This window comes from Halobacillus sp. Marseille-P3879, from assembly GCF_900240285.1.
Lineage (GTDB): Bacteria > Bacillota > Bacilli > Bacillales > Halobacillaceae > Halobacillus_A.
On record NZ_OESS01000004.1, the window covers coordinates 56,152 to 112,624 of the forward strand.

The 56,473-nt window shown below is 41.8% G+C and carries 57 protein-coding genes and 2 riboswitches (1 of these 59 cut by a window edge); of the genes, 28 read left to right on the forward strand and 29 right to left on the reverse strand.

The window, feature by feature from the left end; all coding sequences use genetic code 11:
• Positions 1–62: 62 nt before the first annotated feature.
• The gene (locus C1A12_RS19390; protein ID WP_101846690.1) at positions 63–488 is read right to left on the reverse strand and encodes a pyridoxamine 5'-phosphate oxidase family protein; all 426 of its coding nucleotides are present in this window, start codon (positions 486–488) and stop codon (positions 63–65) included.
• A 161-nt stretch (positions 489–649) separates the two neighbouring features.
• On the opposite strand from C1A12_RS19390, the gene C1A12_RS19395 reads away from it, so the two are divergent.
• The 4 genes from C1A12_RS19395 (at position 650) to C1A12_RS19410 (ending at position 5,681) form a co-directional block, all read left to right on the forward strand.
• Positions 650–1,375, forward strand: coding sequence for a Bax inhibitor-1/YccA family protein (locus C1A12_RS19395; RefSeq protein ID WP_101846692.1), 726 nt, complete (start codon positions 650–652; stop codon positions 1,373–1,375).
• Between the two features lie 131 nt (positions 1,376–1,506).
• Positions 1,507–2,361, forward strand: a complete 855-nt coding sequence (locus tag C1A12_RS19400) for an alpha/beta fold hydrolase (RefSeq protein WP_101846694.1) — start codon at positions 1,507–1,509, stop codon at positions 2,359–2,361.
• A 243-nt stretch (positions 2,362–2,604) separates the two neighbouring features.
• Entirely contained in the window at positions 2,605–4,236 is a 1,632-nt protein-coding gene (locus tag C1A12_RS19405; RefSeq protein ID WP_101846695.1) for an acetolactate synthase large subunit, read from the forward strand.
• 14 nt (positions 4,237–4,250) lie between these two features.
• Positions 4,251–5,681, forward strand: coding sequence for an aldehyde dehydrogenase family protein (locus tag C1A12_RS19410; RefSeq protein ID WP_101846697.1), 1,431 nt, complete (start codon positions 4,251–4,253; stop codon positions 5,679–5,681).
• Positions 5,682–5,790: 109 nt separating this feature from the next.
• On the opposite strand, the gene C1A12_RS19415 is transcribed toward C1A12_RS19410, so the two are convergent.
• A complete protein-coding gene (locus C1A12_RS19415; RefSeq protein ID WP_101846698.1) occupies positions 5,791–7,104 on the reverse strand; it encodes a Glu/Leu/Phe/Val dehydrogenase in 1,314 nt (437 codons plus the stop codon).
• Positions 7,105–7,262: 158 nt separating this feature from the next.
• On the opposite strand from C1A12_RS19415, the gene C1A12_RS19420 reads away from it, so the two are divergent.
• Positions 7,263–8,249 (forward strand): cation diffusion facilitator family transporter, encoded by a 987-nt coding sequence (locus tag C1A12_RS19420; protein ID WP_101846700.1) that lies wholly within the window; start codon positions 7,263–7,265, stop codon positions 8,247–8,249.
• A gap of 45 nt (positions 8,250–8,294) precedes the next feature.
• On the opposite strand, the gene C1A12_RS19425 is transcribed toward C1A12_RS19420, so the two are convergent.
• Positions 8,295–8,978: a class I SAM-dependent methyltransferase gene (locus C1A12_RS19425; protein ID WP_101846702.1), complete on the reverse strand. Its 684-nt coding sequence runs from the start codon at positions 8,976–8,978 to the stop codon at positions 8,295–8,297.
• 189 nt (positions 8,979–9,167) lie between these two features.
• A riboswitch (cobalamin riboswitch) is annotated at positions 9,168–9,347 on the forward strand.
• Positions 9,348–9,507: 160 nt separating this feature from the next.
• Here C1A12_RS19425 and C1A12_RS19430 point away from each other — a divergent pair.
• The 4 genes from C1A12_RS19430 to C1A12_RS19445 all read left to right on the forward strand — a co-directional run bounded on the left by C1A12_RS19430 (position 9,508) and on the right by C1A12_RS19445 (position 14,721).
• Complete coding sequence (locus tag C1A12_RS19430) at positions 9,508–11,730, forward strand: ribonucleoside-diphosphate reductase subunit alpha (protein WP_235001687.1); 2,223 nt, start codon at positions 9,508–9,510, stop codon at positions 11,728–11,730.
• 14 nt (positions 11,731–11,744) lie between these two features.
• Positions 11,745–12,785: a ribonucleotide-diphosphate reductase subunit beta gene (locus C1A12_RS19435; protein ID WP_101846704.1), complete on the forward strand. Its 1,041-nt coding sequence runs from the start codon at positions 11,745–11,747 to the stop codon at positions 12,783–12,785.
• A gap of 168 nt (positions 12,786–12,953) precedes the next feature.
• The gene (locus tag C1A12_RS19440) at positions 12,954–13,295 is read left to right on the forward strand and encodes a P-II family nitrogen regulator (protein ID WP_101846706.1); all 342 of its coding nucleotides are present in this window, start codon (positions 12,954–12,956) and stop codon (positions 13,293–13,295) included.
• A 28-nt stretch (positions 13,296–13,323) separates the two neighbouring features.
• Complete coding sequence (locus tag C1A12_RS19445) at positions 13,324–14,721, forward strand: ammonium transporter (protein ID WP_101846707.1); 1,398 nt, start codon at positions 13,324–13,326, stop codon at positions 14,719–14,721.
• Positions 14,722–14,985: 264 nt separating this feature from the next.
• On the opposite strand, the gene C1A12_RS19450 is transcribed toward C1A12_RS19445, so the two are convergent.
• Positions 14,986–16,656, reverse strand: a complete 1,671-nt coding sequence (locus C1A12_RS19450) for a YndJ family protein (RefSeq protein WP_159462237.1) — start codon at positions 16,654–16,656, stop codon at positions 14,986–14,988.
• A 119-nt stretch (positions 16,657–16,775) separates the two neighbouring features.
• Between C1A12_RS19450 and C1A12_RS19455 the strand changes: the two genes are divergently transcribed.
• Both C1A12_RS19455 and C1A12_RS19460 read left to right on the forward strand, forming a co-directional pair.
• On the forward strand, positions 16,776–17,366 hold the full coding sequence (locus C1A12_RS19455; protein WP_101846711.1) for a sigma-70 family RNA polymerase sigma factor: 591 nt from the start codon (positions 16,776–16,778) through the stop codon (positions 17,364–17,366).
• Positions 17,359–18,006 (forward strand): hypothetical protein, encoded by a 648-nt coding sequence (locus tag C1A12_RS19460; RefSeq protein WP_101846712.1) that lies wholly within the window; start codon positions 17,359–17,361, stop codon positions 18,004–18,006. Before C1A12_RS19455 ends, C1A12_RS19460 begins: the two co-directional genes overlap by 8 nt.
• Before the next feature lie 34 nt (positions 18,007–18,040).
• Here C1A12_RS19460 and C1A12_RS19465 read toward each other — a convergent pair whose 3' ends face one another.
• Complete coding sequence (locus C1A12_RS19465; protein ID WP_101846714.1) at positions 18,041–18,673, reverse strand: uracil-DNA glycosylase; 633 nt, start codon at positions 18,671–18,673, stop codon at positions 18,041–18,043.
• 141 nt (positions 18,674–18,814) lie between these two features.
• The gene (locus C1A12_RS19470; RefSeq protein WP_101846716.1) at positions 18,815–19,804 is read right to left on the reverse strand and encodes a sodium:calcium antiporter; all 990 of its coding nucleotides are present in this window, start codon (positions 19,802–19,804) and stop codon (positions 18,815–18,817) included.
• 290 nt (positions 19,805–20,094) lie between these two features.
• Between C1A12_RS19470 and C1A12_RS21170 the strand changes: the two genes are divergently transcribed.
• On the forward strand, positions 20,095–20,250 hold the full coding sequence (locus C1A12_RS21170) for a hypothetical protein (RefSeq protein ID WP_159462238.1): 156 nt from the start codon (positions 20,095–20,097) through the stop codon (positions 20,248–20,250).
• Between the two features lie 13 nt (positions 20,251–20,263).
• Here C1A12_RS21170 and C1A12_RS19475 read toward each other — a convergent pair whose 3' ends face one another.
• The 4 genes from C1A12_RS19475 to C1A12_RS19490 form a co-directional block, all read right to left on the reverse strand.
• Positions 20,264–20,491, reverse strand: a complete 228-nt coding sequence (locus tag C1A12_RS19475) for a hypothetical protein (protein ID WP_101846718.1) — start codon at positions 20,489–20,491, stop codon at positions 20,264–20,266.
• A gap of 255 nt (positions 20,492–20,746) precedes the next feature.
• Positions 20,747–22,534: a PLP-dependent aspartate aminotransferase family protein gene (locus tag C1A12_RS19480; protein WP_101846720.1), complete on the reverse strand. Its 1,788-nt coding sequence runs from the start codon at positions 22,532–22,534 to the stop codon at positions 20,747–20,749.
• Between the two features lie 81 nt (positions 22,535–22,615).
• Positions 22,616–22,724: riboswitch (SAM riboswitch) on the reverse strand.
• 77 nt (positions 22,725–22,801) lie between these two features.
• On the reverse strand, positions 22,802–23,974 hold the full coding sequence (locus tag C1A12_RS19485) for a PLP-dependent aspartate aminotransferase family protein (RefSeq protein WP_235001688.1): 1,173 nt from the start codon (positions 23,972–23,974) through the stop codon (positions 22,802–22,804).
• A gap of 20 nt (positions 23,975–23,994) precedes the next feature.
• Complete coding sequence (locus tag C1A12_RS19490) at positions 23,995–24,612, reverse strand: NUDIX domain-containing protein (RefSeq protein WP_101846723.1); 618 nt, start codon at positions 24,610–24,612, stop codon at positions 23,995–23,997.
• Between the two features lie 124 nt (positions 24,613–24,736).
• On the opposite strand from C1A12_RS19490, the gene C1A12_RS21175 reads away from it, so the two are divergent.
• Both C1A12_RS21175 and C1A12_RS19495 read left to right on the forward strand, forming a co-directional pair.
• Positions 24,737–24,913 carry a hypothetical protein gene (locus C1A12_RS21175; protein ID WP_159462239.1) on the forward strand — a complete coding sequence of 59 codons (177 nt, stop codon included), beginning with the start codon at positions 24,737–24,739 and terminating at the stop codon, positions 24,911–24,913.
• Positions 24,914–25,213: 300 nt separating this feature from the next.
• A complete protein-coding gene (locus tag C1A12_RS19495; protein WP_101846732.1) occupies positions 25,214–26,638 on the forward strand; it encodes a hypothetical protein in 1,425 nt (474 codons plus the stop codon).
• 17 nt (positions 26,639–26,655) lie between these two features.
• On the opposite strand, the gene C1A12_RS19500 is transcribed toward C1A12_RS19495, so the two are convergent.
• The gene (locus C1A12_RS19500; protein WP_101846734.1) at positions 26,656–27,432 is read right to left on the reverse strand and encodes an alpha/beta fold hydrolase; all 777 of its coding nucleotides are present in this window, start codon (positions 27,430–27,432) and stop codon (positions 26,656–26,658) included.
• Positions 27,433–27,622: 190 nt separating this feature from the next.
• On the opposite strand from C1A12_RS19500, the gene C1A12_RS19505 reads away from it, so the two are divergent.
• The gene (locus C1A12_RS19505; RefSeq protein ID WP_101846736.1) at positions 27,623–28,210 is read left to right on the forward strand and encodes an SCO family protein; all 588 of its coding nucleotides are present in this window, start codon (positions 27,623–27,625) and stop codon (positions 28,208–28,210) included.
• 137 nt (positions 28,211–28,347) lie between these two features.
• On the opposite strand, the gene C1A12_RS19510 is transcribed toward C1A12_RS19505, so the two are convergent.
• The gene (locus C1A12_RS19510; RefSeq protein WP_159462240.1) at positions 28,348–28,878 is read right to left on the reverse strand and encodes an RNA polymerase sigma factor; all 531 of its coding nucleotides are present in this window, start codon (positions 28,876–28,878) and stop codon (positions 28,348–28,350) included.
• Positions 28,879–29,165: 287 nt separating this feature from the next.
• On the opposite strand from C1A12_RS19510, the gene C1A12_RS19515 reads away from it, so the two are divergent.
• Positions 29,166–30,443: a helix-turn-helix domain-containing protein gene (locus C1A12_RS19515; RefSeq protein ID WP_101846740.1), complete on the forward strand. Its 1,278-nt coding sequence runs from the start codon at positions 29,166–29,168 to the stop codon at positions 30,441–30,443.
• 33 nt (positions 30,444–30,476) lie between these two features.
• Here the strand turns inward: C1A12_RS19515 and C1A12_RS19520 are convergent, their stop codons facing one another.
• Entirely contained in the window at positions 30,477–31,373 is an 897-nt protein-coding gene (locus C1A12_RS19520; protein WP_101846742.1) for a DUF1002 domain-containing protein, read from the reverse strand.
• Positions 31,374–31,529: 156 nt separating this feature from the next.
• Here C1A12_RS19520 and C1A12_RS19525 point away from each other — a divergent pair, with 156 nt between their 5' ends.
• On the forward strand, positions 31,530–31,901 hold the full coding sequence (locus C1A12_RS19525) for a hypothetical protein (RefSeq protein WP_101846744.1): 372 nt from the start codon (positions 31,530–31,532) through the stop codon (positions 31,899–31,901).
• Between the two features lie 59 nt (positions 31,902–31,960).
• On the forward strand, positions 31,961–32,482 hold the full coding sequence (locus tag C1A12_RS19530) for a type 1 glutamine amidotransferase domain-containing protein (RefSeq protein WP_101846746.1): 522 nt from the start codon (positions 31,961–31,963) through the stop codon (positions 32,480–32,482).
• Between the two features lie 38 nt (positions 32,483–32,520).
• Here C1A12_RS19530 and C1A12_RS19535 read toward each other — a convergent pair whose 3' ends face one another.
• Complete coding sequence (locus C1A12_RS19535; protein ID WP_101846748.1) at positions 32,521–33,684, reverse strand: acyl-CoA dehydrogenase family protein; 1,164 nt, start codon at positions 33,682–33,684, stop codon at positions 32,521–32,523.
• A 130-nt stretch (positions 33,685–33,814) separates the two neighbouring features.
• Here C1A12_RS19535 and C1A12_RS19540 point away from each other — a divergent pair, with 130 nt between their 5' ends.
• Entirely contained in the window at positions 33,815–34,192 is a 378-nt protein-coding gene (locus C1A12_RS19540) for a VOC family protein (RefSeq protein ID WP_235001689.1), read from the forward strand.
• A 135-nt stretch (positions 34,193–34,327) separates the two neighbouring features.
• Here the strand turns inward: C1A12_RS19540 and C1A12_RS19545 are convergent, their stop codons facing one another.
• The 3 genes from C1A12_RS19545 to C1A12_RS19555 form a co-directional block, all read right to left on the reverse strand.
• Positions 34,328–35,128: an STAS domain-containing protein gene (locus C1A12_RS19545; RefSeq protein ID WP_101846750.1), complete on the reverse strand. Its 801-nt coding sequence runs from the start codon at positions 35,126–35,128 to the stop codon at positions 34,328–34,330.
• An 82-nt stretch (positions 35,129–35,210) separates the two neighbouring features.
• Complete coding sequence (locus tag C1A12_RS19550) at positions 35,211–35,771, reverse strand: nucleotidyltransferase family protein (protein WP_101846752.1); 561 nt, start codon at positions 35,769–35,771, stop codon at positions 35,211–35,213.
• Entirely contained in the window at positions 35,761–36,633 is an 873-nt protein-coding gene (locus tag C1A12_RS19555; protein ID WP_101846754.1) for a LysR family transcriptional regulator, read from the reverse strand. Before C1A12_RS19555 ends, C1A12_RS19550 begins: the two co-directional genes overlap by 11 nt.
• Positions 36,634–36,744: 111 nt before the next feature.
• Here C1A12_RS19555 and C1A12_RS19560 point away from each other — a divergent pair, with 111 nt between their 5' ends.
• A complete protein-coding gene (locus C1A12_RS19560) occupies positions 36,745–37,947 on the forward strand; it encodes an MFS transporter (protein ID WP_101846756.1) in 1,203 nt (400 codons plus the stop codon).
• 318 nt (positions 37,948–38,265) lie between these two features.
• On the opposite strand, the gene C1A12_RS19565 is transcribed toward C1A12_RS19560, so the two are convergent.
• Positions 38,266–39,201: a LysR family transcriptional regulator gene (locus tag C1A12_RS19565; protein WP_235001690.1), complete on the reverse strand. Its 936-nt coding sequence runs from the start codon at positions 39,199–39,201 to the stop codon at positions 38,266–38,268.
• Between the two features lie 77 nt (positions 39,202–39,278).
• On the opposite strand from C1A12_RS19565, the gene C1A12_RS19570 reads away from it, so the two are divergent.
• Entirely contained in the window at positions 39,279–40,277 is a 999-nt protein-coding gene (locus tag C1A12_RS19570; RefSeq protein ID WP_101846758.1) for a YeiH family protein, read from the forward strand.
• Positions 40,278–40,299: 22 nt separating this feature from the next.
• Positions 40,300–40,746, forward strand: a complete 447-nt coding sequence (locus tag C1A12_RS19575) for a GNAT family N-acetyltransferase (protein WP_101846760.1) — start codon at positions 40,300–40,302, stop codon at positions 40,744–40,746.
• A 34-nt stretch (positions 40,747–40,780) separates the two neighbouring features.
• Here C1A12_RS19575 and C1A12_RS19580 read toward each other — a convergent pair whose 3' ends face one another.
• The 4 genes from C1A12_RS19580 to C1A12_RS21275 all read right to left on the reverse strand — a co-directional run bounded on the left by C1A12_RS19580 (position 40,781) and on the right by C1A12_RS21275 (position 44,382).
• Positions 40,781–41,935 (reverse strand): AI-2E family transporter, encoded by a 1,155-nt coding sequence (locus C1A12_RS19580; protein ID WP_101846761.1) that lies wholly within the window; start codon positions 41,933–41,935, stop codon positions 40,781–40,783.
• A 245-nt stretch (positions 41,936–42,180) separates the two neighbouring features.
• Positions 42,181–43,197: a MoeB/ThiF family adenylyltransferase gene (locus C1A12_RS19585; protein ID WP_101846763.1), complete on the reverse strand. Its 1,017-nt coding sequence runs from the start codon at positions 43,195–43,197 to the stop codon at positions 42,181–42,183.
• 45 nt (positions 43,198–43,242) lie between these two features.
• Positions 43,243–44,043: an SDR family NAD(P)-dependent oxidoreductase gene (locus C1A12_RS19590; RefSeq protein WP_101846765.1), complete on the reverse strand. Its 801-nt coding sequence runs from the start codon at positions 44,041–44,043 to the stop codon at positions 43,243–43,245.
• A gap of 183 nt (positions 44,044–44,226) precedes the next feature.
• On the reverse strand, positions 44,227–44,382 hold the full coding sequence (locus tag C1A12_RS21275) for a hypothetical protein (RefSeq protein ID WP_200816625.1): 156 nt from the start codon (positions 44,380–44,382) through the stop codon (positions 44,227–44,229).
• A 243-nt stretch (positions 44,383–44,625) separates the two neighbouring features.
• On the opposite strand from C1A12_RS21275, the gene C1A12_RS19595 reads away from it, so the two are divergent.
• Positions 44,626–45,186: an NADPH-dependent FMN reductase gene (locus C1A12_RS19595; protein ID WP_200816626.1), complete on the forward strand. Its 561-nt coding sequence runs from the start codon at positions 44,626–44,628 to the stop codon at positions 45,184–45,186.
• Positions 45,187–45,405: 219 nt separating this feature from the next.
• On the opposite strand, the gene C1A12_RS19600 is transcribed toward C1A12_RS19595, so the two are convergent.
• A complete protein-coding gene (locus C1A12_RS19600) occupies positions 45,406–46,701 on the reverse strand; it encodes a (Fe-S)-binding protein (protein ID WP_101846767.1) in 1,296 nt (431 codons plus the stop codon).
• Entirely contained in the window at positions 46,694–48,097 is a 1,404-nt protein-coding gene (locus C1A12_RS19605) for an FAD-binding oxidoreductase (protein WP_101846768.1), read from the reverse strand. Before C1A12_RS19605 ends, C1A12_RS19600 begins: the two co-directional genes overlap by 8 nt.
• A 141-nt stretch (positions 48,098–48,238) precedes the next feature.
• Between C1A12_RS19605 and C1A12_RS19610 the strand changes: the two genes are divergently transcribed.
• Positions 48,239–49,285: a bifunctional 2-polyprenyl-6-hydroxyphenol methylase/3-demethylubiquinol 3-O-methyltransferase UbiG gene (locus tag C1A12_RS19610; RefSeq protein WP_101846770.1), complete on the forward strand. Its 1,047-nt coding sequence runs from the start codon at positions 48,239–48,241 to the stop codon at positions 49,283–49,285.
• A gap of 193 nt (positions 49,286–49,478) precedes the next feature.
• Here the strand turns inward: C1A12_RS19610 and C1A12_RS19615 are convergent, their stop codons facing one another.
• A complete protein-coding gene (locus tag C1A12_RS19615; protein ID WP_101846771.1) occupies positions 49,479–50,237 on the reverse strand; it encodes a MerR family transcriptional regulator in 759 nt (252 codons plus the stop codon).
• A gap of 165 nt (positions 50,238–50,402) precedes the next feature.
• Here C1A12_RS19615 and C1A12_RS19620 point away from each other — a divergent pair, with 165 nt between their 5' ends.
• On the forward strand, positions 50,403–50,873 hold the full coding sequence (locus tag C1A12_RS19620; RefSeq protein WP_101846773.1) for a DinB family protein: 471 nt from the start codon (positions 50,403–50,405) through the stop codon (positions 50,871–50,873).
• Positions 50,874–51,340: 467 nt separating this feature from the next.
• On the opposite strand, the gene C1A12_RS19625 is transcribed toward C1A12_RS19620, so the two are convergent.
• Positions 51,341–52,246: a formate/nitrite transporter family protein gene (locus C1A12_RS19625; RefSeq protein WP_101846775.1), complete on the reverse strand. Its 906-nt coding sequence runs from the start codon at positions 52,244–52,246 to the stop codon at positions 51,341–51,343.
• Between the two features lie 125 nt (positions 52,247–52,371).
• Between C1A12_RS19625 and C1A12_RS21280 the strand changes: the two genes are divergently transcribed.
• Positions 52,372–52,548: a hypothetical protein gene (locus C1A12_RS21280; RefSeq protein ID WP_200816627.1), complete on the forward strand. Its 177-nt coding sequence runs from the start codon at positions 52,372–52,374 to the stop codon at positions 52,546–52,548.
• A gap of 39 nt (positions 52,549–52,587) precedes the next feature.
• Here the strand turns inward: C1A12_RS21280 and C1A12_RS19630 are convergent, their stop codons facing one another.
• Genes C1A12_RS19630 through C1A12_RS19640 form a run of 3 tightly spaced genes read right to left on the reverse strand, consistent with a single transcriptional unit; the run spans position 52,588 to position 54,925 of the window.
• Positions 52,588–53,034 (reverse strand): DUF4064 domain-containing protein, encoded by a 447-nt coding sequence (locus tag C1A12_RS19630; RefSeq protein ID WP_101846777.1) that lies wholly within the window; start codon positions 53,032–53,034, stop codon positions 52,588–52,590.
• Positions 53,035–53,055: 21 nt separating this feature from the next.
• Positions 53,056–54,012 (reverse strand): ABC transporter permease, encoded by a 957-nt coding sequence (locus tag C1A12_RS19635; RefSeq protein ID WP_101846778.1) that lies wholly within the window; start codon positions 54,010–54,012, stop codon positions 53,056–53,058.
• Positions 54,005–54,925 carry an ABC transporter ATP-binding protein gene (locus C1A12_RS19640; RefSeq protein ID WP_101846780.1) on the reverse strand — a complete coding sequence of 307 codons (921 nt, stop codon included), beginning with the start codon at positions 54,923–54,925 and terminating at the stop codon, positions 54,005–54,007. Before C1A12_RS19640 ends, C1A12_RS19635 begins: the two co-directional genes overlap by 8 nt.
• Positions 54,926–55,087: 162 nt before the next feature.
• On the opposite strand from C1A12_RS19640, the gene C1A12_RS19645 reads away from it, so the two are divergent.
• Together C1A12_RS19645 and C1A12_RS19650 are read left to right on the forward strand one after the other, a co-directional pair.
• On the forward strand, positions 55,088–56,218 hold the full coding sequence (locus C1A12_RS19645; protein ID WP_101846782.1) for a conserved virulence factor C family protein: 1,131 nt from the start codon (positions 55,088–55,090) through the stop codon (positions 56,216–56,218).
• A 16-nt stretch (positions 56,219–56,234) separates the two neighbouring features.
• On the forward strand, positions 56,235–56,473 hold the 5' portion of the coding sequence (locus C1A12_RS19650) for a BrxA/BrxB family bacilliredoxin (RefSeq protein ID WP_101846783.1). Its footprint extends 190 nt past the window's final position; the window shows 239 of its 429 coding nt (coding positions 1–239); its start codon is at positions 56,235–56,237; its stop codon lies beyond the right edge, outside the window.

Consider the following 56,473-nt stretch of genomic DNA (forward strand, 5'->3'; position numbering starts at 1 on the left):
GAAGTTCCATACCCGATTTTTTATAATCACTGCATACGCCCGTCCTACCAGTCCAGACCTTTCTACATTTCCAGCGTTTCCGGAGTGTTATCCCCAAGATTCATCAGACGGATATTTTCCGGATAAATTTCAAGCACAATATAGTCCGGGTCTCCTTTACTCGTAAACCAGCGTTCCATTTCTTCACTCCAGAGCCAATCCTTCATTTTCTGGTCTTCGCGAATTTTGGCTTGTCCTTCCACTTCTAAATAAGCATCACCTAACCCTTGACCTTCATAGCCAATTAAGATGTGGACATTTGGGTTGTCTTCAATTTCATCTGCCTTGTGCGTTTCTCTATTGGTGGGTGTATAAAAGGTGAACTCATCATCATTGGAAAATGTCATATATCTCGTATGCGGCTTTCCATTTTTCACAGTAGCCAGTGTTCCAATTTGATGTTGATCCATAATATTGTAAATTTTCTTCTTTAATTCTTCTTGATCCACTTCTCATTCTCCTTTCCTTTATGAAAACTTGTTTTTAGTTTTCCTGTTGAAAGGAAAATATAAACATCAGAATGTGTTGAGATTTTATTAGGAGGTGGAGACATTATACGTTACACTACGGAAAAGGAAATAAGAAAGCTTTATTTGGAGGTGAAACCTGAATGAGAAGTGGTAATCCTGTGTTAAAAAGTGAAGCCTTCAGCTCTTCCAGGGTTTCTAGCAGTACGATGACCCTCGGAGGGACCGTGTTTAAAACCAGCCTCCTCTTCTTATTTCTATTAGGTACAGCGTTGTATACGTGGAACCAATATTATCAGGGCGCAGATATAACTATGATGATGATCATCGGTGCTTTAGGAAGTTTTATCGTCGCCATTTTCACAGTTTTCATAAAAAAGGCAGCACCTGTCACTGCACCTCTTTATGCTGCACTTGAGGGATTTTTTCTAGGAGGTCTCTCTTCTTATGTGGAAGCTAGTTATCCCGGGATCGTTATTCAGGCGGCAGCCCTTACATTTGCCGTAATGGGCGGACTTCTCCTGCTTTATTCCACACGCATCATTAAAGTGACTCATAGGCTGAGGTTAATGATTATTTCAGCCACGATTGGAATCTTTATTGTTTATGCCATTAATATCCTAATGAGAATCTTTTTAGAGACAGAAGTTCCCTACTTACATTCAAGCGGACCTGTCGGCATTGGAATCAGTTTATTTATCGTTGCGATTGCTGCTCTTAATCTCGTTCTGGATTTTGATTTTATCGAAAGAAGTGCAAGGCGTGGTGCCCCTAAGTTTATGGAATGGTATGCTGCCTTTGGTTTAATGATTACACTGGCCTGGTTATATATAGAAATTCTCCGGCTTCTGCGAAAAATACGTCGTTAGAGATTTAGAAGGAAACAACTGAATTAGTCCCTCTCATATTTTTGTAATATTTGTAACACAATTGAAATAATGTCTTTAATTATGCTTTAATTTGTATTAAAATAGGGGAAGTTACTATTGGGAGGACCCTTATGCTCGACAAACTGATAATTAACAAAAAAAAGTTCATAGTCATCACGATCTTATCGTTCGTCCTGGGCAGTTCACTCTTTTTTGCAAACTCTACCCCCACTCGATCGGAAAAACCTGCAGAAATTACTCCGACAGTTTTCGTACATGGGTTTAAAGGCGGGCCTGCTTCTTTTAATACCATGCTCGATCGGTTTGAAGACAACAATTGGGGTACAAAGCGGATGGTTATTTATGTTAATCCATCTGGAGATGTACGAGTCCGCGGAGGAATTCCGCATACGATGAACCCCTTTATTCAAGTTATATTTGGAAATAACCGGGCAAGTGTTGCTGACCAAACAAATTGGATGCAGAAAGTTATGGCCAAGCTTAAGCACAACTATGCAATCGACCAGGTCAACTTAGTCGGCCATTCAATGGGGGGCTTGGCTTCTACAAACTTTTTATTAAACAACCAGGAAAATGACTATCCTGAAGTCAATAAGCTGGTAGCTATAGGCAGTCCTTTCCTCGGAATCGGACAGAATGATTATTTTACAATGAATACAGGAGAAGCAACTGTTGACTTGCAGGTAGAATCCAATGCACTGACTACAATGATAAAAAACAAAGAGAACTTTGACGAAAATGTCCAGGCCTTAGCTATCGCCGGAGTCATTAACGAGGATGCGCCTAAAGAAGATCAATGGGACGGACTTGTCACCCAGCAAAGCGCCCACGGATTGCAAAGCATAGTACCGGAAGAAAATTTTTATAAACAAACTTTCACCGATGCTTCCTCCACTCATTCGGGCTTACATGAACACACCGGGGTAGATCAAACTATAGCCGAGTTCTTATGGAGTATTCATTAATAAAGATATTAAAAAAACCCGGCTTACCGCAAAGTCAAATGGCGGAAAGTATTTCTTATATTTTAGTCCTTTGACAAAGTTAAACTTTTTAAAGAGAGACACAGCATCAATTATGATGCTGTGTCTCTTTTTTTATATTCACAGGAATAGACCGCCCCTTTCTCTTATGATTATTTTTAATAAGATCAGCTGCTTTCACACAAAATAACTCTATAGACTATATCACGCAGAGGATGTTAAAAAATGAAAGTAGCTGAACTTCTTGTTAAATGTCTGGAAAATGAAGGAGTCGAATATATCTTCGGGGTGCCGGGTGAAGAAAACATCGATTTAATGGATGCCCTGATCGATTCTAAGATTGAATTTATTGTAACCCATCACGAAACAAGTGCAGCCTTTATGGCAGGTACTTACGGCCGGCTTACAGGGAAACCCGGTGTCTGCTTAGCAACGCTTGGACCAGGAGCGACGAATTTGCTGACAGGTGTAGCTAATGCAAATATGGACCACTGCCCGTTAATCGCGATTACAGGTCAGGCAGGACTTAACCGCCAGCACAAAATTTCCCACCAATATTATGACCTTGTTAACCTATATGAACCTGTTACGAAATGGAATACCCAAATTAAAACGGCGGAGATTGTGCCAGAAGTCGTCCGAAAAGCCTACCAGCTGGCAATGCAGGAGAAACCAGGTGCGACCCATATTGATCTCCCAGAGGATATAGCAGGTATGGAGGTTGAAGGGGCACCGCTTAAGGTGACTGGGCATTCTTTGCCTCAAGCAGATGAAACTGTCATTCAAGAAGCGGCCAAACTAATTCAGCAGGCTCGCTATCCATTGATTCTAGCTGGAAACGGGATTACTCGAGGACTTGCCGTCCCAACATTTCGGGAGTTTGTGGAAAAAACTCAATTACCAGTTGTCCATTCCTTTATGGGGAAAGGTGCTCTTTCCTATAAAGATGAATTAAGCCTGCTCACCGCTGGAATCAGTGGAAAAGATTATATAACCTGTGGCTTCAGCCAGTCAGATTTAATTATTTGTATCGGGTTTGATATAGCAGAAACGCCTCCGGAGAATTGGAACCCTAAACGCGATACGCCAATTTTACACATTGACACAGAAGACGCTGAAACCGACTCCCACTACCCTGTCGCATTAAATGTAGTCGGTGATATTAAAGAAAACCTTGCTGAACTTCTTAAAGTTCTCCCTGTTAATAAACAACACCCGGATTGGGTAAGTACGATCAGGGAGCAAGCCCTTAATGAATTAAAAGAGTATGAACATGATACTGGATTCCCGGTTAAACCCCAAAAAATCATATCGGACTTACGGGAGGTTTTAGGAGACAAGGATATAGCGATTTCAGACGTAGGGGCACATAAAATGTGGATGGCCCGAATGTATCACACGACTCACCCAAATACTTGTCTTATTTCGAATGGATTGGCATCCATGGGAGTGGCCGTACCAGGAGCTATCGCCGCAAAAATGTCTTATCCTGAACGAAACGTCGTCGCTGTTTGTGGAGATGGAGCTTTTCAAATGACAGGAGCTGAGCTGGAAACTGCTGTCCGTCTTAATCTGCCGATCATTGTTCTCTTATGGAGGGATGATGGATACGGCCTGATCGAATGGCATCAGTTAAAGAAATTTGAACGCCCTTCTCATATAAGCTTCGGCAACCCTGATTATGTCCAGCTGGCTAACTCATACGGGTTTGAAGGGATAAGAATTGAAAAGGCTGACGATTTAAAGCCTGTACTAGAGCAGGCCATTTCCATGAATAAACCTGTATTCATCGATTGTCCAGTAGATTATCGAGAAAATATGAAATTAACTACTATGTTAAAGAATATAAATTGTTGAGTTGAGGTGATTCTATGTATATTTCTTCCATCATCAATGGAGAGACATTTAAGAAGGAGAGCAGAGATACACTCGCTGTAGTGAATCCCTATAATCAAGAAGAGATTGCTCAGATCATACTGGCTACGCCTGACGATTTAGAAACCGCCGTAACAAATAGCTACGAAATCTTTCATCAAACAATGAAAAAAATGCCAGCTTACAAACGCGCTGATATTCTGTTAAAGACAGCTGAGCTTCTCAAAGAAAGGAAAGAAGATTTCGCTGCTACTATTGCAGAAGAAGCAGGAAAACCACTTAAATTCAGCAGGAATGAGGTAGACCGTGCAGTCCAGGTCATTCGATTTGCTTCTGAACAAGCTAAACAAATCAATGGAGAAGTGATACCGCTTGATGCTGCCGTTGGAGGAGAGAATCGCTTCGGTTTTACAAAGCGAGTACCACTCGGTGTTGTTGCGGCAATTACACCTTTTAATTTCCCGCTTAATTTATCGTTACACAAAATTGCGCCAGCTTTAGCCGCAGGAAATACAGTAGTCTTTAAACCGGCAGAAAAAACCCCCATCTCAGCCTACAAGCTTGTACAGCTTTTTCACGAGGCCGGTCTTCCTAAAGGTGCTTTGAATGTTGTGATGGGCTTAGGAGAAGAGTTGGGAGATCCATTGGTTGAGCATGACAAAGTACAAAAAGTGACCTTTACAGGCAGCCTTCCTGTGGGACGGGGAATCAGGGAAAAAGCGGGTTTTAAAAAGATCACGTTGGAATTAGGATCGAATTCTCCGAACATCATATTTAAAGACGTAGATTTAGAGGCGCCCATAGAAGGCTTAGTTACCGGTGCTTTTGCATTCTCGGGCCAAGTTTGTATCTCAGCACAACGAATTTATGTCCAGCAAGACATCTATCATGAATTTCTCGAAAAATTTGTAAATCGTACAAAAGCTCTAAAAATAGGAGATCCGCTGGAGGATGCCACTGAATTTGGGCCCATGATCGATGAAAAAGCAGCAGAACGTGCAAAAACGTGGATAGACGACGCTGTATCTAAAGGAGCCACTGTTGAAACAGGCGGAGAACGAAACGGAACCATGTTGACACCAACCATCATGACCAATGTGAAAAACGACATGAAAATAATTGCTGAAGAAGTCTTTGCTCCTATCGTATCCGTTATTCCTTTTCATACAGAAGAAGAAGCGGTTAAGTATGCTAATGAATCGATTTATGGTTTGCAGGCGGGTATTTTTACGAAAGATTTAAACCGTGCATTCAGTGTAGCCGATCAATTGGAAATGGGCGGAGTATGGATCAATGAAATTTCAACCTATCGGCAGGATAACCACCCTTATGGCGGTGTTAAGCAGAGCGGCATCGGGCGTGAAGGTGTAAAGTATGCCATAGATGATATGACAGAGTTAAAATTCATTGGAATCAAATTAGATTAAAAATCCTACACAGGTATAGTTCAACTTGCAGAGAAACCCACCGGTTTTTCTGCAAGTTTTTCTTATTCTTTAAAAAAATAAGCCGCTGAGAGTGTCCCAGCAGCCTAAATTATTCTTTTGAACTTAAGTCTGAATCTTTAATCCAGCCCCGTGCACTTAATGCTTTCACAATATGGTTAACCCCTACCATGTAAGCGGCCTGTCTCATCCTGCATTTTTCTTTATCCCGCATCTTAATGATACTTTCAAATCCAAACACCATGTGCTCCTCAAGCTTCTGATTAATTTCTTTCTCACTCCAGTAGTAATTCATCGAGTTCTGTACCCATTCAAAGTATGAAACCGTTACCCCTCCTGCATTACACAAAATATCTGGAATAACAAATATATCTTTTTCTTCAAGAATGGCATCACCTTCAGGGGTGGTAGGCCCGTTAGCCGCTTCCGCTAAAATCTTAGCCTTAATCGTTGGAGCCGTATCCTTAGTAATCTGATTTTCAATAGCAGCCGGGATTAATATATCTACCTCCAGACCAAACATTTCCTCATTTGATATCGATTCAGCTTCAGAATACTCCGATGCATGGTTCCCTTCTTGGACAAACTTAATAAGCTCTGGAATGTTGAGGCCATCTTTCTTGTAAATGCCTCCTTTAGCATCTGTCACAGCTAAAATCTTTACGCCAAGTTCGTCTAAGAATTTAGCCGTCATCGAACCAACATTCCCGAATCCCTGGATGGCAGCAGTAGCTTTACTTAAATCAATCTCAAGCACTTTGGCTGCTTCCTGTATAGTCAGCACAACACCTCTCCCTGTTGCTTCGAGCCTGCCGAGGGAACCGCCGATTATAATCGGTTTCCCCGTAATCATTCCCGGAATGTTATATCCTCGAAGCTGATCAAATTCATCGATCATCCATCCCATCATTTCCGGAGTAGTGTTTACATCCGGGGCTGGAATGTCTTTTTCAGGTCCAATGATTGGTGTGATTTTTCGAATATACGTTCGACTTAAGATTTCCAGCTCTCTATCAGACAACTCACCAGGTTCTACAATCACTCCCCCTTTACCTCCCCCAAGAGGAAGATCAAGAATGGCTGACTTTAAAGACATCCAAATCGACAAAGCCTTCACTTCATCAACGGTTACGGCAGGATGAAAGCGAATCCCTCCTTTAGTAGGTCCTAGAATATCAATGTGCTGACATCGATAACCTGTAAAGTTCTGAACTTCCCCATTATCCATTCGTACAGGCAGGGAAACCTCAAATAAACGCATCGGCTTTTTCAATATTTCATAAATATTATCACTCAATTCCAGCCTGGTCACTGACTCCTTTAATAGGTCTTTTACAATTGTATAGGGGTTAAGTCCGTCGTGTGTAGTAACGTCCGATTCTGTCTTATCTCGTTTGTTTGCCATTTTACCCTTCCTCCTCAAACTGAATGCTTCTGTTCATAAAGTGCCTCTAGACAGCACATTTTATACTTCAGTAGGAGAAGGACTGAATTCGTGATTATTTTTACATCTTTTAAGCAAAATAAAACCATCGACAGTAAATAGTGAGGGTGAATAAACAAATGTCTTATCTTAAGTTACTGAAAAAAGGAAATAAATCTTCCGGAGTAGCCGCTCTGGGTAATTCCTTGCTGGCGATTATAAAAGCAATCGCTGCAGCTGTGAGCGGAAGCGGGGCTATGTTTGCCACCGCCATGCATTCCGTGGCAGACGCCACTAACCAGGGGTTTGTTTTTTTCGGAAGTGCGCTCGCAGAGAAAGAGCCGACCAAACGCTTTCCCTCTGGATTTGGTCGAATTGTCAACCTGTTTGTACTTGTTGCAGTTATTATTATTGCGATAATGGCTTATGAAACTATATTAAAGGGCTGGGGACTTATTGTGGACCCGAAATCTTCGACTAACATTTGGCTGAATGTCGGGATTTTATTTGTATCTATTGTCATTGATGGATATATATTAATTAAAGTCATGAAGGAGATTAATGAGGAAAGCAGAGCAGAGGCTAAAGGCTTCAGTGTGTACACTGATTCCTTTAAGAATTCCAAATTAGCCTCTCCTCCCACACGACTGGTGTTTTATGAAGATCTGATTGCCACCTCAGGTGCTTTTATTGCCCTTCTATTTGTCGTTCTGTCCTACTTTACCGGGTTGTATTTCCTCGACGGTATAGGCACCCTGCTTATCGGACTGTTACTGATCGTTATTGCTATTAAAATCGGATACGAAAATACGATTGGGTTAATCGGTGTTGCCGCTCCCAGCATTGTAGAAAAGCGGGTAGCCGAGACCATTCTGGAGGATTCCAATGTAAAAGATATTAAGAAACTCCGCATCCTCCAGGAAGGCAGAGAATACCACGTGGAAAGCTATATAGAGCTGAAAAAAGGACTCTCCCTCGCTGAAGCAGACGATATTAAGTATCAGGTAAGAGATAAAATTCTTGAGGATAAAAGCATTTCAGACGTTACAATAGGCATTCTTGAGAGTGACGAAGAGCAAAATTGGTCTATGGACCAATATGAAAATGGAGAAGAGAATAAGCAATAGCCGGATTCTTTGTACGATCCGGCTATCCACTTGAGAAGGCGCTATTTAAATTTTCTTTTCCAATAAAAATACCCACATAAACGTTAAGGCTTGCTGCAGTTCTTTGGAAAGGGATAAAACATCTTTCCCTTCGGCCTCCCGCTTGTAAACCCCGTGGTCATCTACAAGCTCCCAACCTGTTTCCAAAGCCATTTGTTCAAATTCCCAAGGCATCATCGTATTGCAAATGACCTCTTCCCCGTATACACGGCGATAGCTGTTCATTCTTGGTTTAGCTGTAGGTCCAAGCACTCCTGCACAAAGTTTGCCTCCAGGTTTTAAGGTCCGTCTGATTTCTTCTAAACCTGAAAAGGGAACCTCAACCCATTCCAGACAATTAATCGCCATTACGGCATCAAAGCTTTCATTATCAAAAGGCAGCTTTGTTATATCCCCTTGTACGAATGTGAGCCTGTCGTTTTCCAGTCTCGATTTGGCCAGCTGAATCATATCCTCAGATATATCAAGACCGGTCACTTGATAACCTTCCTGCGCAAGCTTATAGGACGCATACCCGTCCCCACATCCTAAATCAGCAATCGTCTGTCCAAGCTTTACATTTTTCTTTATTAAAGGGATAATGGATTTTCTGCTGCCTGTATCCCACATGTTCTTACTGTTGGCGTTCCAGAACTCAGACCGTTCATCCCATTGCTTTTCTGCTTCTTTGTGCCAGTTAAATGACATCATACTCTCCCCTTGTACGAATGGTTTCAAAAAAAATCACACGCCTCATTTATTCGATAAAACTCCCAAATTCTCCTCTATTTTCATTCACCCCTCCACTGTCATCCAACAAAAAGAGTTGCACATTTTTATCATCTCCGTTATGCTTAAAACACAATATAAGCTAAAAAACAAAAACACAAACACCATATATAGTATCCGCGAATGAAAGATGCCACAAGGCTTAAAAGGGAATCTGGTTAAAGTCTAGAACTGCCCCCGCAACTGTAAACGCTCGCAAAACGGCAAAAACCACTGTGTATCCTACACGGGAAGGGGCCGGAGTAGAATCGAGCGTAAGTCAGGAGACCTGTCTTGATTCGCAGCAGTTTCAACTTCTTCGGGGACTGAGAAGATGAGGCGATGGAGCGAAAGCAGCTGCCGGCCATTTTCTTTGGCTCTCTTTCGCCCCATGGTTTCATCCGCTCACCCGAATGAGCGGATTTTTTTATGGATTATACTATTTTTTTATTTTATAGAGGAGTGGTCAAACTTGAGTACTGTAATCAAATCGTATTGGGAGAATTGGCTTGAAGCTCAAAAAGAACATTTTCCTTCTTTGCCTGTAGAACGCCTGATTAAAAAAACAAAGGAATTTAAAGGCAACAAGGAAGAACAGGCAAAGTCTTTAATCCTGGAGGCGTTAGCTGAAATTAGCGAAACAGCACCTGACTGGACATACTTAGCCAGCAGAATTCATCTGCAGCAAATGTATGAAGCAGCCATTGCTAACCGCGGCACCACCAAAGCTTATGAAGGGCTTTATCAGCTTGTGAAAATTCTAGTAGAAGAAGACATCTATGACCCAAACTTACTAAGTCTCTACAGTGAAGAAGAGATGAATGAACTTGAACAGTCGATTGCTCCTGAGCGCGATAACTTGTTTACTTACATTGGCATAAAAACGCTAGGCGACCGTTATCTGGCACGCTCAAAAGCCGGCCGTGTATATGAGCTTCCGCAGGAACGATTTATGATTATTGCGATGGTGTTAATGGCTCATGAACGAGCAGAACGCCGCTTAGAGCTGGTGAAAGAATCTTACTGGGCACTAAGCCACCTGTATATGACTGTAGCTACTCCTACCCTGGCGAATGCAGGAAAACGTTACGGCCAGTTAAGCTCATGTTTCATTGATACGATTGATGATAGTCTTCAGTCGATTTATGACAGCAATACCGACATCGCCAATTTAAGTAAGCACGGCGGCGGGATCGGAGTTTATTTAGGAAAAATCAGAAGCCGCGGCAGTGATATCCGCGGATTTAAAGGTGTGTCCTCAGGTGTTCTTCCGTGGATGAAACAATTAAACAACACAGCTGTTAGTGTAGATCAGCTCGGTCAGCGTCAGGGAGCTGTTGCCGTCTATCTAGACATCTGGCATAAAGACATCTTTCCTTTTCTGGACAGCCGGTTAAATAACGGAGATGAACGCCAGCGTACGCACGATTTATTTACAGGTGTATCGGTTCCGGACCTGTTTATGGAAGCTGTGGAAAACCGGGAAGACTGGTATTTATTTGACCCTCATGAAGTTCGAAGTGTCATGGGATTCTCTCTTGAGGATTATTATGATGAAAAACGAGGAGAGGGATCATTCAGGGCACGCTATCAAGCATGCATCGAAAACGAAGAGCTTTCCCGAGAAAAAGTGCCCGCCATCGAGATTATGAAACGGATTATGATCGGTCAGCTGGAAACCGGGACACCTTATATGTTTTACCGTGATGAAGTCAACCGGATGAATCCAAACGGCCACAAAGGCATGATCTACTGCAGTAACTTATGTACTGAAATTACACAAAACCAAAGTCCGACCACCCAGGAGGAGCAGCGGGTAGAAGACGGAAAAATAATTACGGTACAGTCCCCAGGTGACTTTGTAGTGTGTAATTTATCAAGTATTAACTTAGGACGGGCCGTACCTGAAGATGTGCTCGCAAGACTGATCCCGATTCAAGTACGAATGCTCGATAATGTTATCGATCAGAACACGATCCCTGTCCTGCAGGCACAGTTAACCAACCAATCATACAGAGGAATCGGATTAGGTACATTTGGCTGGGCCCATCTCCTCGCTAAGAAAAAGTTAGCCTGGGAGTCCGATGAGGCAGTAAAATACGCTGACGAAGTATATGAACAAATTTCGTATTATACGATTTCAGCCAGCAGTGAATTAGCTAAGGAGAAAGGGAGCTATCCTCTTTTTGAAGGTTCAGACTGGGAGACGGGAGAATATTTCGTTAAACGGGCGTTTGATCAGGATAGTAATTACGACTGGGAAAGCCTTCAACACGAGGTGGAACAGAACGGCATACGTAACGGCTATCTCATGGCTGTCGCCCCTAACTCAAGCACCTCTCTGATCGCAGGCAGTACGGCCAGCATTGATCCGATCTTTAAAAAGTTCTATTCCGAAGAAAAGAAAGACTACAAGATTCCTGTTACGGCTCCGGATTTAAGTCCAGAAACATTCTGGTATTATAAGTCAGCCTATGATGTAGACCAGCACGCAAGCATTAAACAGAACGCTGCACGTCAAAGATACATTGACCAGTCGATTTCATTTAATCTCTATGTAAAAAACTCGATAAAAGCTAAAGAACTGCTGGCTTTACACATCGATGCCTGGAAGTCCGGTTTAAAAACAACCTATTATACCCGCTCTACTTCAAGCCAGGGCGAATTTGATGAGTGTGAAAGCTGCTCATCTTAAGGAGGAAAAACAAATTGGAACCTACACTACAGAAACGAAAGCTCGTTGACCATCAAGCACCAAACGCTTCTACAGGGATGGTCAATGGAAGGAGCTCGAACGTCCTTAACTGGGACGATACCCGTTATTCATGGGCTTATCCTATGTATAAAACAATGCTCGCCAACTTCTGGATCCCAAGTGAAATCAATATGAGCAACGACTTAAAACAATGGCCTGAGCTTTCTGAACAAGAACAGGCTTCATTTAAGAAGATCATCGGTCTGCTTGCCTTTCTTGATTCGATTCAAACCGATTACTCCGGTAAAATCGCCGATTATCTGACAGATTCAAGTGTGTCGGCACTAATGCAGGTGTTGGCTTTCCAAGAAGTTGTTCATAACCAGTCATACTCTTATGTTCTTTCAACATTAGTGGATCAAAGTGAACAGGAGCGTATCTTTGAATATTGGAAGCATGACGCGATTTTAATGGAGAGAAACCAATTCATTACCGATGGCTACGAGGAATTCGCCAATGATCCAAGCATTGAGAAATTTTTAAAGTCCGTCGTCTATGACGTGGTTCTGGAAGGTCTCTTCTTCTATGCCGGTTTCGCTTTCTTCTATAATCTGGCCCGAAATCAAAAAATGGTTTCTACGAGCACGATGATTAATTATATTAACCGAGATGAACAGATCCACGTGAACTTATTCGCTCATATTTTCAAAGAAACCTTAAATGAAAATCCTCAACTGGACCGTGAGTGGTACGAGAACTTTGTCACCGAAACGTTTAAAGAAGCCGTTGAGCTTGAGATTAAATGGGCTCATCATATTATTGGCAATGAATTCCCCGGAATTCCTATTGATGATTTAGAGGATTATATCCGCTTTATTGCAAATAAGAGATGTAAATTAATGGGCGCTGAAAAACCCTACCCTGAATATTCAGAGAATCCGTTAAAATGGATTCGAGCCTATCAGGAGGTAGACGAAGGTAAATCTGACTTCTTTGAACAAAAGTCGAGACAATACACTAAAGTTTCTGAAGATAATGGATTTGATGATTTATAAACTGCAGTCTCCCGAATCATTTAAAATGGTTCGGGAGTTTTTTATGTCAACTTTTCTTACATGAATTAAAAATTGGTATTGATTTTTCTGAATTTTTGCTTTATAGTTAGTTTTATCATTACTTAATATGTTAGGAAAACTTACATACAATAAAGGAGGAAGTCATCCATGAAAAAGATTGAAGCCATTATACGCCCTGAAGCTTTTCAGTCGCTTCGAGAGAACCTTGATACATTGGGCGTGAAGGGATTAACAGTTTCTGAGGTAGCGGGCTGCGGCCAGCAGAAAGGCCAGGAAGGAATCTTCCGCGGCAACCGTTATGAAGTAAAGCTGTACCCGAAAGTCAAAGTAGAAATGGTAGTCGATGATTCCGAGATTAAGGATATCATTGAAGTTATTACAAACACCTGTGCAACAGACCAGGTGGGCGATGGAAAGATCTTCGTATCTTCCATTGAAGAAGTTTACCGCATTCGTACTGGTGAAAAAGGAAAAGCTGCACTTATTTAATATTATGGGGAAGGATGTCGTGAAACTAATGAAAAAAGTATTTCTATTATTACTGCTAACATCATTTAGTTTTCCGTTAGCCGTAAGTGCTGAAACAGCAACTACACCTGAAGCTGTTTTAGAATCAGTAGATATGGTTTGGATTATGATAGCTGCGTTTCTAGTATTTTTCATGCACGCCGGGTTTGCTATGGTCGAAGCAGGCTTTACACGTTCTAAAAACGCATTAAACATTTTAATGAAAAACTTTATGACGATGTCCATCGCTGCTATTTTATATTTTATAGTTGGATACGGTATTATGTTTGGTACCTCAGGGGGAGGATTTATAGGTATAGATGGGTTTTTACTCAGCGGTCACGAAGACCAAGTTGGTTTCTTTGTATTCCAGGCTGTATTTGCAGCTACATGTGCTACTATTATTTCCGGTGCAGTGGCTGAGCGAATTAAATTAAGCTCTTATCTGATTCTTACCGTAGCTATGACAGCTTTCATCTACCCTGTTGTCGGTCACTGGGTATGGGGAGGCGGATGGTTGTCTGAACTAGGGTTTGTGGATTTTGCTGGTTCTACTGTAGTTCACTTAACAGGCGCTTTGGGAGCTATTGTTGCCGTTATGTTCTTAGGACCGCGCTTAGGAAAATACAGCGGAGGTAAAGTTAATGTCATTCAGGGGCACAACATTCCGATCGGAGCTCTAGGGGTCTTCATTCTATGGTTTGGCTGGTTTGGGTTTAACGGCGGAAGTACTTTAGCTGCAGACCCTTCAGCTATCCCGGGAGTCATCGCAACCACTTTACTATCAGCTTCTGCCGGCGTAATCGGTTCAGGTATGTATTCTCAGCTGAAATACAAACGTGTGGACGCATCCCTTACGTTAAACGGCGCTTTAGCTGGATTAGTAGGTATTACCGCCGGTACAGGCGACTTGTCTCCGGTGGGAGCAATTATTACTGGTTTCATTGCGGGTGTCCTACTCGTTGAAGGCGTTCAGCTGCTGGATCGTAAGCTTCACATAGATGACCCGGTCGGTGCTATTGCCGTTCACGGGATTTGTGGAGTATGGGGGACATTAGCGGTAGGATTCTTTGCACTCGAAGGCGGCCTATTCTATGGTGGAGGGTTTGAACTTCTAACCATTCAGGCGATCGGTATATTTGCCGTTATGGTCTGGACGATGGGAATTTCAGCAATTGTAATCTTCGGCCTTAAATCTGCGTTTGGAATCCGTGTGTCCCGTGAAGAAGAAATCTCTGGACTTGATTTCTCTGAACATGGTTCAAGTGCTTACGAATCATCTAAAAGCATCTTCAATGAAAATCCAAACGTTTCAGACGTTGGCAAAGATTTCGGCGTAGGTTTATTGAACAGACTGGACAACTTGGAGAATAAAAAGGTAAAAAGCAAGGAACGCACAGCCCAGTAACGAACAGAAGATACTGAGAAATAAGTAAAGCAATGATAGAAAAAACGAACGTTAAAAATTGAACTGTATAAACAAAGTTCGTTAGCGTAATCAAAATGCTTAAGACACCTGCGGGAAAAGTGCTAATCTAAGGTAAAAATCTTATCCTGGAACATAAATAATCCGAACTGATTTCACAAAATCGTTCGGATTATTTTATGATTTTTTCAGTTTTGTTCCAACCCCTTCTTGGAGTGTGTAGACAGTCTCAGCAAAAATCAACTGTTAATGTTCCCTCATACTTATTTTATAGTGAATATGAATAAATGGAATAGTAAACCATTTAATAACATGAGTAGCTTCAAGCTTTTCATCTGCTCCTTCTCTTACATAAAAACATTCACGCAAAGGAAGGCGCATCGTCCATTTTCCTAATGTGAGATATATCCCCTCATCGCCTGTATTATTACTTTTTCTCTCGCTTGTTATAATTAGTCCTTCTTCACAATCATTAGTTAAACGTAAAACCCCCGTCATTATTCCGAACGGCAAAGGCAGAGCAATATTCATGTACCGAGCCTCTGATTGTATGTGAGAAGAGTATAGAGCTGTAAAGATTGGTTCTTCAGTCTCTGCATCTCTTCTTAACCAGGCTCTTACCCCTTCCCTGCCATCTTCTTCGTCTTGAATGGATACAATCTCTCCCTCCATAACAATACTTCCAGAGGGAGGAAGATTAATCTGCCCCATTTTTCTAGTCCACTTTCGTATCCATTTAGATAGACGCCGGAAACCATTCCTCCATTCTACCTCAGCTGTCAGAGAGTAGCGGTTCGTATTTTCATAGAAGTTTTGAATCCTGCTGCTGACCTGCTCGGGAGCAAAATCGTTCGAACGATAAGCGTACAAATCATTTAAAAGACCCGTCTCATATAAATGACCGGCAGCCCATCCTTTCTTGAAGATGACTTCATTCCCTATATATCCTCGAGTACGAAGGTTAGAAACAGGAAAACTCGTGTAAATGTGGGTACGGCCGGGCTGGAGACTTCTCCAGGCTAGTACAGAAAACAATGAAAAACCAAAAGCATTCAGGATCCCGTGCCAGCGAACCATATCTCCGATCCCAGGCCAGTAATTGCCGCCCATTAGCCCAAAACTGTAAAGGACAGACAAACCCATGGTAATGAGCAGCAGGAATGAAGATAAACGGACAGCAATCTTTGCCCCGATAGGAAATTCTGCTGAACACCACAACCACCATAGAGCCAGCCAAAGCAGAAAACCGACATAAGCAGCCACTAATATTGCTTCTAATGGGGGTCCCTGATCCAACCCGATGGCTATGAAAACAGGACCCAAGGAAATCGCACCCGCAAGCACTGTATAGGGTGTACCGGCAGCACCATTTTTATAAGAAACGAGCCAGCGGCCGAACAAGCCGGTAAGAATTGGTAATACAAAAGCAGCATAGTGGAAGTGAATAGCCGTAAGCTGGACAATGGTATCGGAGTAAGGAAGGAAACGTCCCATTCCCCCGCTGGAAAGAACGAGCCACACTCCACCGACCGCGATATAAATGAGCCCGATATCTATAACGGTTTCCTGTACAGGGAGCCACCCTCTCCCCGCCAGTCTCATTATCCCCCCAACGGCGAGCAGAACAGTAAAGAACAACCATACCAGCGCCCATCCTCCCGCTTCTCTGCCTGGAGGAAGAGCCACGGACAGCAATCCTGCTCCCGCAAATGGAAGAGACGTAACCATTACATTACTAATCCAACGCTCTGCTCGATTGTTTTTGTTACAACGAACTACTTCTTCTAGTAATAAAGGAACTAGAATCAGGAAACAAAAAGATAAAGCTGTATCAATTATGCTCATATCAAATAGAATGAGCCAGAGTATTAATATAACCGAACCTGCCGATGATAACAGCACTCCGGATTTTTTCATAAAGCATTCTCCTATCTGGTACATCTTAAGAGGAAATCATGTGTTATGCTAGAAATATTATACACACTATAGATCCTGATTTTAAATAAAACCTCAATGTAAGGAGTGTCGTCTATTCTATGAGGTGGGACAAATTGATTGGAAGAGAGAGAATGGAGAAGAACACCGAAGACTTAACCTCTTCTCCTTCAATAAATGATAAAGTAGAAGAATGGATCGATCTTTACAGCCATGATTTAAAATGGTTAGCCTTTTCATATGTAAAAGATCACGCAGCGGCTGAAGATTTAACCCAGGAAACGTTTATAAAAGCCTATCAAAAATATAAAACTTTTAAACAAGAATCCAGTGAAAAAACCTGGCTCTATAAAATTACCATTAATTTATGTAAGGATCATTTAAAAAGCTCCTACATAAGAAGGGTATTTAAGAAAGGAGCCGAAGTTTTTCAGCACATCCCATCTCAAAATGAGACTCCGGAGCAGCACACTGTTAACAAGAGCGAAGACGAAGAGCTTCTCGAACACATCTTAAATCTGGAAGATAAATACAGAGAAGTGATTATCTTATATTATTTTGAAGAATTTGAAGTAAAAGAATTAGCTGAATTGTTAAAGGTCAGTCCTAACACTGTGAAGACGAGACTCCGCCGGGGGCGGCAGCTTTTACAGGAACAACTTGCTTCAGAAGGGAGCACTATGAATGAATGAACTCATGGATCGTCGATTAAAAAAGATGGACCATAAAGTGAAATACAGCAAAGTGCCTATGGATGAACACGAAGCAAGTGCACTCATTGTAAGGGTGAGAAATCATTACAATAAACCTGCCAGAAAATGGCCTAAATTTATTATCCCTGTCCCCACTGTTGCTGTGTTAGCCTTTATGTTTTTCCAGATAAACTATCAGCCTACTAATTCATCGCAACAGGAAATTACACTCTTATCTCAGCGGCCAGTTAATACAGAAATGAAATCTCACCAGACTATTCAAAGCGATGAGGCTCAGCAAACGATTGAACAGGCCAGCAGCCAGGAAGAAAACCAAAGCTCGACAATGGTTCGCCACACTTACGTTATTCATAATGAGGAAATGTATGTTCAAACCGAAGAACGTGTTGAAGAATCAGAGCTCGAAGAACCTATTGGAAGTGTCAAGCCGGATGTCCCTGCTGAGCAAAGCGGAGCGTCAATTGCTTCTCAAGAAAAAATATACAGCGTTAAAGGCACAGATTCATCTGAGTTTGTCGCTATAAAAAGCAGAAGGAGTAAAGGGATGGGTTCAAACTCCGTAAGCGAACAAGCCTATTATCTTTTTGAAAAGGAAGAGTCCCTGCCCATGGCCCAGTAAATGAAGCCCGCCTCTTATAAAGAGTGCGGGCTTCTTAATGAAAGGACGATATGTATTCCTTTAAATCGTCCAATGACTGATAAATATCCTCTTTTATGCGTGGATTATAAAACACAGCAGCGGGATGATATAACGGAAAAACAGCATATTCTTTTACCGTCCATTCATACCGGTCCTCTCCCGCACGCAGCACAGGACTCTCAACCACTTCCCCAAGTACTTCTGTAATCTTATATCCCTTCCCTAACAGTCTCTCAAGAGCTACTCCTCCCAGTGCAATAATTAACTGAGGAGCAATCTTCTTTATCTGATAATCAAGAATGGGGGCATGGGCCCATATTTCTTTTTGGTTCGGTTTGCGGTTCGCTTTTCTCTTACCTCCTGAATCCTTTTTATTCGTTTTCACCCATTTATAAGGGCGGCTTCTAACCGCACTTGTAATATAGACATCTTCCCGATCAATTCCTAAATACTCGAATTGTTTATTCAGCTCATCTCCTGCCCTGCCAATGAAAGGGACTCCCTTTATGGCTTCTTGTTCTCCAGGAGCTTCCCCTACAATCATGATGTCAGCATTCAGGTTTCCGCCTCCAAGCACAAACCCCTCCACATCATAATCTTCCATTTTCTTATGGGCTGCATTAATGATGTCCTCTGGTAACTGCATGTTCGAACCCCCAGTCCAAGTATAGTTCACCCTCTCTCCTTGTCCATTTTGTCTTTTGTTTTTTAAAGCGAAGAAGGATGGATATACAGCGGCTTCCCCTGCAAATAAGAGCGTTTAACTACACCAGGCCAATACTCTTATTTATCTCATTTCAAAAACGAAGTACGTCGTAATGAAATACCCTGTTATGATGAGAATGGACGGAAGCATGTAAGTAAAAGAAGCCTGACTTTTTCTTCGTGAAATGCTGTATATAATTAAAAAGATAAATACAATCGAAGCACTTCCCGTAATCAAGTTAGACTTTCCAGCTTCTCCAAGCAGGCCGCCTCGAAAGTAGATGATATCTGTTAAAGCGAGAATCACGAGATTAAAAGCATTACTACCCAATAAAGAGCTGACTCCTAAATTAAATCTTCTCAGTTTCATAGCAGTACCTACACTTACTGCATCAGGCAGAGACGTGCTGATCGCAACAAGAAAAGATCCGACAAATGATGTACCTAAACCAGTTATAGTAGAAATACGCTCAGCTGTAACCGTAAGCACACTTCCAATAATCATAATGCCTACGGCTGCCATAATAAAGTACGTGACAACTTGCTTGTATGTGTAATCTTTGTAACGTTTAATTTCCCTTTTAATCTTTCTTCCCTTATATTCTGTACGGTCGTTAATCCACTTCGTTCCAATAAAATACAATAAAACTACGACAATCGTGGAATAACTGACATGAAAAATATGAGTAGGTAAAGTAAGGGTTAACCCTACAAGAATAATTAACGTTAAAAAAACGACCAGCCAGGCGTACAGCTTACTTTCTGCTGTAGCATGAGTCATCACCTGGTGCCGCCGGTAAACTAAGTCAAATATAGCAAGCCCCATAATATTAAATAAGTTACTGCCAATCAAATTACCAACCGCTAAATCAGGAGCATCAATTGCTACCGCCGTTACACTCGAAGTTAATTCAGGTAATGAAATAGCTATCCCTATAATGATCCCCATAAAAGCCGAGGAAGCCTTTGTTTTTTCTTTAACCGCATCCCCGAACATGGTTAATCGAGAAGCAACAAAAAATGTAGCTAAGGCTGCTCCTATAAATAATACAAAAACCAAAACGTCTCCCATAGCATAATCTCCTCAAAATCTTTTGATCCTCCCCTGGATACCGTTATGTTTCCCTAAATTTTATGCTGCAAAACAAGGCATCACAAAGCCGGTCCAGGACGACCGGCTTCTCCTAATAGAACTATTTGGTTTATTTGGCGGATGGGCTTTTCTTCTATCCCATCAAGTTCCTGAACCGTTTACTGTCTGCTGTTCTGAAAGAGTAAATTAAGGCAGCCTCACGTAAAAAGTTGTCACAGGTTTTATATTTCCGTAAGATGGATAGTAAATCAATTGAAACAGGAGATTATATGGATATTATTTATTGGATCTTTATTATAAGCGTTGTTATTCTTACCTTTTGGATCATATTTAGAAAGCTGACAAAAACAAGCTTTGTTATCATCGCCGTCATTGCTTTGCTCTATAGTCTGCTGCTCGCTTTTTCCTTTGCGGACAGGCTGTGAGCAGGGCCGCTGATCAAATTCCATTCCTTTTATTTTGCTTATTCACTGCCTCACGGATATGATAAAGCTCCGCATACATCGCAGCTGCAAATACAGTAAAAATACTGAGAAACATAGATAGGATAAATACGACCCCGCCTTGATCAAAACCATACACTGCACTAAATCCTATAACAGCGCCTACCGTTACACCTATCCCAAGAAAAATCAAGATCTTTTGTAATGTTACTGAATACGCCATCAAAATCACCTCTCCACTATTAACATCTATTACAGGTATACCCAATAACAAGCAAAAGCACACATTCGATTTAAAAGATGCTTCAGCAGAGATCACTGAATGTACAGGCTGCCCACGTCGTAAAAACTAATCTAGAAATATTCCAACGAAGCACAAAAAAGCAGGCCAGCGATGTGACCTGCTTTTTCCATAAATACTTCCGAGTAAGGGGTCTTCTGCCATCTTGGTGACCCTACCCTTTAATATTACTATTGATTATATTTCACATGCGTACGTGTCAATTGTTCCCCTCAACCGCTGAGCTTCCTTGTATGTGCAGCGGTTATGAATAACCTGCAAACCTGCTTCGCTTGCAATTTGAGCTGCTTCAGGTGCGATGACGCCTTCTTGCAGCCAGAATACTCCAGGCTGAACCTTAGCAGCCTCTTTGGCAATTTCAACAGCCGCTTCAGGACTTCGGAAAATTTGTGCAACGTCTATTTTAAATGGAATAGAGCTGAGATCTGGATAAGCTTTTTCCCCGAGCACCTCGTCCTCTCTTGGATTAACAGGTACAATTTGGTATCCTAAGCGCTGCATCTTCCGTGCAAGACGGTGACTTGGTCTGGACGGTTTTCCACTTAACCCGACTACTGCGAGCCGCTTTGGTCGAGTGATCTCTTTCCCGTTTTCTTCCTCCTTGACTTGAGGAGAACTCAAAGCCCACTTGATGACGCCTTCATCGTTCTCAGTGATAGTGGAAGCCACTTCCCGGCCTGTCGCTTTACCAATCGCTCGGTTCAAATCATTAATTAAATCTTTAGCTGACTCCAAACCGATGGATAAACGGATCAGCTCTTCGGTTACTCCACTTGCAGCCAGATCTTCTACAGAAAGCTGCTGGTGTGTAGTAGAAGCAGGGTGGATAATAAGAGATTTCGCATCCCCTACATTCGCCACGTGTGACCATAAAGCAATGTTATTTATAACTTGACGACCTGCTTCCCTGCCTCCTTTAATACCAAAATTAACAATCGATCCATAACCTGCTTCTAAATATTTTTTCGCCAATTCATGAGCTGGATGATCGGTTAATCCCGGATAGGATACCCATTCTACATCCGGATGCCCTTTTAAATATTGAGCAATTTCAAGAGCGTTGTCTGTGTGTCTTTCCACTCTAAGGTGAAGCGTTTCGAGACCTTGAAGCAGCTGGAAGGCACTTTGAGGGCTTAGGCATGCTCCTAAATCTCTGAGCAGTTGTACACGCAGCTTGGTAATAAAGGCAAGTGTACCGAAGTCAGCTGCATAGCGGATGCCGTTATAGCTTTCATCAGGTTCTGTAAACACTGGAAACTTACCATTACTCCAGTCAAAACGACCCCCATCTACAACGACGCCCCCGATCGTGGTTCCATGGCCGCCGATCCATTTTGTAGCAGAATGCACTACAATATCAGCACCCCAGTCAATCGGTTTACAAGAATAGGGAGTAGCAAATGTATTATCGACGATTAGCGGTACCCCGTTATCATGAGCAGCTTCAGCTACTTTTTCGAAATCAAGAACGTGAAGACTTGGGTTTCCAATTGTTTCCGCAAACACTGCCTTCGTTTTATCAGTAATCGCTTTCCGGAAATTCTCAGGGTCTTCTGGATCCACAAAAACGACTTTAATGCCATATCGCGGCAGTGTATTGGCAAACAAATTATAAGTACCGCCATAAAGGTTAGCAGCTGCCACGATTTCATCACCGGAACCAGCAAGATTTAAAATGGATAATGAAATTGCAGACATTCCTGAAGCCGTAGCTACAGATGCCACACCATTTTCAAGTAATGCCATTCGCTTCTCAAAAACATCAACAGTCGGGTTGCCTATTCGCGAATAAATGTTTCCTGGTTCATCTAATGCAAAGAGACTTTGAGCATGGTCCGTATCATGGAACACATAAGAAGTCGTCTGATAAATAGGAACTGCTCTTGACCCTGTGGTTGGATCTGGCGCTTGACCTCCGTGCAGGGCCAGTGTATCTAAATCGTAGCTTTCAAATGAACTTGTCATGGAAACTCCTCCTTGAAATGTTATATACAAAAATGCAAAAACCCCTCTTCGATAAGAAGAGGGGTGAACGATCAATGCCTCTTCTTATCTATCAGATCAGTGATCTGTAGGAATTGGCACCTTTTCAAACCGATGTTTGAAGGTTGCCGGGCTTCACAGGGCCTAATCCCTCTGCCGCTCTTGATAAGAAAATGTGTATTTAATTTATTAACTATTTTTTCAATTATAATCAATTCCAATCGGTATTGTCAATAATAGTGTGAATACTTACTTAATTGAGGAACGAATAGCCTGCTGAAATTGCTCCGCTATATCTTCCGCTTCTTCAATGCCGATGGATAAACGGATCGTATAATCGGTAATACCCAATTTCTCTCGTTCCTCCTCCGTTAATGCACGGTGGGAAGTGCGGATCGGATAAGAAACAGTCGTTTCCACGCCCGCCAGAGTAGGAGCCAGTTTAATCCAGCCTAGTGATTTGAAGAAAGCTTCATAATCAACTTGCTTTGCAAGCTCTATCGTAACGATGGCTCCATTTCCTCTCTCGGATACACCCTCAGGATAATAAACTTTCTCTACGGCATCATCAGCATTCAGCACCTCGGCTACATGTCTGGCATTTTCAGACTGCTGCTTCATGCGCAAGGCAAGTGTTTTTGAGCCACGCTGAGTCAACCATGCTTCAAATGGACTTAAGTTCGTACCCAGTCCGATAATCTTCTGTTTGGCTTTAGCAATTAAATCTTCTGGTCCTGCAATAATTCCTGATGTTACATCGCTGTGACCGCCAATGTACTTCGTAGCACTGTGTGCAACCAAGTCCACCCCCTGCGTATAAGGCTGCAATAAATAAGGAGTGGCAAAGGTGTTATCGACCATAGTCTTTATCTGATGCTCTCTAGCGATCTTAACAAGTTCGTCTATATCTTCCACCCGTAAAAAAGGGTTGGTAATTGATTCTGTATAAAGCAGCTTCGTATTTGGCTTAATTGCATCTCTAACAGCTCCTGGATCTGCAAAGGAAACCATTGTGTATTCAATACCAAAGCTTAAAAGCTGCTTAGTAATTAGTTGGTGAGTCCCGCCGTAAATATCCTCAGCAGTAACGACGTGATCTCCTGCCTGTGCCACTGACAGGATTCCAGCCATAATTGCTGAAATACCTGAAGAAGCAGCTGCCCCGGCCTCGGCTCCTTCTAAATTCGCAACTGCCTGTCCAAGTTCATCTGTATTGGGGTTATTCTCCCTTGTATATAAATATGGTGTTTCCCCGGCATAATAGCTTTCTAAATGCTCTAAATCACGAAATGTAAAAGAAGACGTCTGGTAAATCGGCGTCGCCTTACTATTTAACGCTGTATGCTGATTCAATTTATTATGTACCACACGGGTACTAAATAGTTGGTTCCCCATCTTGTTCAACTCCTTCGTTTTTTTCATTACAGTATATCCTACCACTCTTACCTATTGTCAAAAAATGAAGTCTCCCTTGTCTGCAGAATTTCCTGAATAACATGCTGATAATAATTAAAGTCATGAGGGCAGAAATGATGGCGCTGTAAGGTCTCATTTTGATTTGACATAATGGATCTCGCAATTAAAAAGGTACGATTCTTAGAAATCATACTTAAGAAATCTTCAATATTTACTTTAACCACGTCAGTTACTTCCTCGTTCATCATTAATGGCAGTGTCTCATCATAAGGAAACAGATAAATATGACAAATCTCCCGGTCATTAAAGGTTTTCATCTGTAATTGTTCTTTATAAAATCCCGTGTAGCGAATCTTTTCCTCTTGAAGCTCTAATCCTAACTCTTCCTGAATTTCCCTTAGGCCACCTTCAATCCGACTTTCCTTTACTCCGATATGGCCAGCCGCCGTTATGTCATATAGGTTAGGAAAGTCCTTCTTAATATTTGAACGTTTCTGAAAGTAAATGACCGTTTCATGGTCAAAATGATTATAAAACCAGCAATGAAAGCTTTCATGCCAATCTCCATCACGGTGAATGTCGTCTCTGTCTTTTTCACCTATAGGCGTCAACCAGTCACTGAAAATCTTTAAAATTTCTCCCATATGCTCGTTATTACTCCTCACCTTTTTATTATATGTATCAGTCTATCATAGAACGACAAATTGCGACTAAATTCGTTTAAAAATTATCTTAGTTTGGAAAACTATACTATAGGAGGGATAACAAATGAATGAAAAAAAGAAAGACTATGAAAAAGAAACCTCAAACGAAGCAGCCGAACTATTTTCCCACCCATCTAAACTAAGCAAAGCATTCAATCATGAAGAGACAAAGCATGATACAGGTGAGGAAACTGAAGGAGAAGCGTTAATGGACCATTTTTCAGACCACCGGGATAAATAAGCCTGCCGAGAAACTCGACAGGCTTATTTATATGCTTTACATCAAGTCAGAAGGATCTTCTCGCATATTTGGGCAGGACCCCTATTTTTTAAACGGAAAGGGAGTTGTTCCTAAAACCTTTTTTATCTTCACCAGACAGCGGAACTTCCTTTTCCATTAGGAATGAACGGATAGACATAGAAATGCTTACAGAGAAATAGGCTGCTCTTAAAGCTGAGCTTTTTTAATGACTCTCAATTAATGGAATGTTTGGTATGATAGATGAAACAGCCAAATTTTTCACGAGAGGAATGCTGATAGATGAGTCATAAAGCAAGATGGATTCTTATTGCAATTATCTCGGCCGGATTCACGATTGCTGTGTATTGGAGCATGAATGATGATGATAATGCAACCGAGAAATTGACCGTTTTTCAAAACCCAAGCGTTGAAGAGGTCGAGCTGCCGAGTGAAATTGAAGAAGTGGAGAGTCGTGAGGATATTGAGCAATTTTATGAAGCCCAAATGCCTGGCTATAAAAAAGCGAAGGAAATGAATATTGTCCAATCGCCTGAGCAATCATTTGATATTCCTGAACATGAAGGGACTCTTACTGTAAATGAAATCTGGCATTCTGAGTACCAGATCTTTATGTTTTATAGTGTGGATTTAGCTGTATTTGAAGATAAGGAGAATTCACCTCCCCATCCTTTCTTTAATGTCTCTGAAGTTAATATTCGTCAAGAAAATGGCGAGCTTCCCACCCAGACCCACCCTGTTCATACATCAGAAAGGGATTATAACTTATTTAAAATTCATGATGGTAAATTATACAGCTTAATTCAGATCCCACGGTTGAGTCAGGAAGAGATGGACCCACAGTCTGGGTCACATGGACCGGGCTCCGCTATAGACGAATCCGCTCTTACATCATTTAGAATAGAGATGGAAGATGGATTTCATACGACAGAAGAAAGCCAAGTTCACTATACATATGAACCGGGTCAGGACACTCTCTATTCTGGAAGGTTTAACGAGAAATTTGAACAGGATGGGTTAACCATCCGCCTTAAAGAATTTGAAAGAGGCCTGCTCAGTAACAAAATCTCACTCGAAATGGAACATGAAGACTACGATGCAGCCAGTTTGGAAGGCACAGTGACCATCGGAGGGGAAGTCTTTACGATCGATCACCCCCGTCCAAACCGCAAAGACCCCGGCACCTTCGAAATCGGACTGCCTCCTGATGGAGACGAGGATGATTCAGTGAAAATAGATATTGACCATGTAACGATGCTGCGCGATGAAGAATATTCTTTTGCCATTGATGTTAGCGACTATGATGAAATGGTTGAGTCTGATAAGAATGAGCAGGTACGTTTAAATCCTGAAGAGAAAATCGCCGAACACTTAAATACAGATATTATCCTTGAAGAAAAAAATTATAACCCTTCTGCGAATTCGCAATTCCGCCTTTCATACATTCAACAATCAGAGGATGAGCAGCTTTTCTTAAGTGCCCAGCCTCCTATCTCATATGGTGAATTTAATTCCAATGAGTCTTTCAGCGTATTCATCGACGACGAAGAGATGTCCCCCAATCCAGGAATGGGGTTTGAAAATGATACAGCATTTCTCGATATTTCCAGCTACACCCTGGAGGGAGCAGAAGAACTGCGGATTGATTTTAATAAAGCAGCTATTGCCCAAAAAGTCGATTTAACTGAAAAAATTCAGCTGGATTAAGCAAGAAGATCCCTTGCTTAATCTCTGCTGATAAACGTCCGGTGAAAAAAGTCAATCACCGCTTGATTGAGTATGGAGCTGTGTGTAGCCGGCACTTGATGATACGCTTTTTCAACAACTACAAGAGCTGCTTGAGCACATTCCTTATAAAAAGGGGCTTGGTGATTTACCCACTCCGAACGGGCACCGTACACCAATAAAAGAGGCATATCAAGCTTATCGAGCTGATGACTGCAGTCATAGTTTAACGACTCTTTATAATAGGAGTACCAGACATCCGGATCTGATTTCAACAGATGTGTATACTGCTCTCTTTTCACCAGGGTATTCTTAAAGTGGGAGCGGCTGAGCAGCTTTGCTAATGAACGCGGACTCCTCTTTAACCACGCCATCCCTGCTAGAAATTCAAGGCGAAAGAGCTTTGTCTGGACCTTCGGAAATGCCCCTGACAACATTAAACCCTTAACCTTATCCGGATATTTCAAGGCAAATGCTTGAGCAACGGATCCTCCTGCAGAATAGCCGAAAATTAACACCTGATCTAATTTCAAGTGGTTAATGAGTGCCATGATTTCTTCGGCAAAGTCTTCTATATGGGGCTTTCGTTTTATCGTATCTGAATCTCCGTGGCCGCTCAAATCGGGTAATATCAATCGAAAGTGCTTGCTAAGCTCATGCTGATATGCAAACACTTTTCTCCCCATTCCCGGGGGATGAATGCATATAATTGCATTTCCCACCCCGTGATCCTCGTAGAATAGACGTTGTCCATCTTTGTTTATCATATATCCCATAATGCCATCCCCTGCTTTTTCTAATTGGATTTCTAGTGTTTCCGTTTACTTAGCAGTCATACTCGTATTGTGAAAAGTCATTGAACAATCCACTAATAGTTACCTCTTTTTCGCTCCTTCAAATTGACACTCTTATTGAAGCAGTCGTAAACTATAGGAAGGTACTTAGAAGAAGTGAGAGGAGTCTCTTATGAAAAAACAACGGTTACTTATACCTTTATTATTCATAACGGTTGCTATTCTTCTCTCCGCCTGCGGAGAGAAAGAACTCGAGGATCCACTGGAGTGGGAAATCGATAATATAAGTGGTACGACCCAGGCGGGAGAAGATTTTGCTGTTGACGACATGGAGGGGAAAGTGTGGCTCGCTAATTTTATTTTTACCTCTTGTGACACCGTTTGTCCTCCTATGACCCGTAATATGACAAAGATCCAGGACCAACTGGAAGAGGAAGGTATTGAGGCTGAGATCGTTTCTTTCAGCGTTGACCCCGAAGTAGATACACCAGAAATGCTGAAAGAATTTGCCCAGGCTCAGGATGCTGATTTTTCTAACTGGTCGTTTGTGACTGGCTATTCGCAGGAAGAGATAGAAGAATATGCCCAGGATAGCTTTGGAACTGTAGCACAGAAGCCAGAAGGGGCTGAACAGGTTTCTCACGGATCATCGTTTTTCTTGGTGGATAAGAATAACGAGGTTATGAAACACTATAAGGGCGAGACGGACGTTCCATACGAACAAATCATAGAAGACGCGCAAATCCTGGCTGATCAATAAAACCCAGTCTGCCGAGAATATCCTCCGGCAGACTGGGTTTTTTATTATTATTCTTCCTTAAAACAGCGCATTGTAAAACTTCCCTATTCAAAGTACTGTTGATATATACAACCCTTAACCTTGTCAGAGAATTTCTTCTATCCATGGGCCACAGAAGATTCTTTTATTTCACCGCTAATGTGATCACGTGCCCGTTTCATTCTCGTTTTTAATGTGTTTTCATTTAAGTGGAGAACATTAGACATCTGTTTGACCGATAGATCATGAAAATAATACATATTCACAGCTTGATGATAGTCCGGCTTTAAATGGTTAATTGCTTCGCGAACGTATTCGTGTTCTTCTTTTTCTACAAGAATTTCCAAGGGATTACTGTCTTCCGCTTCTCTGCAGTGAAGCCACTGGTCCTCCCATGGCATGACATTGCGTTTCGTGTAGCTTCGCAGATGGTCTTTGCATAAATTGATCATAATCCGAAAAACCCAGGCCTTCATATTATTGCCCTTTTGGAAAAGGTCGAACCTTTCATACGCCTTGAGCAGGGCTTCTTGAACCATATCTTCAGCTGTCATGCTTTCCTTTACGTAGCACCTGGCTGTTCGTAAAAGAGCAGCATAATGATCTTCAACGATTTCATTGAGACTTTGATCTCGATTGATGTCCTTCACAGTGCCCACTCCAATAAATTAACATATTACCTATTTTTACTTATCGTACTATAATCCAACCATTTAGAAATCTAGTTTTTGTACTAAAATCTCTAAGTAATTTAGCAATTTTTATGATTTATTTTCGCAAATCACCATTTTCTGTATCGATTTTTACAAAATATTACGGCAATTGTTACTTTAGACCTATTCAAGGAACGACAAATTCTGTATGATAGTCATTAGAGGGGACAGACTTTGTAAGGTTCCATATCGTCGCAACGGGAAGCGTAAAGGGGTGAAGATTGTTGCATATTGGAAGAAGAATTAATATTTATCGCAGACTCAACCATATGACATTAAACGATTTATCAGGGGACTCCATCTCACCAGCCCATCTTAGTAAAATTGAAAATGGGTACCGCCGTCCCGGGAGATCGACCTTAAAAAAGATCTCTTCTTCCTTGAAACTTCCTGTCACTTTCTTTGAGAAATTTGATGAAGAAGATCCCGAGGTTCATCATGTGCTCACTCAGTTTGAACAATTCATTATTACTAAAATAGAAAAAGCACAGCCACTCGTTGAAACGATTACAGATAATTATTACACATACCTTTCAAACATCCATCAGGAAATCTATTTCTTATTTCTGAAGTGTGCGTATTATTGTAAAATCAAGGATTATAAACAGGCAGAACATACCTATGTAACCTATATCCGCCCTTTTATTGATAAAGATCTGATCCATAAAACTCCTTTATATGTACAGAACGCTTATCATTATTGCGAAGGAATTCGACACTACCAACAGTCAGACTTCAACTTAAGTCTGTCCCATTACAAGAGCTTCTGCATGGAGAATCAGCCTTTAGCTGTCAAAGCCGCTCTCACTTATAATATTGCCGTCTTATCCAATGCAGTAAAGAATTACAGGGACGCTGTCGACTTTAGTCACGAAGCCTTACGCTATTATGAAAGCCTGGAGCAGGATAAAGATGTTTCCATGGTTTATAACTTAATTGGTGTGGTTTTTTTAAATGAGGAAAAGTTCAGTAAATCGATGGATTATCTGACTCAAGCGGAAGAACTGGCTAAGCACCTCCCCAACCGTCGTCTGCTCACGCAAGTCCTGCATAATAAAGGAGTGGTCATGCGTAAGGATGGCTGTAATCAAGAAGCCAGCCGTTATCTGGAGAAAGCGCTGAAGCTTAAAGAAGCTGAGGGACTGACAGCTAACAAACAAATTTCCTATCAGTCATTGTGTAAAGCTTACATCAATTTGAATCGTTTAGAGGAAGCAGATTCGCTGTTTAAAGAAGCAAAAGGAGAAGTTAGTAAGCAAGCTGATTATTATTATCTTCTAGAAGCGTTTCTAGATTACTACCAAAAAACCGGGGATGATGAAGCTTATCAGAACAGCTTGGAAGAATGCATTGAGTTCTTTGAGCGTGATGCCGACCATGAACCTTTAAACACTTTATACTTAAAGCTTGGTAACCATATGTATGAAATCGGGAAATACAAAAGGGCTGCTGAGTGTTATTTATTACATATAAAAAAAACATCAGAAGAGCAAAACACCTGAGTTCCTGTTTCCCAGGCCTCAGGTGTTCGATCATTAATTAAATACGGATCGGAAAAACTCAGTCAATGCATCAAAGAATTCTTGAATGGCGTTAGAAACGTTGTTCCAGAAGCCTTCGTCATTAATAATGTCCTGAAGGCCTCCTGTTAATTCATCCAGCTGGTTCCTGACTTCATCAAAATTTATATTTAAATTACGCATTTGCTCAAATAAATCAACTAACCGCTGACGATCCTCTTCACTGAGCTCGATATTTAAGTTATTAAGCTGTTCCTGGACAATTTGTTCAATCTCTTCTTTAGTCGCGGGATCCTGCTCAGCGATTGCCTTTTTAATTTCTGTTAGAAGCTCGCTGACTTCAGCCTCGTCGACCCCTTCTTCAGCAAGAGACGTCGCCACGTCCAGCTCCTCACTTGCTACTTCCATCCGATCTTCATCTAAAGCTACACCCTTTGCGTCGTAAGCTTTATAAATACCTGTAAGAGCGGAATGACCACTTACTTTGACGGAAGAAGCCACAAGCACATCTGCATTTTCAACTCCTGCTGTTAATAAAGCATTGTAATACATTTCTTTCGTTACTTCGGTAATATCATCCGGCGTAACAATATCAATGTTAATCCCTTCTCCGTCACCCTTGTGGATAATCTTGACGGAAGAATACATGTTGGAATTCGGATTTCCTCCAATATAATTAGCAATATCCTGACCAGTTACCGTAAACTCATCTACTTCTTCATGCTGCTCCACTTCTAGTAAGTCAGCCACTTCGTTTTTTTGAGAATCGGACAAAGCTTCCCCGTAAACAACAATTGGGAGGCCAAGCTTTTCATTAATCGATTCATTTCCCGTAGAAGCCTGAGTACCTTGAGGCAGAAAGGCCAGCATAACAATAAAAGACAGTAAAATAATACCCAAACGATTTTTCATTAGGTTCGTCTCCTTATTTTTAAATTCAAACTTATTTACGAGTGTGCTAAACTTAACTTTTATTATACTTAATTCCGTAGATTTCGCACCTTCTTTTTTAATTTCTCTATACGTAATACGTAACATCACAGCATTAAGTTTCAAAGGAGTGAAAAGATGAATACATTCAAGACCATCTCTCTCTACATATTCGCAATTGCTTTATTCTTAGCGGGGGTCGCCCACTTTGTATACGATGAAGGGTTTGCCGTAATGATTCCGGACTTTGTTCCCTTTCAATTAGAACTTGTGTACATTACAGCAATTATGGAATGGATGCTTTCCCTTTTTCTAATTTTCCCTCAGACAAGACGGGCAGCCGGTATTGCTACAGCCATCTTTCTAGTAGCTGTACTTCCGGCCAACATTTACGCTGCTATTATTGCGGCGCCTGCTCCATGGTCTGATGATCCTAATTTGATTTTGCTTTGGATTCGTCCTCTTCTTCAGCCTTTGTTGATTTGGTGGGTGCTTGCTGCTTCAAAATAATATCCTAAGCCGCCGGGTATTTGATACACTTACTATAGATTCAAAAAAGGAGGCCTTTCATGAGGTTAGAAAATAAAAAAGTAATCGCACTCGTCAGTAAAGAATTTGAAGACCTGGAGTTGTGGTACCCTGTCCTCCGCCTGCAGGAAGAAGGAGCTACCGTTCATCTTGTAGGAGAAAAAGCAGGTGAAGAATACCCTGGGAAATACGGAGTTCCGGCTACAGCTGATTATTCATTTGAAGACATTGACGCTGCTGAATATGATGGAATTCTCGTGCCTGGAGGCTGGTCTCCTGACAAACTGCGTCGTTATGATCATGTTCTTGCCATGGTGAAGCATATGGATGAACAGAAAAAGCCTATTGGGCAGATTTGCCATGCCGGCTGGGTACTGATCTCGGCTAATATTTTGGAAGGCCGAAAAGTAACCAGTACACCAGGAATTAAAGACGATATGATAAATGCCGGAGCCGAGTGGTATGATGAAGCTGTGATTGTTGATGAACATATTGTTTCTGCCCGTCGTCCACCTGACCTTCCGCCTTACGCTAAAGCTTACGCAGATTTACTTGCTGACTAGAAAAAGCAAAGCTCGCCTTCTTTTGAAGACGAGCTTTTTTATTTATCGTTTAAAGCCTCCCCGGCGAGCATACGAAGTACTGCATCATCCATCGGAGGATTGTGGAGGCCCGCTCTTACATCACGGTAATACTTTTCAAACGGTTGGGATTTAGCCAATCCCCTACCTCCGGCTATACGCATAGCGAGGTCTACAACTTCTGTAGCTGTGTTGGTAACCGCCAGCTTAACAGCAGCCAGCTCTGGACCCATATGTTCCCGCCGCTCGGGTTCTTCGTCCCACCTTCTCGCCACCGCATACATAAAGCTGTGGGCCTGCATAAGTTTCCATTCCATTTCTCCAATTTTATCCTGAATGTGGCTGACTTCAGAAATAGGCGTGTCTAAACTATTCGGCTGGAAATTCTTAGCGAACTTAATCGCATCATTGCGCGCCGCTACGGCAATTCCTAAATAACAGGCAGGAATATGAAGCAGCCAGCCTTTAGGAGAGGGTTTCCCTTTGCTTTTCATTTCTACTAAATGGTCAGTACTCAGCTCTACGTTTTCTAAAACTAAATCATCACTTGCTGTGCCACGCATTCCTAATGTGTCCCACGTTTTATCAACTTTAACACCAGGCTGATGGCGGTCAATGATAAACCAGCCTACTTCATCCAGGTGATCCACATAAGCAGAAACGATATAATAATCGAGCAGCTCTGCCATGGAGGTAAAAGTTTTCCTTCCATTTAATACATAATGATTTCCTTGTTTAACAGCAGTGGTTTCAGGGATCCCGCCTCTTGTAGGACTTCCAGTAGCAGGTTCAGTTGCTGCCCGATTGACGACAGCCTGGTCCTCTGCCACTCGTTTGGCCAAAGCAAGAAAATGCTCTTTAGACCAGTTCTTATCCTGACTCAGCTCCATCATCACTCCTACGTGCCAGCCAATCGAGAGAGCTGCCGCACCGTCCCCTTCGGCTATTTTCTCCTGCAGAAACAAAAACTCATATAAAGAAAGGCCCTCTCCCCCTAGTTGCACAGGTAAACTTAAGGAAGGGTAGCCTTCTTGTTTAATCACTTGTAAAGTCTGGTAAGAAAACTCGGCCTCACGATCAGTTTTTTCTACATGAGAACGAGCTTCATCTGCAATCGTGACCGCTTTTTTATATAGACGCTCATGTCTCTCATTTCTCAGCCATGTGCGTATGAGATCACTCATTTTCTCACTTCCTTTTAACACTATACTTAAATCATACAAAAGCGATCAAAATAATGCGAACTATCCGCTTTATGCATGTAAAGGATTTTCAAGAGACAAGTAGAATTAATTGTAAAAAGGAGGTTTTTACATGATTCACCCCATTCATCCGCAAATTAATACGATCTTTGTTCATGTCACAGATTTAGAACGATCCGTCCATTGGTACAGCCAATTACTTGGATTAAAGGCAGACATCGATAGAGTCAAGAGGCCAGTTTATACGTTCAGCTTATCAAATCACGCAAGTTTAACACTTGATGCCGGTCCGCCTGATCAAAAGCCGAAAGACTTCGAACCACTTCCGTTCCCTTTATTTAATATTTACACAAATAATATTTATAAATCCTATTTATTTGTACAGGATAAAGAAATACTTGTTGCAGATTCGATTACTGAATATGATGACTTTTCATTTTTTAATGTGTACGACCCTGACGGACATCTCATCATGATCTGTAACGGATAGAATTTAATAGTTAAAAACACCTATAAGGATGTCGAAAGTTTATCGACATCCTTATTTATAACTCTATAAACAACTGTTCCAAAAACCAGAGTCCAGCTCAGAAGAATATCAACATAAAGCTTAGCAGGATCCTATTTAACCCTTTCTTATGTGCTGCAAAGCTTGTTTAACCGAAGAATACGTACGTAAAGACAACTCAGAGAAATCAGCATAAGGAGTACTTTGCATGGCAAAATTCGGCTTTACTCCTGTAAGCAGAAGCGTGGTCCCCATTATGTTTAGAAGCTGATTTAGTTGATAAATGCCCATATGAATGTTCTCATCGAACGTATATACACTAGACAAATCTAAAATTAGATAATCCTCTTTTTCTTCCTGAACGTGGCGGCCGACTGTATCCAGCATTTCCTGCAGACGGTCTTCGTCTACCGTGCCGATTAAAGGAAGCACCGATATGTTGTCTTCAATTGGGACGATCGGTGTCGACAGCCGTTTCACTTCGGAAGAATAGTGGCCGACCAGAGATTCTGCTTCCCTTCTTTGGGTCACATCCTGCTGTACCCCTACAAAAAATGTCTGGCCCATGTGCGAAATATGTACCGGGTAGATCTGCAGTTCATTCCAGAAAGGGGTGTGATTTTTTTTATAATTAAGAATTTCGACTTGCACGATGCGGAAATTCTCCACGCCTTCCCGGATACTCTTAACTTCTTTATTATCCGTGTCCTTTCCTTGCAAAAAACGGCAATTGTATCCCAGCACTTCATCCGCCTGGTACCCGGTGAGCTCTTCAAACCCTTTATTTACATAGATGATCGGATTATCTTCCTGTTGGGGGTCAGAAATTACAACTCCTGCTCCAACATAATCGATTGCTGCTTTTATAAATTCATTTTGCTGAACCTCTTCTAACTTATCCAATGAATAAAAATGCATATATAAACTCCTCTAAAGTAATATGATTGCCTTCATAGTAAAATGAATCATGGAAAAATTCCAAACAAAAGGCTGACGATTATCACCACGGAATAACTGTTAAATCAGGCCACCTCCGCCTCCATTGCAATGCCTTTTGCTCATATACTTCTTTTGGTATCATTTTTTTATTGGGCCGGACAATCATATTAAACAATTCCTCAAGTCCAAATGGAGCATAGATCCTATAATAGTCATCGATTTTTTTAATCCCTAACGCCGAGGCCGTAGACGGCCATGTGCCGATGGCTTCCTCTACTGATTGGTATGGGCGTATCGGCTTGCCAAATTTCTCTTCATACCATAGATGAACCCGCGCTTCATTCGTCACGTCAATAGAAAAGGGAATGTGACTAAAGCGCTGCCGCAGCTTTTTTTCAAGCGACCGCTCTCCTTCTCCATTAAGGTCGTGAGCGTCATAATAAACTACATCAATATCTTTAATTCCATAGCCTTCTTCAAAACCGCTTAGAACATTCCAAACGGTTTGCGTTATACAACCGGCTCCTATGTAGTAATGATCGAATTCCTGCTCTGCTTCCGCCAACACTTCTTGTAAAAAACTTGTGCTTGTTACAATGTGCTGCAGTTTATCATCTAACATTCCATGCCTCCTTATCCCAAGTACTGTCGGAAAGTAAATTAATAAAAGCAGCCGCCTGAGGCAGGTCACCCACCTCTTTATTAAAGCAGGCCCATGTACTTCTGCTCATCGGGCTGCCGTTTAATTGTAAAGGAATATGGGGCAGCTCCAAAAGATCATCCGTGACTATACTTCCTGGAAGTACCGTGGCACCGAGCCCGGTAACCATTAATTGTTTGGCCGTTTCAAATTGGTCCACTTTCATCGTACGGCGAAAGCTCATTTCTGTTTGCTGAAACATCCACTCATCAATAAGCCTCTGATATTCCATATCTGTTTTAAACTCGATAAACGGACGCTTGACTTTGTGATCAGCCATTATTGTATCAAATAAATACAGAGGATCATCAAAAAGCCGATTCATCTCATACCCCTTAATCGGTTCTCCTCTTACTATAGTAATGTGGTAATCCTCAGCTGAACCTTTAATCTCAGCACTCGCACCCGTAACCAGGTCAACTTTAACGTTTGGATACATATCCGTATACTGCTGAAGGATTACAGGTAAATAATGCTGGCTGATCAATGAGGAAGCCCCTAAAGACAGTGTTCCTCCGACTGTCTCCCTGCTTCGGAGCAAATGATGGTGTAACGATTGTTCTGCAGAAAGTATTGTACGTGCATGCTCCAATACGATTTCTCCCTCAGCAGTAAGTACGAGTCCTTTTGAAGTACGTATGAAAATATCCACCCCTAAACATTCCTCAATATACTTCAAACGCTGTGTTATAGCAGGCTGAGAAATTAATATATTCCTTGCAGTAGCCCGGATTGTTTGATACCGATGCAGCTGTACAAGCAGATTATAGTCTTCAAGCTTCATCCATTCGTCTCCTCTGATTTGATTTACTTATCACTTACTATTGTATATCAATATTACTTTTATCACACGAAGCAGCGTATGATAGACGTAAAGAATAAACGAGGTGAGTTTATGAATCGGAGTAATACTTTTAAACTATTAGCTGGATACTTTTTTTATGAGTGCGGCCGCGCCATGTACTTTGTACTAGTTACCTGGTATTTATATCAATGGACAGAAAACGCCTTATATACGGGATTGTTTGTCAGCTTCGGCTTTATCCCTGGTCTCCTCTCCAATGTAATATTTGGTGTACTAGTGGATCGCTATAATCGAAAAAAGCTTGCGACTTTTGCGGGAGGAATAAGCATTGTTATACTTACTATTCTTTGGGGAACATTTTTAACCAGCTGGATTCATCCGTGGCACATTATACTCACTCATATGATTCTTCAAACTACAGGGTCCCTATTCCGCCCTTCCCTGCAGGCGCTGGTGGCCGAAGTGTCCAAACGGGAAGAGTTGCCGCGGATATTTTCCCTTTCTGGGTCAGCTACGATCTCCGGAAGTCTCTGTGGAGCAGGGATTGGAGGAATATTATCAAGCTTTCTTACGATGCCTTTATCACTTTTAATCGTAATTTTTTGTTATTCGGGAGCTCTTATAGTAATCTCGTGTTTAAGTTACACCCCTGACCCTGACCGTAAAAGCGAGCATGCATTTTTTAAAGAAATTTGCTCAGGATTCAAGTATTTGCACGCCCACACAATGCTTTACGGGCTGTTCGTCATGATGATGCTTGGGCAGCTCACATTTCACACCACACTCGGTTTTTTGTCAGTTTATACAAGCGACTATTTAAAGCAATCAGCATTAGTGTACGGAGCGCTCGATGTAACGTTTTCTGCCGGAGGAATTATAGCAGGTCTGCTTGGGGCTTGGTGGTGGAGACAAATGCAGAATCAACTAGCAGTCTATGCGTTATTTACAATGGCTGCGGGTCTAATAATGGCAGGAGCATTGCCATACTTAGGTACCGCGTTTGCTGGTATTTTTCTTATTGGTATCGGTATATCAATTGTTCGGGCTTTACTTCAATCCGTTCAGCAATTGGCAACTGATCGAAAGTTCCATGGCCGGATGGCAAGCTTCCGTATGTTGTGTAATCAAGCCTCCGTTGTTCTGACAGCTCCAATGTTTGGATGGGCAGCGAGTGCAAATGGAGCAAACTATGTATTTCTGCTTCTCGCAATTCCAAGCAGTTTAGGATTGGTATGGGCATGGTTTCAGTCGAAACATCCTCAATTCAGGGAGATTACATCCAAAACGGCATAACAACAAGGTATGCATTGCGGCATACCTTGTTTCTTTTCATGTATAGAATCATAGAACAGTGACGGCTTCCTCGCTATCTCGCTTCTTCCTTGGGTGTCTTATAAACCTTCTCTACCTCAACCCCCAGTGTCTTTAAATAATCGACGATCTGGTCCAGGCTTTTCATAATTTCACCTCAATATGTCAGTAGAATATCTTAACTCGAACGTATATAACTTATTTACGAGTGACTTGCTTATCAGGTTTCATTTTCTCTAATTTAACCATACCCCATATTTGCTTCTAATATTCAAATTCAAGTATTTTTACATAGTTTTTTCACATTTTATCTTGAAAAGGAAAAAGTTCTTTTACGAGTTCAATAAATACCCAGACGTTCTTTGATATTTCCTTATCATCTGTTGGTGTAACATAGGAAAAGAACCGTGTGGTCGGCTTGAGAAAAGGCAGTGTAAATATGAGATCAGAAGCATCCGAGTGATCAGCCACAGTCCTGGAAATAACGGACACCCCAAGCCCCTGCTTCACACCTTGAATAACTCCGTGATTGCTTCCTATGGTTATAAGTTTTCCAGGGCGAATATTATAACTGTCCCATAAAGACTCCATCACGTCCCTCGTACCTGACCCCTTTTCTCTGCCGATCCATGTCAGGTCCTGTAATTCATTGAAGGTGATCTCTTTGTCTCTTAATGGGTGCCCCTTAGGTATAACGACCACCATTTCATCTTCCATAAAAGGATAGGAAATTAAATCCTTTTGATTTACTTTGCCTTCTACTAATCCCACGTCTAAATTATGAAGCTGTACCTCCTGGTTAACATGTCCGGTATTTTTTATCGTAACATTCAATTCAACTTCCGGATAGAGCTTGTCAAACGCTTTCAATAAAGAAGGTAAAATATATTCCCCTACTGTGTAGCTCGCTCCAATGCGGATTTCTCCTCTCAGCTGATGATGATACTCGAAAACCTCTGTGCGTGCTTTGTCAATTAACCCTAAGAGCTGTTTTGCTCTTTGATAAACAATTTCCCCTGTAGGCGTAATTCGAAATCGTTTCGGTGTCCGGTCAATGAGTGTCGTTTGAAAATATTCTTCGAGACTTTTTATATGAAAGCTTACCGTGGGCTGAGATAAGTTCAGTTTCTGCGAAGCTCTCGTGAAGCTTTCCAGTTCTATGACTTTAACGAAGGTTTGCAAAGATTCGGTATCCATGGCTTCATCCCATTCATTTAAAATATTAATCCCTTGCATTATAAAGTTCTATTTTACTAATCGTCCCCCCGCTCGTATAGTGGTCCCTATACATGTAATACAAAGGTAGGATCTTTATGATTTCTTGTTATAAATCGCACCAGTCTTTCCTTCTCGGGATTTTATTTACGTGCTCACTGGCAGGGATTGGTTTTTTATTTACTTTCATCCCTCTATTCAGTCAAATCGGTCCTTTAACTGCAGCTATAACGTTAGCTGTGCTTTACCGTCATTTTTTTGGTTTTCCAGCAAAATTAAGAGAAGGCATTCAGTTTTCTGCAAAAAAACTGCTAAAAACAGCGATTGTATTATTTGGATTGCAGTTAAATATAAACGTCATTCTCTCTGAAGGCCTTACCTTGCTCCTTCGCGACTCCATCGTTATTGTATTTAGTATAGGGGTGATGATGATCTTTGCCAAATCACTCAAGGCTGATCATTCTCTTTCTTTGCTTCTGGGTATCGGGACAGGGGTGTGCGGAGCCTCTGCAATAGCTGCCGTCTCCCCTATCCTTAAAGTGAAAGAGGAAGATACAGCGTTAAGTGCAGGGATTATTTCATTAATCGGAACCGTTTTTGCTATAAGCTATGTCGTGCTGCGCCCCTTTCTGCCGGTCGATGCAGAGAATTACGGCATGTGGGCGGGACTGAGCTTACATGAAGTTGCTCACGTTGTGCTGGCCGGGGAACCGTCAGGGCAGGAGGGACTTGGAATGGCTCTGCTTGGAAAGCTTGGTCGTGTGTTTCTTTTAGTTCCTGTTTGTCTTATCCTTATGGCTGCCATGAAAAGAAATCAACAAACGAAGGCAAAACACGCCATTCCTTTTCCCTGGTTTCTGGGAGGATTTCTTCTCATGAGTATGGTTGGCAGTTTCCTCTTTAACTCTTATATCCCTGTTTCACATGAAGTTCTTGAGAGTATTTCATTCTTAACGTCCTATATTCTAACTATGGCTATGGCCGGGCTGGGCTTAAATGTGAGCCTGCGGGATGTGAGAAACCGTGCTTTAAAACCGATCGCAGCTGTTGTCATAACTTCTTTGCTGCTTAGTATTTTCACTTTTTTTATTGTTTAATGATATCTATGGAGGTGAATTTATGATTCGTCTGTTAAACCATAGAAACTCTCAAACAGCCAAAGAGATGTTAACCGTTCAAGCAGCCGCTTATAAAGTTGAAGCCAGACTGATCCGGTCAAACAAGATCCCAAGGTTATATGACACCGTAAAAGACATTCAGTTATCTGACGAAACCTTCGTGGGATACCGGGAAAGCAATGTATTAACAGGATTTGTCTCTTATAAAGCAGCGAACACAGACATCGAGATCCACCGGCTTGTCGTAGCTCCTGCCCATTTTAAAAAAGGGATAGGTAAAGCATTAATCGACCACCTTTTCTCTTTATCCCCGCAAAAAATCACCGTATCTACCGGCACAGAGAATAAACCAGCTGTCCAGCTTTACCAGTCACTCGGTTTTAAAGAAGGAAGGAAAATGGAAGCAGCTCCTGGTTTATGGCTTACAGAATTTATTTACATTCAATAACAGAGCAGGACGCTAAAGGGCGCCTGCTCTGATTCTATTTGGAAATCCCGTATTGATTATCAGATTCCGCATACTTATTAAATCTGCGCTGAAACCAGTAAAACAGATGGGTTACAATAACTTTTATAATCGCGTAACCAGGGATGGCAACAATCACACCGATAACACCAAATAAATGCCCTGCTGTTAAAAGGACAAATATAATGGTAACCGGATGAACGTGAAGTCTTTTCCCCATGATCTGCGGAGAAATAAACTTGCCTTCTAACAACTGCACAACCGTCCATACGAGAGCGAGTTTTAACAGCATAAAAGGAGAAGTGACGATGGCTATGATCAGTGCCGGGATGATGGCAATCATCGGTCCCAGGTAAGGCACGACACTAGTTACACTGGCAATCGCGGCCAACAGCAAAGCATAATCCAGACCAATGATAAGAAAACCAATATACATCATAACCCCTATACAAAAACTTACGATGATCTGGCCTTGAATATAAGCACTTAGCTGATGGTCGATCCCTTTAAACACACTGGAAAGCTCAGGTCTAACTTTTGGGGGAAAGACCTTTAATATCATGTTCGGAAACTTCTCACCATCTTTTAATAGATAAAAGAGGATAAAAGGCAGAGTCACAATAGCCACGATCACATTTGTCACCGTGGAAATAAAGTTGGTAATACCTTCTACTGTATTGCCGGCATAAGAAGAAAAGTTATCAGAAACCTGACTGAGCGTTCCTTCCAGGTCTTCGAATAAATTGTTATAATAATTGGCGAAGATAGAGTTTCGGAGCCAGTTGTCGACCGAGCCTGCCATTTCTATTAAGTACTCTGGCAGTTCTTTGGACAGACTTATAAACTGGCGCTCTAAAAAAGGGATAATTAAAAATACCAGAAGCGTTATCAAACCTGCTACCAGAGCAATCGTAACTAATATTCCCCACACTCTTTTTATGCCCAGCCGTTCAAGCAAGACAATAAACGGCCGAAGCAAATAGTAGACTACCACCGTAAATAAGACAGGTAAAGCAATAGTTTCAAGAAAGATAACAATAGGATGAAAAATAAAGGAAACCTGGGTATAAACAAGTACATTCAACCCGATAAATAAAAGAATCGCTAATATGTAAAGTAAATTCCTTCCACCAAAGAAACGAATCATTGGCGTAGATTCCCACTTATCCATGGCTTTCCCTCCCCTGATTATTCCATTTTATCATGAGATAAAAAAACGTGCCTGCTTTGAGGCACGCTTCATTAATATCGTTTGGCCTTACGACTTCTCATAAATTTCCTGATAATCGGATAGATCATAGGACCATATTTAATGGCACGTTTAAGTAACCTTCCCATCGCTGCAACCTCCTACCCGAAATGGTTTGTTAAAGATATTGTTTCCCTTCTAAACTATTTCTAAAACACGATTGCCGTCTATCCTAGAATCTGGTGGTACCAATTCCGTGCTTCTGTCACGTCTTTTGTGCCATGAATGAGGACGCGGCCATCTTTAAAAAACACCATCCGACGATCTTCTTTGTGATACGACAGCAAGAATGGGTTCTGTTCAATATGACCGTCTGTTAAGACAGCCCGGACTTCGTTTAAATCTCTGTCTATTTTGTAAGGAGGCCGGATTTGCACTGTATCCCTGCCGCATAATACGGCTGTCTTCGTCTGGTGCTCCGGTAAGAGGTAAGGATACGAAGGATGTTTACCGCACGACGTACAATCCTCCCGCTTCGCCCTGTCTACTTTCATCTTCGTATAATGATGGTTCCATAAATCGAACGTTATGAATCTGCCTGTCAATGCTTGTGTGTCTTCCACTAAAATTTTCAAAGCTTCTGTCACTTGATGGGCGGTAACCATCTGAACAGCCGGGCTGATGACACCAGCCGTCTCACAAGTAGCACCTCCAATAGGAACGGATTGCAGTAAGCACTGAAGACAAGGAGTTTCTTGCGGAATGATCGTGTAACTCATCCCATGACTGCCGACACACCCACCATAAATCCAGGGAACGCTGTGCTTTTGGCATACATCGTTAACCAGCATTCTTGTATCAAAATTATCGGTCCCGTCAAGAACGACGTCCACTCCTTCAATTAATGTTTCTAATTCCTCGCGCTGTACGTCCATGATGTGCCCTTGTATATCGATTTCCGAATTAATTTTTTTTAATTTTTTTTCTGCTGCTTTCGCTTTCGGCATTCGACGACCGGCATCTTCCTCCGTAAAAAGCTGCTGCCTTTGAAGATTACTCCATTCCACGTAATCGCGATCAACGATTGTAACTTTACCAACCCCTCCACGGACAAGCTGTTCTGCACTGCTCGTCCCAAGGGCGCCGCAGCCAATCAGCAATACATGCTTCTTCTTCAGCTTTTCCTGCCCCTGTTCTCCAATCGGGCGAAAAAGCTGCTGGCGGGAATAACGATCTAATGTCATTCTGGACCTCCATTAATGCTTGATACTTTTAATATTATCACGAAGCTACCTCATTACGCTTCCTCCGGATATTTTCAGAGACTCACCAATGATGTTGGAAGAAGCATCGGATAATAAGAATATAATCGTACGCGCTACTTCCAAAGGAGTGCTTAACTGTCCGGACGGGATGCCTGCTTTTGCTTTTTCCAGCTGGTCTTCAAAGCTTCTCCCTTCACGCTCCCCTTTGCTTTTAATCGCCTGCTGCCCCATTTCTGTGTCTACATAACCCGGACAGACGGCATTTACACGGATGTTGTGTTCAACAGCTTCTAAAGCAAAGGACTGAGTAAACCCTGTAATGGCAAACTTAGATCCACTGTACGCTGTGTTGCCGTGCGTGCCTCTCAAACCGGAAAGTGATGAAAGGTTAACGATTGCACCGTGATTTAACGTCTTCATATGTGCATAGACTTCCTGAGTAAGTAAAACAGTGGAGAAATAATTCAGCTCCATTACAGAGCGCAGCTCATCTTCAGTTAAGTATTCTAATGCATTCCCTCCGATCACGCCTGCCGAGTTGACCAATCCTGAAATCGTTCCAAATGTCTGCTGAGACTCCTCTACCAGCCTCCTTCGATCTTCCGCCTGATTAAGGTCAGCTGGACAGACAAATACTTCCCCTGAGGAACGAACCTGTTCACATTCTTGTTTCAACCCTTTGAGCTTCTCTTTATTTCTGCCGGTAACAGTAACACGGGCGCCGGCCTTTACTGCTTCGACAGCTGCTTCATATCCAATACCCCCCGTCGCCCCTGTAATTAACACGTGCTGCTCTGCTAAGGCTTCGTTTGAAAATACGTTCATCGTATGACCTCCTTTTTATGAGTAAGATAGCACATCCAGGCACGATTCAAACGTTTTTCCATAAAAAAATCAACGTCTCAGATTGTTAATCTTCAGACGTTGATCCACGGAACGGCCATAGGGACGTTCATCGTTATTTGTTTGTTAAAGTTTCGCATAGCTACTGTCACCACTTCTTAAAGTTTATTTCCGTTTGTTTTTACGGAAAGGCATTAGAAGTTTACCGCTTCTTGTACGCTTCACTTTAGTGGAAGCCGCCTGATGAGATTCCTTAGCTTCCTCACTATTCTTGTAATCCTGGTCGAATAGCTCGCGAGCCTTGGAATAAAGCATTGTCATTGTCAAAACCTCCCTTTTTGTAGTATATAAGGCAATTCCCGCTGTTTTTTGATCTAAAACTAAGGAATTTAAGGAAATTTTACTCTGTATAGGGGGGGTAGCGCAATAGTTTTTTTTACAATTTTTATGACAAAATTCGGTGATTATTTTACTACAATCATTTGTTTGCCAAGCAGATGAGTAGAATCTTGATTTGGCGGTGTTTATAATGGGTATTACCAGATACTTAGAAGGAGGTTTTGTATGATTAAGGTTGCGGCTCTTGTGGGAAGCATACGCAAGGACTCTTACAATATGAAGTTAACTCAGTTTATGAAAGATAGATATCGTGACCATTTTGATATCCAGGTGGTAACGATTCGTGATCTAGCTCATTATGATCAGGATATCGAGGAAGAAGCCCCGGCTTCTGTACAACGGTTTAAATCAGAAGTTGCGGAAGCTGATGCTTTTCTTATTGTTACACCCGAATTTAATCACTCGATTCCTGGTGTACTTAAGAATGCGCTCGACTGGCTGTCACGCGGTGATCGTGAGATGGCAAACAAAGCAACATTTATTGCCGGAGCGACGATGGGGGCTCTAGGTACCGTTCGTGCGCAAATGCAGCTCCGCCAGATTTTAAATTCACCTGGTATGGGAGCTAATGTACTACCTGGAAACGAAATCTTGATTGGTTCTGTACAAAATAAAATCGATGAAAACGGAAAGCTGACTGATCCACAAACCATTGATTTCATTGATAACGTAGTTGATCAATTTATTCCTTTCGTGGAAGCCCAGAAAGAGAAAGTTCATTCCTAGCACCTGTCAGGTCTCTCGTCAGCTGCTGCAAAAAATGAACCCAAAAAATTGAACCGTATAAACGCAGATCATTAGCGTAGTCAAAATGCGTAGACTTCTGTAGGAAAAGTGTGAATCGAAGACCCCCTCTTTTGGCACTTAATAATCCGAACTGATTTCAATAATCGTTCGGATTATTATTATGCTTTATTCGTTTTTCCCCAACTCCTTTTCATAAAGTTATTTAGGAAGCGGCCCAGCTTCTATTAATAAATCCACCAAGTGTAAGGCTTCGATTTGGTCTTGCAATCCATGTCGCTCGATGCCAAGCTTCATTTGTAATAAGCAGCCTGGATTTGTCGTTACTACTGCATCCGGCCTGCGATCCTTTACGTCGAACATTTTTAAATCGAGGATTTCCATTGATTCATCGTAGTTTACGAGATTATAAATGCCAGCTGAACCACAGCAGAAGTCGGGCCGTTCCAGCTCTTTTATTTGAATACCAGGGATCGAATTAAGCAGGATTCTTGGCTCCTCGCATACTCTTTGAACATTCGTCATATGGCATGAAGGCTGATACGAAATGATTCGTCGAATTGAGTTAGTAAATGTGAGACCGTCCAGTTCTACGAGGACTTCAGAAATATCTCTTACTTTATCGGCAAATTCTCTTGCACGTTCATGCCACACCGTACCTTGTTCAAATAACTGGGGGTATTCCTTCATTTTAGCGCCGCAGCCTCCAGCATTATTCACAATATAATCCACATCTTCAATATCAAAGGCTTCAATATTACGCATTGCCAGTTCTTTAGCCGACTCACCTTTTCCAGAATGAGAGTGAAGAGCTCCACAACATGTCTGTTCCTTAGGCATAAGGACTTCCGCTCCTGCAAGCCGCAATAGCTCTACTGTATTCTTATTAGTCTTAAAGAACACACCGTCCATGACACAGCCCGTAAAGAACGCTACTGTCTTTCTTAATTTGTAATCCGGTAATACCCTGCGTTTTCGAAATGCTCGCTCAAAAGGACTGGGCAAATCAGGAAGAACGCGCTCAAAACGACTTAAATGCAAGGTTAATGCAGTTAAATGAGTGGTTTGAACCAGCTTTTGCAGGCCGGATTTTTGATAGAGCCATGTGGCGTTTCCTAACGTCCCCATCCACTTGGCAGAAGGGAAAAGAGAGTCAAAAACAAACTCTTCAACTTTTTTCTGGGCTGCTGACTTTACATGATGTTCTTCAATAACTTGCTTTGCTCCTTCAAAAATCATTCCATACTGTACCTCAGTCGGACAAACTGTTGTACAAGCCATGCAGCCTAAGCATTTTTCGATTGGGTCCTTAAGATCTTCTATCGCGGCTTTGCCTTCTGCAACCATTTTCACAAGGTTGATCCGTCCCCTCGGCGAATGTGTTTCTACTTCCATAGTTTCGTAGGTAGGACAAACCGGGAGGCAATAACCGCATTGCACACAATCAAAGATTTTATCGTAGTTTACCTTCTCCTGGATTTCCTGTAGATTATTCATCGCGCAGCACCAACTTTTGTCCTTGCTCAGGGAAGATCTTCCCCGGGTTAAGAATGTTATTAGGATCCCAGCTCTCCTTAATTCTTTTCATTAAATCCAGCCCGGCTGCCCCAAGTTCGTTTTCCATAAATGGTGCTTTCATTGTTCCTATCCCATGTTCCCCTGAAAGCGTGCCACCTAGATCAATTGCAGCCTGGAATAATTCTTCTACGGCTGATTCCACCCTTGCCATTTCTTCCTGGTCTCTCTTATCACACAATACATTTGGATGAAGATTTCCATCCCCGGCGTGTCCGAAAACGACCACTTCTACATGATATTTTTTTCTTATATCGTTTAACCGTTCCAGCATATCGGGAATTTTACTTCGTGGCACAGTGGCATCTTCTGATACTTTTGTCGGTTTGATTTTGGCAATGGCCGGAGAAACTTGCTTCCTTGCATGCCACACCCGTTCTGCCTCCTCTTTCGTCTCTGGTATCGTAATCCGATCTGCCCCAGCTTGTTCCATAATCACGTTAAGAAGTTCAGTTTCTGCTTTTATCGCTTCAGGCTGGCCATCCAGCTCAATAATAACAACAGCGCCGGCATCCATGGGGAGTCCTGCCGGGTGAAAATCCTCAACCGCCCGGATACATGCCTGATCCATGAACTCCATCTTTGCGGGTAGTATTCCTGAGCTCAGTGTTGTTGAAATCGCCTGTCCTGCCGTTCTTACTTCAGCAAAAGAGACCATAATTGTTTGGTAAGCAGGCGGCTTTGGCACAAGTTTCAATGTAGCTTCGGTAATCACTCCAAGTGTCCCTTCACAACCTACGATCAATTTCGTTAAGTCAAAACCGGTTACATTTTTAATAGTACGTCCGCCCGTCCTTATAATTTCCCCTTCAGGCGTTACTACTTCTAAACCAATGACAGAATCCTTGGTTACTCCGTATTTCAATCCTCGGGGTCCTCCGGAATTCTCTGCTAGATTGCCGCCAATCGTTGAGACATGGGCACTGCTCGGATCAGGCGCATACATTAAACCATAGCCTTCAGCTTCTTTATTAATATCTGCTGTGTGTACACTCGGAGAAACGGTTACAATTAAATCCCCTGCCTGCATTTCTATTTTTTGTGGCCATTGGGACATATCTAAAACAATTCCTCCATGCACAGGGAGCGGGCCTCCACTTAAACAAGTACCTGCGCCTCTTGGATATACCGGAACTTTATAATCGTTTGCAATCTTCAGGAGCGTGGCTGCTTCATATTTATTTTTCACTTGCACAACAACTTCGGGCAGATACTCACCAAAAGAAGCATCGAAGCTGTAACTGTACCGATCGGCTAATTGGGTTAAAATCTGCTTTTCGGGAAGGTCCTGCATAATCCTGTCCAACCAGCTGTTCATCTTTAGCCCTTCTTTCAAATAAGTTTATACCAAATTACTTCTGTTTTTATTAGATCATTTCCTGCCAGTGAGAAAAAGTCTCTCATTGTAAGCGTTACCATGAAGGTATATACTAGAAGAAAATGACAGGCGGTGAAGGTTATGTTAACGGAAAAAACAATTCGTCCTCACCCATATTCCAGAAAGCATATCGGAAAGACAGAGAAACTCCCATCCTACCGGGTAGATCTGAGAAGTTATTCGGATAAAGAATATAATAAGTTCGTTGCCCTTAACACTGTTAATGACTGGTCTCAATTAAGCTGGAAGGACATTGGGAAGCCCTTTGAAGTTAAAGCAGAATCAAAAGACAAAACAGCGTGGGAAAACGAACACAAGAAAGCTATGGATCCTCACACCTCCTGGACATATTTTAATAAAGCTTTCCACGAGTGGTTCGTAAAGGATATTCCCCAAGAAGCACAAGAAGCAAAGAAAGATTTTTATAAAAGTTTACGATCCTTCAATCCTAAAGAAGTAAGACAAGCACTGGGAGGTATCGTTCAACTTCAGCTTTGGAATTATGTTCACAGAATTCAAGATGGGATTTGGGACCCTCGCGGAAAAAGAGCGCTGTTCGAAGGGCTTGACCTTCAAAAACCAAAAATTCTTTTCCTTGGAGCCGCCGAAGGGTATGAGGCCATGCAGCTTGGAGCGATGTATCCTGGGGCCGAAATCACTATGGTCGATTATGACGAATACTGCAGGTCGACAAGGTTCGCTGAATTTCCAGAGAGCTATCCTTTTTTAGGTGACAATCCGCGGACCGGACAATCCAAAGTTTATTATAAAGATGACTTTACGATTGATTATGTAGTGGATGATATACGAAATCTTAACTACGGACGTAAGTTTGATATCGTATTATCTGTAGGATTATTGGAACATTTCCCTGATGAATATAAACATGAGGTGGCCGATTGGCACAGACGATTTTTAAAGCCTGGTGGTTATGCGATACTTACAACTCCCCGGAACCAGGTTCGATCAAGAGTTTATTATCGCATTATGGCAGATATAATGAACCATACGTACCGCGAACTTATGACAGTAGAACAGATGGGACTGTATATGTACGAAAATGGTTTTGATATTTTAAGGCATGGATATATTAAAGTTCATAATGGACTTGTCTGTCAGCCACGATAAAAAAGAAACAATCGCCTGGAAAGTTAATAGAATTTTGGGGAAGAAGCTTTGAGAAAACAAACAGGACTCAAGAAGTTTTTCTCTCCTCCAAAGGGGCAGTATCGAGATACCAACCTTCTTATAATAACAGAAGAAACCAAACATCAGGATGTAGAGAAATTCTCTACATCCTGAAGCTGATCAACCAGCGAGCTTATGAGCGTTTATCACAGTAAATATGCATCGCTTTATATAAAAATTGAGCATAGCCTTTTTTCTTTTTATCAATGTTTGCTGTAAACCTGGGATCATTTACATACATATCGGCTAACCCTCGGAATATCTCAAGGTTGCAATCGTAGAAATGGTCCGTAATGTGCTGCCGCTTAGCATTAATCCACTTTTGAACCTCTTCGTCTCCCGGTCCGCGGCCCATTAGCTGTATTAAATGACCATCAATATTCTCACTTTCTTCGTGAATCTTCCTCCAGTCTTTCTCTGTATAAGAAGCTGTCTTTTTAGCTGATTGCTTATAAGCATCTGTATTTCCCCACCTTTGTTCAGCTTCCTTCGCATATTTCTGTTGATGCTCTTCAATTTTCTTCATATCGAATGGTTCAAACCGATCTTTATGAGACATCGTTCTTCCTCCTTCATAAGTGTGAAGTGACTCCTCGATAGATTGAATTATCTTATCAAGCCTCTTTCTCTTTTCTAACAAAACAGCTTTGTGCTGCTTAAGTGCAAGTTTTTCATTAAATGCAGGATCATCCAGGATTTCTTTAATTTGATTGAGCGGAAAATCAAGTTCTTTAAAGAAAAGAATCTGCTGGAGACGAACAAAATCGTCATCACCATAATAACGATATCCATTTGCTCCTTTTTTAGGAGCAAGTAGTCCGATTTGATCGTAGTGATGAAGCGTGCGCACACTAACCCCAGCTAAATCAGCTGCTTCCTTTATTTTATACACAGGTGATCACCTCACTATCTATCTTAATCTATGACGTAACGTGAGGGTCAATATTATTTCCCGGGGAATATTGTCGATTTTTAAGAGATTTCATAACATACAGAGGGATTATTAATGTTATGAAGAATACTTTTGTAACACTAACTTTTAAATGAGGTCATAATCATGAATATGTATTGCCAAAGCGCCTTCCATCAATTAGAAATTGTTATTGCATCACTTTCAGAAATTATTGGTCAATTAAAAGAAGAAGACTTGCTATTCCGCCCCACTGCCGGGAAATATTCAGTCGGTGAGTTGCTTCAGCACTTAGCTATGATACCTGCTGCAGATGGCCGAATCGCTGAAGGAGCGACTGAAGAAGAAATGCGGCAGTTTTACCGCTCTGTTTCATTTCATTCCAAAGAGGACATCTCAAATACACTGTTTGACCATTTTGCGCAGCTTAAATTTCAATACGAGCATTATACAGAAGAACACCTGTTTACGGAGATCACTTCTTGGTGGGATGTTACATATACGCGTTTCGAATGGCTTCTTGAAATCGTAGCTCACATGTATCACCATCGAGGCCAGCTTCATTCTATGCTTGTTCATAATTCAAAGCTTGATCCTGAAATCATGTTATTTGAGTAACTGAAGGTAAAAGAAAATAGACGATAACGGCATTAACACCTTCTTTAATCAGTCGAAATCACACGAAACCTATCTAAGAGTGATATGTAATTTTTTCAAAAAATCAGTGATCTGCAAATTAAAAATGGACACATAAAAATGGTCTCAAGCTGGCGAGAAAGTCTCGACAGCTCTGTTTAATTTCTCTCGCTTTAATTATTAGAATCCGGCATTATCCCTAATTATACGGAGATAATTACCCCTCAACAGGCCACCTTATATTATTCAAGATGACGATTAACAGCTATATCGCAAGCATTACTGACAGCTGTGACTACAGAATTTCAAAATGACGCTTGAACGAGGGGAAAGTGTCTTTCTCTCAAGGAACTTCCAGAGAGCAAGGACCCTTGAGGCAAGAAGAAAAGCTTGTGGAAAACCACCATGGGGTTCTCCACAAGCTTGACACCGCACAAAGGCGGCCTGTTTCAGCTTTTTTTCTTCTTTTTCCCTAGTGAAGTAGGAATATCTTCTTTATACGCATAGGAGAATAACAAGGATACGAGTATTGCTCCTCCAATCAAATTTCCGATACTTGCTGGAATCAAGTTGAGAAAGATATATTCATACCACGTATATTTATCTGAAGCGAGGACGCCCATACTGAAGTATCCCATGTTGGCTGCACTGTGCTGGAAGTTACCTGCAACAAATAAAATAACGGGCAAGGTGGTTCCTAAAATTTTCCCTGTTATATCTCTGGCTGCTGTCGTAAGAAATGCCGCCATACCTATAAGCCAGTTTGCCAAAACACCCGAAACGACAATTTCAAACCATCCCTTATACCCGGCGTTCATAAACTTCATTTTCTTATCTAAATAAGATGAAAGTTCCGTATAGAATTCAGCATTCAGAGAGCCTGACACCTCTATAAGAAACGCCACCATGAAAGCGCCGATGATATTCCCAATATAAGTTGAAGCCCAGAACTTATAAATGTTGACTTTCATTAGATTGGCTTTATTAAACAGGTATGAAGGGAGCAGGACGTTAATTTCCGTAAATAACACGGCTCCTGATATAAACACCATGGCATAACCAGCAGCAAAGCCAAGGCCTGAAAGTAAATAAAATATGCCCTGTGTTTCCACACCTTCTGCCAGCAGGATAGAAAAAATTGCACCAAACGTCATAAAAGAACCAGCCGTTAAAGCCAGTAAAAATTGGCTCCCAAATGGCTGCCTTAAATGATCTCTTCCCTTTTCTCCAAACTCATCTACAATTTGGGAAGGAATATAGAACTGACGTCCTGGACGATCAATTTTCGAAGAATTTTGATCTGCTTGTCCGTCCTCTTGCCGTTCTTGCTGTTGTTCTTGTTCTTTCTCACTCATCTTTTTCCCTCCCGTCATCTATTTATTCCCTTTCCGATGAGGTAATAATCTAATTCCAAATGATTACGCATATTTCGCCTGAATCAGGCTAAATTACTTAGTAAACTGCATCTAGGAGGGAATTTATGGGAAGCCGAGATCAAGTATGTTTGGCGTGTGATGGACGCGGATTATTGATGGATGATGAAGAATGGCAGTATACCTGCAAAATATGTAACGGAGATGGGTTTATGCCCCAGCACTCTAGTGTGGCAAATCGTCAGCCTGCCGATACAGACGATATGAACCGTATTCTAGATTAAAAAAGCGTGAGCTCTTTGGAGGAGCTCACGCTTTTTTCTTTATTGGGTCTCTGCGGGACCGTCATTGGCGAGATGTTTTGGCTTTCGTACAAGGGCAACGATACCTCCAATTAAGTAGGCAATCCCTCCAAACAACCCTACACCAAACGTACCAAACGTCATTAGAACAGCAGTAATAATTAAAATAATCCCTGCTGCTTTTGGCTTTTTATTTCCTTTAAGAAAGACGATACATAGTATGCCAAGCACGATAGCAAGAATTGCTGCAATCAGCACTGTCCATGCACCTGCAGCCATTCCATCCATAATCTGATCAACAGAAATCTGGTCCGTATCAACATCTGGATCCTGGCTTAATATACTTTCAATCTCAGCCCTTGCTTGAGGGTTATCCCCCATGTTGACAAAGAATGCGCCAATAGCTGCAGCCAGCCCGAAAAACACGGCACCAATCACTGTAAAAACTATCTCTATCGTTCGTTTCATATCAATCACTCCCTTTTTTAATCAAACATTTGTCACATCTCTTTTTGTAAAGAATCCCCATGCCAGCCCAAGAAAAATGAGTAAGTAAGCAAGTAAGACGGTTACCGAAAATCCCAGGGTTAAATCAGAAATGACGGGTGAACCCGTAAAGAACTGATTTAAATCGGTATTCGCAAACAAAATATACTTCGCCCATTCCTTATCGGCAAAGAAGCTTACAATCGTATTCCCGGACATCATGAGAAAAATAGCTACACCAATGGCTAATGCACTATTTCTAAATACAGTCGAAATCATAAACGCAAATGTGGCCATCATTAACAAATTAACAGAACTTAACAAATACTGAGAGGCCGTATGTGTAAATATCGGAGCTTCAGTGACCTCGCCTTCCTTCATAAATAAATAGGGTTCCCCGGGGCTTGCCACACCAAACAAAACAGATCCTGTTAAGAAAGAAAGCACATAAAGAAATAATAGCATGGTAATAGCATAAACCAGAACCGACGCATACTTTGAAGCTAAAATTGTTGTGCGGGAAATAGGCCGGATCAGTAATAACTTAATTGTACCCCATCTGTACTCGTTTGCAATAATACTTGCTGCTACAATAATCGTTATTAAGCTGATAATGGATATATTACCCCGATTTTCCTGCACAAAATCCCATACATCGTAACTATCCGGTGGAATATCATTTTCAAGACGGTATTGGTTCATGGCGATCGTATCTTCGTTCATCGAAGCAAACCCCGGCTCTTCCTCAATTTCTGATTGCATCTGCTCATTTTCGGCTTGAAGCTGCTCTTCCCAATTCTCCCCGGATTGAGCAGAATCCTCGGAAAGTATACCTTCTACTTTAAAGAAAACCCCCATCCCAATTACAAACAAAGCGATCACAATCAGCATTACCCAGGTAGAGACTTGGGAATACATTTTCATTTGTTCATTCTTAATGAGCCGGATAAAATTATTCAATAGCTCCATCTCCAATCAAATCCAGGAATTTATCTTCAAGAGTGGAGCGAGTGATGGTCACTCCGTAAATGTTAATGTTTCCTGCGACCAGGTGATTAATAATATCAGGAAGTTCTTCCCTGGTTGCTGTGAACATAACTTCCTCGCCCCGAACCGTTACAATGCCTTCTGTTTTCTTCTTAATAATCGCTTCCGCCTCACGGAGAGGCTCTGCCTCAATCAAAATTTCTTTCTCATCTGTCTCTTCAATAGCATCATGTACCGATTGAATTGAAATCAATTCACCGTTTTTAATAATGCCGATCCGATCACACATGAGTTCCATCTCAGATAAAATATGACTCGAAACAATGACCGCTACGTCCTCTTCAGCAGCCAGCTTTCTTATGTACGCACGGATTTCCCGTATACCTGAAGGATCAAGCCCGTTAGTCGGTTCATCCAGGATCAGTACAGATGGATTGTGCAGCAGAGCTTGAGCAATTCCAAGGCGCTGCCTCATTCCTAGCGAATATTTAGATACTTTATCTTTCTGTCTCTTTTCTAGTCCAACCAGCCTCACGACATCATCAATACGTTCTTTTGTAATGCCCGGCATCATTCTGGAATAATGAACAAGGTTCTTCCTTCCACTCATAAAGGGGTACATCTCCGGGTTTTCTACGATTGCCCCGACATGTTTAATCGCTTCTTTGTAGTTTGATTTAATACTGTGGCCTTTAATTATTACGTCTCCTTCAGTCATACGCATTAAACCAACCATCATACGAATTGTTGTCGTTTTTCCTGCGCCATTTGGGCCGAGAAATCCAAACACTTCCCCGCTTCGAATTGTGAAATCCAGCCCTTTTATAATCGGTTTGTTTTTTATTGATTTCTTTAAACCTTTTAGTTCCATAATTGTTTCAGCCATATTATGATGGAACCCTCCTTTTTAAACAACTCCATTAATATCTACGATTTAAATCAGAAAGCGTTTCACCTAATTCCTATTTTTACTTCCCCTATCACTCATAATGGATTCATTCCCTTTTATTTGATAAAATTCAAGAAAAGGAAAAGGGAGGAACTATGAATGAAGATCGTTTCAATTGAACCGACCCCGAGTCCTCACTCAATGAAAATTAACGTAAACGAAGAACTCCCTTTTGGGGAAAGTCACAATTATAAACAAGGAGAACCGCTTACAGAGGCTCCCGAATATGTAGAGGAGCTTTTTAAGATTGAGGGAGTGAAAGGCCTTTACCGTGTTGCCGACTTCATTGCCTTAGAACGCAGTGCCAAAACCCCATGGGAGGAAATACTCCCGGAAGTCCGCGCTGTCTTCGGCTCTGAGGAACTAGCAGCCCAACCTTCAAAAAGCAAAGAACCTGCAGAAGCTTTTGGTGAAGTGAAAGTGTACGTGCAAATGTTTAGAGGCATCCCGATGCAGGTTAAATTAGAGGAGAATGACGAAGAACAGCGTGTCGGGCTTCCGGACCGTTTTATGGAGTCTGCCATGAAAGCAGCTCCCGCTTCACCTAACATGATCATGGAGCGCAAATGGGTAGAACAAAGTCCTCGCTACGGAGCAACTGAAGAAATTGGAGATCAGGTAAAAGAGGAACTAGCGGCCAGTTACGATGAAAAACGATTGGAAGAGCTCGTTAAACAAGCGTTTGATCAAGATACGTCAGAGCCTTCAGAATTCGCTGCGTCAAAGGTTTCTTTAGAAGTACTGGATGATCCGGACTGGAAGGTACGTTACGCTGCCCTTGATCGAATGGACCCGACAGCAGACGATTTACCTGTTTTGGATAAGGCATTAAATGACGAAAAAGCTTCCATACGCCGATTAGCAGCAGCTTATTTAGGAATGATTGAGGATCGTGCCGTTCTGCCATACCTGTATAAGGCCCTTCATGATAAAACGGTTACCGTCCGTCGTACGGCTGGCGACTGTTTGTCTGACCTGGGCTTTAAAGAAGCGATGCCCCAGGTGATCGAAACATTAAAAGATTCTAACCGCTTAGTGCGCTGGAGAGCAGCCATGTTCTTATACGAGCTTGGTGACGAATCAGCATTACCTGCTTTAAAAGAAGCCAGGGAAGATCCTGAATTTGAAGTACGCTTGCAAATCAACATGGCAATAGAACGTATAGAAGGCGGTGAAGAAGCCAAAGGGTCTGTATGGCACCAAATGACACAAGCAGCTAAACAAAAATAATCAGGAGGTATTATAAATGAATCCATATGAAGCATATATGAAGGAAATATCCCAACCGATGCGCGATGAACTGACCAACGCTGGTTTTTCTGAACTCACCACCCCGGAAGAAGTAGATGAGTTCATGGGTACAACAGAAGGGACAGCCCTGGTGGTTGTGAACTCTGTCTGCGGTTGCGCCGCAGGCCTTGCCCGCCCATCTGCACGTGAATCTCTTACTGCAGACAAGAAGCCTGATCATCTGGTTACCGTATT

Excerpts from the sequence above, each read along its gene's own strand:
- C1A12_RS19460 (WP_101846712.1), top strand. The coding sequence starts at position 17,359 with ATGAATGAACTCATGGATCGTCGATTAAAAAAGATGGACCATAAAGTG.
- C1A12_RS19520 (WP_101846742.1), bottom strand. The coding sequence starts at position 31,373 with ATGAAAAATCGTTTGGGTATTATTTTACTGTCTTTTATTGTTATGCTG.
- C1A12_RS19445 (WP_101846707.1), top strand. The coding sequence starts at position 13,324 with ATGAAAAAAGTATTTCTATTATTACTGCTAACATCATTTAGTTTTCCG.
- C1A12_RS19590 (WP_101846765.1), bottom strand. The coding sequence starts at position 44,043 with ATGAACGTATTTTCAAACGAAGCCTTAGCAGAGCAGCACGTGTTAATT.
- C1A12_RS21275 (WP_200816625.1), bottom strand. The coding sequence starts at position 44,382 with ATGACAATGCTTTATTCCAAGGCTCGCGAGCTATTCGACCAGGATTAC.
- C1A12_RS19440 (WP_101846706.1), top strand. The coding sequence starts at position 12,954 with ATGAAAAAGATTGAAGCCATTATACGCCCTGAAGCTTTTCAGTCGCTT.
- C1A12_RS19640 (WP_101846780.1), bottom strand. The coding sequence starts at position 54,925 with ATGGCTGAAACAATTATGGAACTAAAAGGTTTAAAGAAATCAATAAAA.
- C1A12_RS19625 (WP_101846775.1), bottom strand. The coding sequence starts at position 52,246 with ATGAGTGAGAAAGAACAAGAACAACAGCAAGAACGGCAAGAGGACGGA.
- C1A12_RS19405 (WP_101846695.1), top strand. The coding sequence starts at position 2,605 with ATGAAAGTAGCTGAACTTCTTGTTAAATGTCTGGAAAATGAAGGAGTC.
- C1A12_RS19505 (WP_101846736.1), top strand. The coding sequence starts at position 27,623 with ATGAAAAAACAACGGTTACTTATACCTTTATTATTCATAACGGTTGCT.
- C1A12_RS19535 (WP_101846748.1), bottom strand. The coding sequence starts at position 33,684 with ATGAGTGATCTCATACGCACATGGCTGAGAAATGAGAGACATGAGCGT.
- C1A12_RS19475 (WP_101846718.1), bottom strand. The coding sequence starts at position 20,491 with ATGGCGTATTCAGTAACATTACAAAAGATCTTGATTTTTCTTGGGATA.
- C1A12_RS19605 (WP_101846768.1), bottom strand. The coding sequence starts at position 48,097 with ATGAACAGCTGGTTGGACAGGATTATGCAGGACCTTCCCGAAAAGCAG.
- C1A12_RS21175 (WP_159462239.1), top strand. The coding sequence starts at position 24,737 with ATGAATGAAAAAAAGAAAGACTATGAAAAAGAAACCTCAAACGAAGCA.
- C1A12_RS19500 (WP_101846734.1), bottom strand. The coding sequence starts at position 27,432 with ATGGGATATATGATAAACAAAGATGGACAACGTCTATTCTACGAGGAT.
- C1A12_RS19620 (WP_101846773.1), top strand. The coding sequence starts at position 50,403 with ATGAATATGTATTGCCAAAGCGCCTTCCATCAATTAGAAATTGTTATT.
- C1A12_RS19530 (WP_101846746.1), top strand. The coding sequence starts at position 31,961 with ATGAGGTTAGAAAATAAAAAAGTAATCGCACTCGTCAGTAAAGAATTT.
- C1A12_RS19560 (WP_101846756.1), top strand. The coding sequence starts at position 36,745 with ATGAATCGGAGTAATACTTTTAAACTATTAGCTGGATACTTTTTTTAT.
- C1A12_RS19580 (WP_101846761.1), bottom strand. The coding sequence starts at position 41,935 with ATGGATAAGTGGGAATCTACGCCAATGATTCGTTTCTTTGGTGGAAGG.
- C1A12_RS19470 (WP_101846716.1), bottom strand. The coding sequence starts at position 19,804 with ATGGGAGACGTTTTGGTTTTTGTATTATTTATAGGAGCAGCCTTAGCT.
- C1A12_RS19525 (WP_101846744.1), top strand. The coding sequence starts at position 31,530 with ATGAATACATTCAAGACCATCTCTCTCTACATATTCGCAATTGCTTTA.
- C1A12_RS19400 (WP_101846694.1), top strand. The coding sequence starts at position 1,507 with ATGCTCGACAAACTGATAATTAACAAAAAAAAGTTCATAGTCATCACG.
- C1A12_RS19610 (WP_101846770.1), top strand. The coding sequence starts at position 48,239 with ATGTTAACGGAAAAAACAATTCGTCCTCACCCATATTCCAGAAAGCAT.
- C1A12_RS19540 (WP_235001689.1), top strand. The coding sequence starts at position 33,815 with ATGATTCACCCCATTCATCCGCAAATTAATACGATCTTTGTTCATGTC.
- C1A12_RS19595 (WP_200816626.1), top strand. The coding sequence starts at position 44,626 with ATGATTAAGGTTGCGGCTCTTGTGGGAAGCATACGCAAGGACTCTTAC.
- C1A12_RS19420 (WP_101846700.1), top strand. The coding sequence starts at position 7,263 with ATGTCTTATCTTAAGTTACTGAAAAAAGGAAATAAATCTTCCGGAGTA.
- C1A12_RS19570 (WP_101846758.1), top strand. The coding sequence starts at position 39,279 with ATGATTTCTTGTTATAAATCGCACCAGTCTTTCCTTCTCGGGATTTTA.
- C1A12_RS19480 (WP_101846720.1), bottom strand. The coding sequence starts at position 22,534 with ATGACAAGTTCATTTGAAAGCTACGATTTAGATACACTGGCCCTGCAC.
- C1A12_RS19565 (WP_235001690.1), bottom strand. The coding sequence starts at position 39,201 with ATGCAAGGGATTAATATTTTAAATGAATGGGATGAAGCCATGGATACC.
- C1A12_RS19645 (WP_101846782.1), top strand. The coding sequence starts at position 55,088 with ATGAAGATCGTTTCAATTGAACCGACCCCGAGTCCTCACTCAATGAAA.
- C1A12_RS19450 (WP_159462237.1), bottom strand. The coding sequence starts at position 16,656 with ATGAAAAAATCCGGAGTGCTGTTATCATCGGCAGGTTCGGTTATATTA.
- C1A12_RS19550 (WP_101846752.1), bottom strand. The coding sequence starts at position 35,771 with ATGTTAGATGATAAACTGCAGCACATTGTAACAAGCACAAGTTTTTTA.
- C1A12_RS19485 (WP_235001688.1), bottom strand. The coding sequence starts at position 23,974 with ATGAAAAAAACGAAGGAGTTGAACAAGATGGGGAACCAACTATTTAGT.
- C1A12_RS19490 (WP_101846723.1), bottom strand. The coding sequence starts at position 24,612 with ATGGGAGAAATTTTAAAGATTTTCAGTGACTGGTTGACGCCTATAGGT.
- C1A12_RS19600 (WP_101846767.1), bottom strand. The coding sequence starts at position 46,701 with ATGAATAATCTACAGGAAATCCAGGAGAAGGTAAACTACGATAAAATC.
- C1A12_RS19415 (WP_101846698.1), bottom strand. The coding sequence starts at position 7,104 with ATGGCAAACAAACGAGATAAGACAGAATCGGACGTTACTACACACGAC.
- C1A12_RS19545 (WP_101846750.1), bottom strand. The coding sequence starts at position 35,128 with ATGCATTTTTATTCATTGGATAAGTTAGAAGAGGTTCAGCAAAATGAA.
- C1A12_RS19455 (WP_101846711.1), top strand. The coding sequence starts at position 16,776 with ATGAGGTGGGACAAATTGATTGGAAGAGAGAGAATGGAGAAGAACACC.
- C1A12_RS19465 (WP_101846714.1), bottom strand. The coding sequence starts at position 18,673 with ATGCAGTTACCAGAGGACATCATTAATGCAGCCCATAAGAAAATGGAA.
- C1A12_RS21170 (WP_159462238.1), top strand. The coding sequence starts at position 20,095 with ATGGATATTATTTATTGGATCTTTATTATAAGCGTTGTTATTCTTACC.
- C1A12_RS19410 (WP_101846697.1), top strand. The coding sequence starts at position 4,251 with ATGTATATTTCTTCCATCATCAATGGAGAGACATTTAAGAAGGAGAGC.
- C1A12_RS19585 (WP_101846763.1), bottom strand. The coding sequence starts at position 43,197 with ATGACATTAGATCGTTATTCCCGCCAGCAGCTTTTTCGCCCGATTGGA.
- C1A12_RS19555 (WP_101846754.1), bottom strand. The coding sequence starts at position 36,633 with ATGAAGCTTGAAGACTATAATCTGCTTGTACAGCTGCATCGGTATCAA.
- C1A12_RS19425 (WP_101846702.1), bottom strand. The coding sequence starts at position 8,978 with ATGATGTCATTTAACTGGCACAAAGAAGCAGAAAAGCAATGGGATGAA.
- C1A12_RS19395 (WP_101846692.1), top strand. The coding sequence starts at position 650 with ATGAGAAGTGGTAATCCTGTGTTAAAAAGTGAAGCCTTCAGCTCTTCC.
- C1A12_RS19495 (WP_101846732.1), top strand. The coding sequence starts at position 25,214 with ATGAGTCATAAAGCAAGATGGATTCTTATTGCAATTATCTCGGCCGGA.
- C1A12_RS21280 (WP_200816627.1), top strand. The coding sequence starts at position 52,372 with ATGGGAAGCCGAGATCAAGTATGTTTGGCGTGTGATGGACGCGGATTA.
- C1A12_RS19630 (WP_101846777.1), bottom strand. The coding sequence starts at position 53,034 with ATGAAACGAACGATAGAGATAGTTTTTACAGTGATTGGTGCCGTGTTT.
- C1A12_RS19575 (WP_101846760.1), top strand. The coding sequence starts at position 40,300 with ATGATTCGTCTGTTAAACCATAGAAACTCTCAAACAGCCAAAGAGATG.